The sequence below is a fragment of the Echinicola strongylocentroti genome (assembly GCF_003260975.1).
Lineage (GTDB): Bacteria > Bacteroidota > Bacteroidia > Cytophagales > Cyclobacteriaceae > Echinicola > Echinicola strongylocentroti.
Map to the genome: position 1 here is coordinate 2,825,416 of NZ_CP030041.1, position 57,671 is coordinate 2,883,086.

The following is a 57,671-nucleotide window of genomic DNA, read 5'->3' on the forward strand; positions in this document are numbered from 1 at the left end:
TACTACACGAAGGAAGGCAGGGTGCTGAAGCCCTACACCAATATGCAAACAGGTGAACGGTTTGACAATTTGGACGACAAATATTACAGTGAACTTGCTGGTGATATTTTTAATGGAAATAACGGGCGTGCCGGGATGAAGAGAAGCAACTTGCAGGGCGGACTGGAAGTGCCGCTTATTGTGAGATGGCCAGGCCATACACCTGCAGGCAGTACCTCTGATCTCCTGGTCACCAATTATGATTGGCTACCTACGGTAGCGGAGGTTACAGGCTTTCAAAAGGAATTTGATACAGACGGCATCAGCTTCATGCAAGAAGTGACAGATAAAGAACAAGCAAACACACACGAGTTTATCGTTCACTCGTCATTTGAAGGGCCTACTTTGATAGCAGCAGACGGCTGGAAATTGCGGTATTTTATCCGCAAAGATACCTTTGAGCTTTTTTACCTACCAGATGACTATAAAGAAACGAATGATCTATCAGCCAACAACCCCGAACGCCTAGAGAAAATGAAAAAACAGCTTTTAGCAGCTTGTCATGGGGATTATACGAACGGATGGTACAAACCTGCAGTCAATCAACTGAACGTAGAAGCTATGTGGAAGAACAAACAAGGAAATTAGCCATGATCAGTGGACAGTGGCTCTTCAGCCAGCTGTGGACAGCAAATGTCAGAACCTTCCAACATTACCATATTCAGCCCTCAACTCCTCCACAAGTAAGGAAATAAGATGTAGGCTGTGGTACCGATAATGGCGTTGATGGCAAGTAGGCTGATCAACTTATCAGCACTTACCCCTCTGTCCAGCCCATCGATGGCATTTTTCGAAATGCGGATGGCCATCAACAGAATAGGAATGATAATGGGAAAGCTCAGGATGGCCATAAGCGTGGCGTTATTACTGGCCTTGGAAGCTATCCCCGACACCATGGTCAAGCAAGCTGAAAAACCGATGGCTCCCAACAGCAAGTTCAGCACAAAAAGTCCCTGGTCCTGCACGGGATTACCCAAAATAACGCTAAAAACCAAGTATCCCAAAATCGCCAAAACAGCCGTCAGCAAGGTATTATAGATGATTTTGGAAATAATGATTCCTTCTGGCGAAGCGATCATATAATAGTAAAGCTGTCGGCCTTGGTGCTCCTGGACAAAACTCTTGGCCACGGCGTTTACAGACGAAAAGAGGATGATGATCCAATAAAGCGCGTTCCAAGTCGGAACGGAAATATTACCCTGCTTGGCCCCCACACTCAGGTAAGTAATAAAAACAGCACTGACCACATAAAGCAAAATACCGTTAAGTGCATATTTCTGACGCCATTCCAGCGTTATCTCTTTTTTGATCAGTACGATGATTTCTTTCCACATGATCCCGCAAATATAGGGAAAAGTGAAAAGCATAATCGTAGAAGACAGACAAAAGTCAGGGCGAACGCATTTAAAAAAGTTATTTTTGCTGTTTACCATGGGCGTTGCCCATGGCTATGGATGTTACGCCCTTTCAGGGCTTTTTTATGCTGCTAGTCTTTTTCAATTTAAGCAAAAAATCAGCGCAAATCATCAGCGTTCCATCAGCCCCTCAGTTTTTCCGCTTGATTCCTTATTGGATCAAAAAGTCATTTTCTGTAAATAAAGGCTGTCTTATACATCTGCGCCCTTGCGAGGAGCCTGCGACGCGGCAATCTCGCCTTCAAAGGCAAGATTTCTTCACTCCGCTGTTGCTGCATTCGCAATGATTTTTTTTGATTTATAAGACAGCCTCTTTTTTTAATCAATCCACTCAAAACCCAAATAAGGCACTAGCACTTCGGGCATTTTGATGCCTTTTTCGGTCTGGTTATTTTCTAGAATGGCCGCGACTATTCTCGGTAGAGCCAGTGCACTTCCGTTCAAGGTATGGGCAAGTATGGTCTTCTTGTTTTCATCCTTGAAGCGCAGTTTCAGCCGGTTAGCCTGGAACGTTTCAAAGTTACTTACAGAACTTACTTCCAGCCACATTTCTTGGGCGGCAGAAAACACCTCCATATCGTAGGTCATGGCTGAAGTGAATCCTGTATCACCTCCACAAAGGCGAAGTACACGATATTGCAGCCCCAGTTTTTTCAGCAATGCCTGCACATAGGCACTCATGTCTTCCAATGTCTCATAAGACTTGTCCGGATGGGTGATCTGCACGAGCTCCACTTTGTCAAACTGGTGAAGTCTATTAAGCCCTCTCACGTGCGCTCCCCAACTGCCCGCTTCTCTTCGGAAGCAAGGGGTGAAAGCCGTGTTTTTGATCGGAAGATCGCTGGCTTTTAGCATCACATCCCTGTACATATTGGTGATCGGCACTTCTGCGGTAGGGATCAGAAAAAGGTCATCATTCGTGACATGGTACATTTGGCCTTCCTTGTCCGGAAGTTGACCAGTGCCATATCCACTTTCTTCATTGATCAGTATGGGCGGCTGCACTTCATGGTAACCGTGCTTGGTAGCTTCATCCAAGAAGAAGTTTACCAAACCACGCTGCAACCGAGCTCCCTTGCCCTTATAAATAGGAAATCCCGCTCCAGTAATTTTATTGCCCAGCTCAAAGTCAATAATGTCGTATTTTTTGATCAGGTCCCAGTGCGCTTGTTTACCTTGGTGAAGACTTGGTGCTTCGCCATGTTCCAAGACGACTTCATTGTCATCTGCTGATTTTCCGGCCTTGACGTTGGCATGGGGCACATTGGGAATGGCATAAAGCAATTGTTTCAAGGCTTCCTCTATTTCGCCATACTTTTCTTCCAGGGATTTTATCTGGCTTTTGATTTCGGATGTACGCTTTTTTATTGTTTCCGCCTCGTCTTTTTTGCCTTCACGCATCAATAGACCAATTTGCTTGGAAATGGTATTGGATTCAGCTTGCAGCTGGTCTCTTTCCAGCTGGGTTTCTTTTCTTTCTTTGTCTAAATCCAGGACGTTTTGCAGCTTGTCCTTTGCATCGGCAAAGAAGCGTTTCTGCAATCCTTCCACTGCCTGGTCAAAATTGTCACGGATAAAATTTACCTGTAGCATGTCGTATAAGCTTTATTTTGGAAATGCAAAGATAGTGATTTCGCACAGAGCTCAGGAGCGGAATGACAAAAAATCGAAAGGAGATGTCGGTAGTGTTGTTCCTTGCAGATGACCTTGATTTTCACTAATGTTATTATGGATCAGCGATCCCTTGCCTGCCCACCATCCACTTTTCTTTGCCAATAAACTTTAGATTTTCACCTTTTTAAAGAAAGTTTTATAACATAGGATAATAATATGAATCTTTTTTCCGTTTTTGGTATTAAGAAAATGAAGTAGGTAAAACTAGCCCAAAACAGCAGGAAACTGACCTTTTATAGATATTTAAGGAAGGTTAAAACCTTCTAATTTTCTGATAAATACACATCCTCAAAAAAAAAGTTTGCGTATTAAAATTGCTTACTGTAATATTGTGAAATCAAAAAGTTCATAATCCACGCCCTGTGGGTTCATCTTATTTCATAAGACACCTTTTTATACCAATCAATTAATATAGTCACAGTACTCATTTCTATTAATCACATCAAGTACCTCTTATACGTTTTTTATGTATAATATTGAAGAACTAAAAATTAGACTGCTATCCGAACTGAAGGAGATAGCAGAAGACCTCGGGGTTAAAAACTACAAATCCCTAAAGAAGGACGATCTCATCTATGCGATCTTAGATCAGCAAGCTATCACCCCTGAGAAAGCCCTTCCAAAGAAAAAACCTTCCAAAGCTGAAAAGACTTCCCCGGACAGTACCCCCGAAAAGGAGCCAGCAGCAGAACCAGCAAAGGCGACCACTGAGGAACAAAAGGAGTCAAAGCCTAAATTCAAACGCCAAAACGTCGCTGATTCCAAAAAGGGAGAAGCAACCAAAGAGCCTCCTAAACCTACCAAAAAGCCGAAGGAAGACACCAAGCCCGCTCCTAAGGAGAAAAGGGAACGGAAAAACGAGGCGCCTAAGGCCGAAAACAAACCTGAAGGCAAAACAGAAAGTAAAGCTGAAAGCAAGCCTGAAAACAAGCCTGAAAGCAAACCTGAACCTAAGCAGGAGAAATCAAGCAACGACGATAACAGACCTAGGGGATTCAGACCGAGAAGAAAGGCAGTAGTAGATGAGGTGGCACAGCGAGTGGCCACTGAACGTCCCCAAGAAGCTGAAGCAGACCTTCCCAGAAGAAAAAACATTAAAGAGGTATCAGATGAGCCTTCCCAACCGACCACTGGAAATAGCAGAAAAAAGTATGCTTCTTTGGTGAAGGAATTTGATGGAATTATAGAAAACGAAGGAGTACTGGAGATCATGTCTGACGGATATGGCTTTTTAAGGTCACTGGACTATAATTACCTGGCCTCTCCAGACGATATTTATGTATCACCTTCCCAGATCAAGCTTTTTGGCCTGAAGACAGGCGATAATATTAAAGGCCAGATCAGGCCTCCCAAGGAAGGAGAAAAATATTTTGCCCTTCTCAAAGTATCTTCCGTAAATGGCAAGACCACTGAGGAGATTCGTGACAGGATACCATTTGAATACCTTACCCCATTATTTCCTGAAGAAAGATTAAACCTGACCACGCGAGCGGACAATTTCTCCACTCGAATCGTAGACTTGTTTGCTCCTATCGGAAAAGGACAGCGGGGCATGATCGTAGCCCAGCCAAAAACAGGTAAGACCGTCTTGCTTCAGAAAGTTGCCAATGCCATAGCCGAAAATCATCCAGAGTGTCACTTAATGATCTTATTGATCGACGAGCGACCTGAAGAGGTGACGGACATGGCTCGTTCGGTAAAAGCAGAAGTGATTTCTTCCACTTTTGACGAGCAGGCCGAGCGCCATGTAAAAGTATCTTCCATGGTACTGGAAAAAGCCAAAAGAATGGTAGAATGCGGCCATGACGTGGTCATCCTATTGGACTCCATCACACGACTTGCCAGGGCCTACAATACTGTAGTGCCATCTTCTGGAAAGATCCTTTCAGGTGGTGTGGATGCCAATGCGCTTCATAAGCCGAAGAGGTTCTTCGGTGCTGCCAGAAACGTGGAAAATGGCGGCTCACTAACCATCATTGCCACTGCACTGGTAGAAACTGGCTCCAAAATGGATGAGGTGATCTTTGAGGAATTCAAAGGTACTGGCAATATGGAACTGAGCTTGGACAGAAAACTCTCCAACAGAAGGATCTATCCTGCCATCGATGTCCCTGGATCAGGTACACGAAGAGAAGACCTGCTGATGGAAAGAGAAGAGATGCAACGTATCTGGATCTTGAGAAAACTCATGTCCGACATGACTTCTCAAGAAGCCATGGAATTCTTGCTCCAGCGAATGAAAGGCACAAGAGACAATGCCGAATTTCTGATCAGCATGAACGGATAAAATCCAACACTTCAATAATTGTTAGCCTCAAGCCCTTGGGTTTGAGGCTTTTTTGTTGTATTACAGATTTTGTTTTCTGTCGTTTTTTACCACTAATATGCTTTTTAAAATATTATTTTGTATTATTTTTAATTACGTGGTTTTTATTTTATCTATGTAGTGAAAACGTTAGTCACAACACATAGTAATTTATGATTATTGGTTACTCCCAACAGTAACTAAGAGCACCAAATCCATAATATATACCAAACAATACTTAAGGCTTTGCCACTTGGCATCAGTCCTTCAGTAAAAGCCACTGACCACTATGGTGAAGAAGTGGTAATAAGTACCTGTTTTAATTAAAAATAAAAGGTGCATGAAGAAACACGCTACTCGAAACTCGAAAAGACTATTTCCCTTTCACCTGATAATGGTGATCTTGCTGGCAGTACAGCTCAACCAAACTTCCTTGGCGGAGGGATCCGGAGACTGGGGAACGGCTACCAACCGAAGAAGTTGGCTATGGATACCCGCCAATAGCAGCAACAATAACGGTGGATATGGAAGTCGCGGATACATGATGATGCCTTCCAAGACCAATAATTATAATGCTGCCCATAGGATGTATGTCTACGTCAAGCCTGGAGAGACAGTATACTGGGGTTTTAGAAATGAGGAGGAGTTTGATTTTTTAGGATTTAACTATTACGACAATAATGAAGATATCCGGGTGAGGTGGTTTTACGATGATACTGATACCGGCTTCTTTCCAGATAAGCGATATGGAGTCCCAGTAGACAACCACTACTATGATGCCCACTCCAACGGAGGAATACAAGGCAGGCCAGCCAATGCCCAAGCAGCAGCTAATGGACCGTCTGCCATAGTAGGAACCACTGGATATGACGCTTATTCTTTTACAAATGACACCGGAGAAGCAAGGGCTTTTTGGGTGGAGATTTCCCGAAATAACGGGGACCCAATTAGTGATGGACTTCCTATCAGTTTTTGGGATGTCACCGTAGCCAATGCGGCAAAAGAGGTACAGCCAGGGAGGTTGTATTCCAAGTATTGGAGTATCCTGAATGGCTTGCCACGGGAGGCCGGAGTGGTAAATGACCGTGCATTTCATAATGATTTTGGGTTCTACGTACCCGTAGACGATACGTTTGGGGGCATGGGCGACACCTACTTTGTGAAGCATGCCCAGTTTCCCAATTCCAATGGTGGCTTCGTAAATTTCTTTGCCAATCAGGATGGCCCACGGAATAACCAGGGCAGCCACGTAGATAACCGAAAATCTATAGAGGGTGTTTCCTCCAATTACCAGTATCCGCTCTTTCTAAACGATCCCGACCTGGAATTTTGGCCTACCACCGAAGAGCCCAGTGCTACCTTAAACATCACGTACGAAGAAAAGGACACTACCGGAAATGGGGGACATGCTTGGGTGGATATAGACATCAGCCTTCCCGGGATCGTAGATGTATTGATAGACCTGAATGGAAACGGCACCTATGACGCAGGTACTGACCTGATCATGAGTGAAAAATACGATGCCAGTGGGGAATACGAAATTTATTGGGATGGAAAAGATGCCAATGAAAATGTGGTCACAAGTGGATCTCCCATCGGGGTTTTTGCTGCGGTTATATTTTCCCCCGTCCACTTCCCCGTGTATGATATGGAGCAGAGTATGGGGATCACCATCACCAATGTCCGCCCAGGAGACCCGGAAGATAATACGATCTATTGGGATGATTCACTGATCCCACGAGATGGGGAAAATGGATTTGAAGACTTGGATGACAATTCCAAGACCAGTGCCGTCTCTCTTCCCGTGAATGTAACCGGTGAAGCAGGGGATAGCCATGTCTGGCATGCTGACGGGAATAATGGCTTCAGTGAAAGAAACACCATCAACACTTGGGCGGCTTCTTATTATACGGAGGTAAATGAAGACGATGAATACCGCTACTTGACATTTGAGGGAAACGTCTATGACGACGATGATGGGATTGAAGACGGCCTTATCTATGGCCAACCGACTGCGGCGGAAGGCTTACATGTGCTCATCGTAGATGAACATGATGAGGTGGTGGCAACAGTACCTGTATCCCCAGACGGAAGCTATTTTATTGACCGTGTACCGGATGGCAGCTATAATGCGGTGCTCTCCACCACAACTGTCGCACCTGGTGAGCAAAACCCAGGGCCTCAATTGCCTGAGGACTGGGAAAATACCGGTGCCCAGTTAGGAACGGAAGAGGACCAAAACCTACATGACCCATCCGGTATACTGGGTGTATTGACGTTAAACAACACTTCCGTGAGGGAAGCTAATTTTGGACTTCGGGTGATGGCTGCCCTCCCTGTGATATGGCAGGATTTTGATGCAGCATTCAAGGCTGAGCAACACAGTACCCAATTGGCTTGGAGTGTAAGCAAGGAATGGGAAAACAGTCATTATGAAATCGAACGCTCAGTGGACGGCGCATCAGGTTTTCAGAAAATAGGGGAAGTGAAAGCCGTTGGATGGACAGATGAGCTGACACAGTATCAATTTACAGATAATGCCCTACCTTCTTCTGGAGGAAAATTATATTACCGCTTAAAGCAAGTAAACTTGGACAACAGCTTTACATATGGCTCCCTGCGCCAAGTAACCGTTCCGAAAATCACCTTGACCACAGATGCCTGGCAAGCATACCCTAACCCAAGTGCAAGCCAAGAACTAAAATTGGCGTTATTGGATGGAAGTTCCTACCTAGGCGGATCAATCCGCCTGAGGGCAATGAACGCACTGAATAAATCAGCCAGCAGCACTGTAGATACACTTGACGATTTGAATCCACAGGTTTCAAAAATGTTACAAGCATTTGGAAATGGATTAGTGATCTTGGAAGTAAAATGGGAAAACAATGTCCAATACCTAAAAGTATTACTCGAATAATTTTTTAGCATAACTAAACCAACGACACGGCTCAAAACACTTTGGGCCGTGCTTTTTATTGGTCACTGGTCCTCCTTCCACATGTATTTGTCATCCAATGGTGAAAAATTACGGAAGATAGCTATATTTATTAACCTGAGTTCTATTTAACCAGCTCAGGTTATTACTTCACTTTTACCCCATAGCTTATGAATGATGCTGATTTTAAGGATGTGCCAGCGATCTACCGACAGGTACAGGCCAAGTGCCAAGAAATAGGATTTACGATGCCCTCAGATCAGTATATTGGGTCGCTTCTGAAAACACTGATGCTTTCGAAGCCAGGGGGCAATTTTCTGGAAATAGGTACCGGAATAGGCCTTTCACTTGCTTGGATGGTGGATGGGCTAAGTGAAAAAGCCCAATTGACCACCGTGGATAATGACCCAACTTTAACGGCAATAGCAGGGGAGTTTTTCAGTAATGATAAACGGGTGGATATCGTCTGTGCAGACGGCAGTGAATGGATCAAGAACTATGCAGGTGATGCGTTTGATTTGATTTTTGCAGATGCTTGGCCAGGCAAGTACAGTGAACTGGATGAGACCCTAGCATTGCTAAAAGCAGGGGGCTTCTATATCATCGATGACATGGATACCCAAGCCAATTGGCCCGCAGGTCATGAAGAGAATGTAAAAAAACTTATCGCTGCACTCGAATCCCGCACTGATCTGTCTTTATGCAAGATGAATTGGTCCACTGGGTTGGTAGTGGCAGTGAGGACGATTTAGTAATGAGATGTGAGTCTTGAGATTTGAGATTTGAGATTCTTCCCCGCCATGGCGGGGAGGTTAGGTGGGGTTGTTTTGAAGATAGTTGGAAGAATCGATGATGAATTGGCTCAGTAACTGAGGCCTCTTTAAATGAGTTATTGATCCATTTATCGAGGGGTCACTGCCCATTCACCGGTAACTCCCCGTTGCCAGATCCGTTGTTTCGTTTGCCAACTTGGAGGACTTCATAGACGACGTGTTTGCTGGCTCCTCTCCAAGGGAGTGCTCCGAGGTATTCACGGTAGCGGACTTCCACGAAATTGCCGCTAGCCCTTTCCAGTTTTTCAGAAACATCCCCATCAACACCGCTAAATCGGAACTCATTACTTTGGAGAGCTCCTGCTGTAGGGCTTTGGAAGCCTTCCTGTACCAAGCGTCCTTCCCAGGTTTTGAAGATAAAGCCTTTCTTTTCATAATAATTTAAGGTGCCGCCCTTAACACCTTCTGCAAAAACAAAGAAGTATCTCCAGTAGATAAACCCTGCCATAATGATCAGCAGGGAAAAAATAGCAATCTTAACGTACTTGTTCATGGTAAAATCAGCTAGTCAGCAGTAAAATCTTAAACATCAGCCTTTGGGTAGCCCATAGCCATCAAATGACGATTTTAAGTTCTCACTATTTAGCGAATAAAACAATAGTTCGAATCATTAATATAATAAGCATCATTAAAATAGTCTTGTATCCGTTGACCGGAAAGGGGCCGCTACTTTATGTTTACAGAAAGGACACATTTGACATTAAAATTTGTACTTTTGTATACCCATATATTTTTGATGTGTGCAGTCAAGCTCTTTTTATAGGGATTGATTTTTTGGTAGATGGATAGGGATCATTAGAAATTTTTGGGGTCGTTTAACGTAACTACTACTCATTTGGAAGCTTTAAGACCTAACCAAAAAAGAGCCAAGCTCGCTCAGTTATTTATTTATATAATAATAGTTTTCCATGCAGTCAGCATCATTTCAGGCTATATGCAATATGAACTGCTCAGCAATGCAGCAGAATCAGGGATCACCGACCAAGAAGCCGAACTTAATGACTTGAGGGAAACGGTAATTGCGGTGTTGATCGTCGTTACGTACGTCGTTTCTGTGATAGTTTTTCTTAATTGGTTTCGGAGGGCCTATTTTAATTTACACCTGCTGATGTCCGAGCGGTTGGAATTTTCGGAAGGGTGGGCTGTGGGAGCATGGTTTGTGCCTTTGATTAACCTTTATAGGCCATATCGGATCATGATGGAGCTATTTGACGAAACGGAGTCTTATTTGAGAAGGAAGAAGGTAAAGTTTGATGCTCCGTATCAGGAGGGCTTGGTCATCAGTTGGTGGATAACATGGATTTTGGGAGGCTTGATCGGTCGCATATCTTGGAGAGTATATGCGAATGCCGACACCATTGATGAATTTGTCGAAATGACCATTATCGATATGATTACCTCCGGAATTATAATGGTAAGTGGCTTGTTGGTGACCAAGCTTATCAAGGATTACAGTCAGCTGGAACAGGTGCTGGCCGAACACAACAACAGCGAAAACGGACAAAACTTAACCGATAGAACTACTTTGTTAGATTGAATCTTTTACTAACCTAAAAATAAATCATGGAATACTACAAAAAAGTACTTACAGAATACGCTAACTTTAACGGACGTGCACGACGAAAAGAGTACTGGATGTTTATACTGTTCAATTTCTTGGTAGTAATCGTATTGAGCATAGTGGGTGGTATGCTCTCTATGGCGCTCTCGAGTGAGCTTCCTTATATCATATTATTCGGAGCCTATACTTTGGGCACTATCATTCCTTCTCTAGCCGTACTTGTACGCAGGCTCCATGATATTGGCAAAAGCGGCTGGATGTACTTCGTTGGCTTGATTCCTTTGGTAGGAGCGATATGGCTACTGGTGCTATTGGTTTCAGAAGGTGAGCACGGCCCCAACCAATATGGTGAAGACCCAAAACAAGGAGAAGGAAGCTTCTAACCCGGTTAGTGCTCTTTACAAATGGCCTAGAGGGATTTCAAATCCCCATTATCTCGGTTCTGGATTACAAATCCCAAACAGCAAGGTTTCGAATCGGTAGAAAGTTTGAACAGCTGTTTGGAGATCTAGGTATCTTCTGCCATGGATGACAAGGCTGTCTGACCGCCCTTAGACGTAAGGCTAAAGCATGTAAGCTGCGAAAATCTATATGCTTGTTTGGGCATGAGACCAACTGGTACCGAGGCACAGTCCTCGGTACCGTTATTCTTCTTACCCGGTTTCTGCATCCACGTACCCCCATTTGGCCCCTCTTACCTTACCATCCGCTTCACCTCTTGGTGGCGAAAGCACTGCATCAGGTGGTCGTTGACAAGCCCGGTGGCCTGCATGTGCGCATAAATGGTCGTGCTGCCAAGGAATTTGAACCCTCTTTTTTTGAGGTCTTTGGCCAATTTGTCCGACTCTGGGATGGTGGCTTTGGCATCTGCCATATTTTTCAGGTGGCCATCTATGGGTTTGCCATTTACAAAATCCCAAATGTAGCTAGTAAAGCTTCCCACTTCGGCTTGTACTTCCATAAAGCGTTTGGCGTTATTGATAGCAGCAGCGATTTTTAGCCTGTTGCGGACGATTCCGGCATCTTGGAGCAGCTCTTCCACCATGCTGTCCGGAAAATCTGCCACCTGCTTATAGTCGAAGTCTGCAAAAGCCTTTCGATAGCCTTCTCTCTTCTTCAGTATAGTAGCCCAGCTCAGCCCGGCCTGGGCACTTTCCAGCACCAAAAACTCAAAATGGATCCGGTCGCTATAGACAGGCACACCCCATTCTTCATCATGATATTTGATATAATCTTCAAATCCCAGACACCATGGACATCGAAATTTTTCGCTTTGATTGATTTGAAAACTGGCCATATAAAAATTGGATTATTGACTGGAAAATAGAAACACCTGAAAAGCCCAATGGCTAAATTTATCAAGTCTTTCTGACTAAAATTACACAATGTTATGGCCTTTTTATAGTCTATTGACCAATAAAATCTCAAATTGAGATACTATTTTCACTTTAGCCTAAATTAGGTACTAGGCTACTTTCAGGAATAGGATTTACCAGATATATTTGGACAGTTCACCTAAATTGAAATCTATGAAAAATAGCGGTTTAGTTCGTTTTTTTGTTATTGGGCTCATCATATTGTGTAATTTTTCCTGTGAGAAAAAATCAGTACCACCACCAAATATCCTTTTTATTGCGGTGGATGACCTACGGCCTGAACTTGGCTGTTACGGGAAACAATATGTCCATTCCCCAAACTTAGATAAGCTCGCTGGCGAAAGCTCCCTATTTGAAAATCACTACGTCACCGTGCCCACCTGTGGTGCTTCCCGTTACAACCTCCTTACAGGCCAACTCCCCAAAAGTCCAGGTGACCTAAGCAATCAAGCAGCAGCCAACAGAATAGCCAAGAAAAACGGGGAGCAAAGCCCCACCACCTTCTTAGAGCAAATACGGAAAAACGGCTATTACACCGTAGGAATCGGAAAAATCTCCCATCATCCCGATGGCTATGTCTATGGCTACCGAGAGCCTAAAAGTGACCTTATCGAACTGCCTGGCAGCTGGGACGAAATGCTCCTAGATGCAGGCAAATGGGGTACCGGGCACAATGCTTTTTTCGGCTATGCAGATGGCACTAATCGAAACGATAGGGAGAAGCGGGTGAAGCCTTATGAAGCTGCTGATGTGCAGGACGAAGGATACCCGGATGGGCTTACGACAAACTTGGCCATCAAAAAGCTGAAACAGCTCAAAGAAAAGGGAAAGCCATTTTTTCTAGGAGTGGGTTTTTTCAAACCGCACTTGCCCTTCACTGCTCCCAAAAAATATTGGGACTTATATGATGAAGAGGATATTCCGCTGGCACCATTCGCAGAAATCCCTGAAAACAGCTCAAAGGCAAGCCTCCAGAACAGCGGAGAGCTAAACCAATACAAGCTAGGAGAAGAAAAACCCGATCTGGACAGTGCCGCCTCTGATGCTTATGCCAGAAAACTCCGTCATGGCTATTTGGCCGCAGTAAGTTATATCGATGCGCAAGTAGGAAAGTTATTGGATGAGCTGGAGGATCAGGGCTTGGCAGAAAACACCATTGTGGTGGTGTGGGGAGACCACGGCTGGCACTTGGGAGACCAAAAAACATGGGGCAAACACACCGTCTTTGACAATGCCCTGCAGAGCGTACTGATGATCAAGCGCCCAGGAGAAGGTGGCCAGCGCATATCGCAGGTCGTGAGCACCACAGACATCTATCCGACCATCATGAAGCTGGCAAATGTATCATCACACGTGCCGCTAGATGGGGAAAGTATGGTAGCACTAATGGACAATCCTGCAACAACGAACTGGAGAAATACCGCTTACAGCTACTTCAACAGGGGAATTTCCTTGCGAACTCCTAACTATAGATTGACCAAATATTTCCGCGAGCAGTCACCGTCCATGGAGCTATACGATCACCAAAAAGATCCCTATGAAAGTATAAACGTGGCCAAGGAGCAGCCAAAAGTAGTGAAGCAGCTTATGCCCAGCTGGGAAAAGGGGAATACGGGGATTTTTGAGGAATAGACGGAAGCCCCCTTCGGCTACGCTCAGGACAGGAATCAGAAGCAGCCTATTTGAGTCGGAGGCTCAAAGCTAGCCAGTGCTGGGGCAGAGACCCAGCACAACCCTAGGCTGACTTGGTACAACCGTTCTCAAAACAAGCCCAGCTAAGCTCCCCTTTGTTCCGTAGCGGTCTCCAGTACAATCACGGCTTAGCGCTGTCCCGTCGTCTCTGACGCGGGAGCACAAAGGCTGAGTCTCCCGACTCAATGCTAAGTACTTGGTACGTGTATCCTGCTACTTGGCTGAATTGCTCAGTCCATCACCTTGGTTTTCATATTGATTTCCATGGGCATGGACATCCCGTCAGGAAGTTGTTCGTTCTTTTCGATTTCCACAAAGCCCTCCATTGCCTGGTCCAGGTCGATGGTTTTGATCCAGCCCGTTTTAGCGTCTAGAATAATGGTGGCGTTTAAGGTTCCGCCCATGTCATAGGTCATGGGAAATGGCATTACCGAGGGATCTACCTTCTCACTTTGGGCCATTTTGGTATTGCCATTGGCTTGTAGGTAATACTGGTCATTTTCTTTTTTCACATAGGTATAGGTGATTTGGTGATTGGCATCGACCCCGTTCATGGAAGAAGTGATCGTCGCATCCCAAGTGTCTCCTGGCTCTACCTTGTCCTCTGGAAAAATAGGGCTGGTAAGCTGGAGATTTCCCAACATACCATTTTCGCCAAAATTCTGCTTCATTTGGGACTTGACCTTGTCCAACTGGTCATCTCCGAGCACCTCTGCGACCTCATCAACTGCCGAAGAAAAGGCCTCATCCATTCCTGATACTTCAAGGATTTTACCTTTTTTGCTCATTTTAATGCTAAAGGGCTTTTCGGCCATTTTTCCAAACATCTTGCTGAGTGGATTGCTGTCTTCTTTGTCAGCATCCTCCGAACTAAAAGCCATTTCCATCGTCTGCATTTTCATGGCCATGCTCATTTTGTCAAACTTGGCCTCCATCAGGTAAGAATCACCTGCTACTTCCAGGACCTTTAGCGACATGTCACCGACAATATTCATATCAATATCGAAGTTGTTTCCGCCAAACTCCTGGCTGATGTGGGATTCCATCGTGGATTTTTGGTAATAGGTTTCTCCTTCGGCCAAATCAAGTTGTAAAAGCACTTTGTTGGATTGGCAAGAAGCCATCAAGGCGCATAAAAGCAGTAAGAGGCTCAGGTTTTTCATAACGGTCAAAAATGTTATCGATTAAAAGTTATTTTTGGCAAGTTAAATATTCTTTTTCCGCCACGGCAGGCCTTTTCCAACTTTCTATAATAATGCCACAAAATTCAGGAGCCGCTATGCTGATTATCTTAGCGTTCATTTTTCTTGTTCAGATCCATTCCTGCATAAAATCCCAAGTCTTTTCTTCTCAATATTTTGGTCCAAAAGGCAATTTGGCCAGCATGATAAGAAAAATGTTCCACGGCATGGATGACATTTCCAATGCCCGAGTAGTGATAGCCTTGGACGGTATATTTACTTTCTAGGCTGTTTTGATCCAAGCTTTGCAATAAATCTGCGCATTGGCTCACCGTGGTATTTAATTTGTCTATCAATGCTTGTTTATCCATGGTCTTGCTGGTGCTAAATTCTGCCTCGCGGTCACGCTTGTCCTCGGCTTTTCCCAGAGAAGACAGCAAGTACTGTGTCAGGTTGCCGCATAGGTGCAAAACCAAATTCCCCATGCTGTTGGAGGCTTCGTTGGGCTTTTCCCAGATTTCATCTTCTGACAACCACTCCAGGCAACTTACGATTTTGGAATTGTTCTCTTCCAAACGAAATACGGAATGCTTGATTGTCTCCTTTACTAATGTGTTATCTTTCATGGTTTGTGATTTATTGTGTTGTTTAAACTATTAATTTATAGTAGCTTATATCCTGTTTCATAAACAATGTCCCTCATTAGCACCACCAAAGTCATGCGAAAGTTACCTGTTCTCATTTGTTTTTTGCTTTTAATATTTTCATGTGCCGAAAAAGCCTCCAATACTGAAGAGGCGCAATGGTACAAAGGTAACCTCCACACCCATTCTTATTGGAGTGATGGTGACGATTACCCCGAAATGATCATGGACTGGTATAAGTCACACGACTATGATTTTATTGTCCTTTCTGATCACAATGTACTGGCAAATAGTGAAAAGTGGAAGCTGATTCCAAAGTCTCCGGTGCACAAAAAGGCTTTTGAGAAGTACTTGGCAAAATATGGGGAAGAGTGGGTCGAATACAGGGAAGATTCGGCAGGCCGGAAAGAGGTGCGGCTAAAAACCCTAGAAGAGTACAGGCCAATGTTTGAAGTGGAAGGAGAGTTTCTTATTATCCAATCCGAAGAGATCAGTGACAGTTATGACAAAAAGCCCCTTCACATGAATGTCACCAATATTCAAAAATTGATCGAGCCGCAAGGAGGAAATTCTGTCGCAGAAGTCCTGCAAAACAACCTCGACAAGGTAAAACAACAGCGGGAAGCCACCGGGGTGCCGATGTTTATGCATATCAATCACCCCAACTTTATCTGGGCCATCACGCCGGAAGACATCATCCAGCTGGATGGTGAGCGTTTTTTTGAAGTGTACAATGGCCATCCATTGGTGCACAATTACGGTGATTCACTACGTCCCAGCATGGAAGTCCTGTGGGACAAGGTCCAAGCGGCTTACCTGCAAGCTGGCAAACCACCACTCTATGGATTGGCCGTTGATGATGCGCACAATTACCATGTGTTTAATGAAAAAAGCAGCAACCCCGGCAGGGGCTGGGTAATGGTAAAAGCCAAGGACCTTTCGCCAAGCTCCCTGATCGAAGCCATGGAAGCGGGGCAGTTTTATGCCTCCACAGGTGTTACCTTGCGAGACGTCCACTTTGATGGTGAAGAGCTGACGGTATCCGTTTCCGAAGAAGAAGGGGTTGATTATTCCATCCAATTTTTTGGCACCAAAAAATCATCTCCAGATAGAAGCGGTGAGCTGCTGCACGAAATAAATGGCACCGAGGCGTCCTATATCCTCCAAGAAGGTGATATGTACGTCCGAGCAAAAGTCACTTCCTCCAAGCCCAAAGAAAACCCCTATCAAATCGGTGACAAAGAGGTGGCCTGGACGCAGCCGGTGTTGAAGTAGGTTGATTTTTAGCGTTATAGTAGCGTCATTTTTATGGAACGCTGAGCACGCAGATAGGGCTGATGTTCACAGATAATTTTGATAGCCTGTGTTGGTCAAAGGCTCGGGTCAAGGGAAATGTTTGGGGGGATTAGGATTGGTTCCGATAGCACGCAGGTCGCGCGGATTAAAACCTACAAACCTCAGTTCGATTATAAAATCGTTTCCGTACAGTGGTCGGAACATGCACTGCGAGGCTTAGAGGGAGATATGAGGGGTGGAAGCCGTGGCAGCTCGCCGCGGCGAGTTGCCACACCCTTTTCCAACCCACATCCACCTAAAAAGGGTTCGCAACGCTTTTAATACTAAATTTAAGTCGAGCTCAGGTTACAAACCTTAACACTACTTCCTCGCAGCTAATTCCTTAAACACCTCGATGTACTGATCCGTCACATGGTCCCAGTTGTACTTTTTGGTAAGGCCTTCATGGGAGGTTTTGCGGAGCTGCTGCATGGCTTCTGGAGATTGCTCGGCTTTCTCTATTACGGCAGAGATGGCTTTTTGGCCCTTCTGAAAGTACCAGCCGTGTTTGCCATTTTGGAGCATTTCTTGGTTAAATGGCGTGTCCAAAGCGAGGATGGCACAGTCATAGCCCAGGGCCTTTAGCATGGCGGGGTTGGTGCCTCCGTACTCATGTCCATGGAAATAGGCATAACAATTTCTATACAAGGCGGCCAATTCCTGCTGGTCTTTGACATAACCCGTGAACAGCAAACGTTCATCGGGGATGTTTTTGAGCCGTTCGGCAAATTCATCTTTGTAGGGAACATCTCCCACCACGACAAGTTTTCGGGTACTGCTGGACTGGATAAAGCCTTCGATGATCAGGTCAGCGTTATTGTCAGGAATCAGCCTCCCTACGATCAGGTAATAGCCTTGCTTTGCCAGCTGCCACTTATTGATCAGGGAGGGATCTGCCTGTAACCCGGGGTTGGAACCATAGGCAATCACCTTGGAAGACGCATTGAAAAGCTCCTGATAGATGCGCTGCATTTCGTCCGAATCATTGATGATTTGGTCATAGCATTTGGTGGCCATTTTAGAGGCCCAGTAAAAATACTTTCCACCGATCCCTTTCCACTTTGGGCGGAGCCATTCCAGTCCATCTACATTGATGGCAGTAGGCTTCCGCATGATGCGGGAAATCAGCCCAAATGGGCCATTGCCACTATTCACCACAAAGATCACATCCGCACTGGAAAAGCAGGCATGGATCATGGAGAAAAACGAGTGGGTCAGCTGTGTAAATGACTTGGACTCTATGGCCGGTATATACACCAAATCGATGCCATTGACCTGCTTAGGCCGCTCCTTGAACAAGGAGCGGTGACAATACACCGTGACGCGGATATTTTTTTTTACCAATCTTTCGCACAGTTCCTTCACCATGGTATCGTATCCCCCATATACATAGGGATATCCTTTGGCTCCGAAGATGGCGACGTGAAGTGGCTTGTTTTTCATGTTTTTGGATTGGAAAATTTGAAGGTTCTAAAGTTTGACAATTGTCGGAAGTCTAAAGCCAATATCATAATCACTAGCCCGAACTGGGTTCAACTGAATACAAGACTGAATTGTTCTATTTTTATCTCTTTATGGAGTCAGAGACTCAGCGTCTATCTTGTGCTGGGGCAGAGACCCAGCACAACTCAGGAAATTACCCCCTAGCCAATTTTGAATTATTGGTGGACAGTTTATGGTTCATGATCCACAGCTTGTGGTCGATATCATTTAGTCTTGTCACATCCTGAGATGCAACGCTTTTTAGTACTGCGACAAAAACACGGTTTTAGCATTGTGACGTTGGGGATTCCACTTTCCATTAAACAACCCCACCTAAGCTCCCCGCCGTGGCGGGGAGGATTTGTCTCATATCTCATGTCTCACTACTACTTCTCCCTATAAACTCTCGAAAGACATTCCCCATATTCTCCACATAAGCTTCAATGGAAAAATGCTCCATTACTCTTTCTTGACCGGCCTGGCCCATAGCTAGTCTCTTTGAAGGGTCTTCGATCAGTGCATCAAAGGCAAGGGAGGCTTTCTCAGCATCATCCCAAGGGACCAAATGGCCCGTTTCTTCATTCAGCACCATCTCGGTGGCACCGCCGTGGGCAGTAGCGATCACCGGTTTGGCGGAGGCCATGGCTTCCAGAACGGTGGTGGGCAAAGGGTCGGGCAAAATAGATGGCAGCATAAAGATGTCCAGGCCACTCATGATATTCGGAATGTCTGTGCGATAACCTAAGTTGGTGACCTTATCGGTCAGGCCATTGGCTTTAATCTTGGCATTGATCTCATCGTAGAGGTATTCGTACCCTTCGAAGGCGTCGCCTACCATGACAAAATGAAGATGATCATGCCTTTCGGCCAATGCTTTGGCCACATCCAGAAAGTAGGACTGCCCTTTCCAGAAATGCACCCGCGCGATCATCCCGATCAGGATGGTCTCTTGGGAAATGCCGATTTCTGCCTTCAGGTCATAGTTGGCTTCTTTGAAGGGCAGGTAGTCGATGCCGTTGTAAACCAGCCTCATCATATAAGCCGGTACATTGGGCTTCATGTTTTCGATAACGGCCCGGGAAACGCAAAGGGCCAAATCACCTGTATAAGTAATATACCTTTCGATAAAATTCTTGAACCAAGTTGGAGTGACTATGATCTCATGTATGTGCCAAATATGCCTCAGCCTTTTCTTTTTGGCCACCCAAGCACCTATCCAAACAGCGGCAGTATTGGAATACACTAGCGATACGTTTTCTTTCTTGATTAATTTTGACAGTGCGCCATTTGCCTTGTAAAGGCATTTTAATCGATTCAGGAGGCCTTTTGGATTCATGTACTTCCGCCTCATAATGCCTAGTTTGACAATGACCACGGCGATTCCTTTTTCCCTCAGCATAGCAGCTAATGGCCCTTCACCCGATAAGACAACGATGGATTGAAATCCACTTGCTTCTAGGGCATCTACCGTTCTGAACACACATCTACTTGCCCCGTACAGATCTGATGAACTGTGTAAGATCAGAGCAGTTTTCTTATTGATCATTTGCTGTTTTACCTGCTAATTTTTTGTCCAATCTTGTTTTTAAAAGTTTTGCAGGATTACCACCTACAATGGAGTAAGGAGGCACATCCTTGGTCACCACGCTTCCTGCGGCCACTACGGATCCTCTTCCCACCGTTACCCCTGCCAAAATTATGGAATTACTCGCAATCCAACAATCATCTTCTATCTTGGCAAAGGACCTGGTCACACCTTGCTCGATCATCGGGTTTTCGGTATCACCAAAGTTATGGTTTTCGGAGTATATACTTACTCTCGGGGACATCATCACGTTGTCACCGATCTCTATATAGCCTGAGCAGCCGATATAGGCGTAGGGACCGATGCTGGAATTATTGCCCACTTTTAGTCCTACTCCGGCCTCTCCTCCATACAGGTTGGTGGGGCGGATGATGGCATAGCTGCCTACGGTTACCTTATCACCAAAGACAATGCCCTTTTGGGATAGGCAGTTGATCTCACAATTATCCTGGGCGATAAAATTCTTGCCCACAGACAGATAGCGGGCTTGCCGGATCGTCACTCTTTTGCCGATCAGCAGCATTCCCTCGGAGGACTTAAACCACAATCTGCGGAAACTGCCCCGGACAAACCACACACTCGTGCGCAGTAGCACCCCAAGCGTGGATAGACTGTCCCAGTTTTCGTCAAACCTATCGGACATGTCCATTCCAGTGACGGTATTGATGGTGCGTTGGATAAAATTAGCCATGGTACATTATACGATTTTTCCATTTTAAGGAAACAGGTATTTTATCTTTCAAAGAAACGCAAAAATGGCTATTTTCAATAAACTATTAGCGGATAACCTTTAAACTCACTTAAAAGTTGAAAAAAATGGGACTATTGGTAATGCTCATGACCTTCATGGTCATATAGAGCTGTAATACCAATGATGATGACCCAGACTTGATGGAAGTGAGGGAGATAGCTTGGAACAGCATTGACGAAGGAGAATTTGGTCGTGAATCGGTCATTAAGCCTTGGTAGGAAGCCGAAGTATAACCAAAGAGGGGGAGGTATGTAGTTACCTTCCATGCCAAGCAAGCCCCATTACTTGGCCCTATCATGGTGAATATCGATGTGGAAACGTTGGAAGTTACAGGTCATGCACTGAGGTATTGATAAGGAACCTCAAAATTGATAAGACAACGGAATGTCTACAACATTAGGCATTCCGTTGTCTTAACGTAGATTTTTAATGATAAATCAATCTACTTTAATGAAAGTTTGAGGACCTATACAGATACAGAAGGCATTGGGTGGACACACATCATTGCACGGCCCATAATCAAGGGTAAGCTCAGTGCCTTGATTGGTGATTTCAAAAGTGATTTCTCTTGGCTCAACTGGTTCCGCAGGATCATAATCTACCAATTCTTCCATTGTACCGCACCCTGAAGGGTGATATAAATGTGCATAGCCTGACCCATCAAGAATCAATTTATCCCCCGATCTGGTATATGTCCCAGATGACATTCGATAATAACACGTCACTTCTCCACTTTCCGAATCACGACCCGTCACGCTATTTTCATAGGTGCCGTCTGCTTTGAAAATGAACGTTTCAACCGCATAATAATCTTCTCCTTCATTTTCCTCCTCATTGGAGTCTTCCCAAGTTCCCAGGACGGTATTGGGATTATTATCTTCATCATCCTTACAGGACACAGATAAAACTAAAAGACAAGCAAAAAACAAATAGGATAATTTTTTCATAGTGCTAAAGGTTAAAAGATGAAACATTATACTCCCTGTACAAAATAAGAAAGATAATGCTACAGGCCTTAGTGGTTTTATTTTGACTTTTTATTTTTTTGGTCAGCTTAGTAATGTACCTACGGCACATCGGCGACTTTTATTTTATTATTCAGTTACCAAGCTTTTCCACCTACGGCGGAAGGTTTGGCGGCAAGGTATTCTAAGGGGGAAATATATAGCAAACACCTTTAATAAGATGCCGCTCTTCAGTCAGTACCCTTTGTCCAATCACCCTTTTCCATGCCGCTAGGTATGAAAGCTTGGTAACATCATAGCAGTAAACTTATCCACATTTGTGCCGTAGGTACATAACTTTACTCCAGTTCTTTAAAGACATACTGATCATCATATTCAACCTGGAACTTTGCTAACATCTCTTTATATTCTTCAAGAAAGGTCTTTTTTTGATGGTGCTTTTCCTGATTGAGGATGTAGTTTACCACAGCATCGGTCTGGGATTTTGAATATGAAAACGCACCATATCCATCTTGCCACCGAAACTTCCCTCTCACCAATAAATTTTTGTTTATCCACTCTGATGATTCACCTTTTACCAGTCTCATTAAGTCAGAAAGAGACTGAGTCGGCCGCATACCAAAAAAAACGTGAAGGTGATCAGGCATGCTGTTTATTGACAGTGTTTTGTGTCCTTGGTTATTGATGACCCCAATGATGTATTTATGGAGTCGTTCTTTCCATGATGGGTGGATCAAAGCTCTACGGTATTTCACTGCAAATACACATTGGATATGAATTTGTGTATAGGTATTAGGCATTGGTTTGGGTTTATAGTTATAAAGGTCCTTTACTTCCGGAAATGTATTGTACCTACGGCACAAACTAAAGATAAATGACCATTTGACAGTTACCAAGCTTTTCCACCTACGGCGGAAGGTTTGGCGGCAAGGTATTCTATGGGGGAAATGTACAGCAAACACCTTTAATAAGATGCCGTTCTTCAGCCATTACCCTTTGTCCAATCACCCTTTTTCATGCCGCTAGGTATGAAAGCTTGGTAACACGAGCTCTGCCAACTTATCCACACTTGTGCTGTAGGTACAACACTATGCTCGAAGAATTGAAGTAATCTACCTACGACACATCTGGTAGTATTTTTACGCTCTTCCCAATTACCAAGCCTGTCTACCTACGGCGGAAGGTTTGGCGGCAAGGTATTCTATAGGGGGAAATGTACAGCAAACACCTTTAATAAGATGCCGCTCTTCAGCCATTACCCTTTGTCCAACCACCCTTTTTCATGCCGTTAGGTATGAAAGCTTGGTAACACGAGGCCTGTAGACTTATCCACACTTGTGCCAGAGACACAACACTATGCTCGTAGAATTGAAGTAATCTACCTGCGACACATCTGGTAGTATTTTTACGCTCTTCCCTGTTACCAAGCTTTTCCACCTACGGCGGAAGGTTTGGCGGCAAGGTATTCTATGGGGGAAATGTACAGCAAACACCTTTAATAAGATGCCGTTCTTCAGCCATTACCCTTTGTCAAATCAACCTTTTTTCATGCCGCTAGGTATGAAAGCTTGGTAACACGAGCTCTGCCAACTTATCCACACTTGTGCCGGAGGTACAACACTATGCTCGAAGAATTGAAGTAATCTACCTACGACACATCTGGTAGTATTTCTATCGCTCTTCCCTGTTACCAAGCCTGTCTACCTACGGCGGAAGGTTTGGCGGCAAGGTATTCTATGGGGGGGAAATATATAGCAAACACCTTTAATAAGATGCCGCTCTTCAGTCAGTACCCTTTGTCCAATCACCCTTTTCCATGCCGCTAGGTATGAAAGCTTGGTAACAAGAGCTCTGCCAACTTATCCACATTTGTGCCGTAGGTACAACACTATGCTCGCAGTATCTTGCTAAAACAAGCCTCCAAGTCCACTAAAAATCGCTTGCCACTAAAACGGGTAAGTCGTTGGTTCCCTTTTTGGATCAGCGTTTTGCGGAGGGTTGGGTCCTCTACGACCCGCTGCATTTCTTCAGAAAAAGCCTTTGGTGAATTATCCACAGGACAGCTTACAGCATCACCACCCACTTCCATCAGTGCGCCTTGACGGGAAATGATCACGGGAAGTTGGTAAGAAAAGGCCTCCAACACAGGCATCCCAAAGCCTTCATTGAGAGATGGGAAAATATAAGCAAAGGCATGCTGATAATACCTTTCCAAAACTTCACGGCTTACAAAGCCGGGCAAGACCACCTTTTCTTGTAAGCCAAGTTCCGCTATTTGGCTGAGGACATTATCATAATCATCCAGGTCCTTCCGAGGTCCCCGCTGCCCCACCAAAACGAGTTTAAAATCATCTTCCTCGGATGCTTTCAGAAAATAGCTATAAGCCCTAATAAGGGTAACCAGGTTCTTACGCTTTTCCATTACCCCCACGTGAAGGAAGTAGCGAGAGTCAAGTAGGGAATGACTGGTAGGGGCTTTTGGTTTGGCAGCAATATTGGTAGCGGGATAGACCACATGAATGGACCGATCTGGGAGGCCTAAATAGTGCTGGATCTGTTTTTTGGAATGCTCGGTGATGGTGACCACATGGGCATTTTTACGAAGTGAAAAATCGAGCATTTTTAGGAAAAATCGTCGCCATACAGAATTGTAATGTGATGGGTTTTCCCAAAAAAAAGCATCGTGGAGCACCGATATCTTCGTCCCCCTTGCCCAGAGAGGGGAGAGGATATCAGGAGAAAACACCAGATCACTTCGGTACCAGTAACTTAGTAGCGGGAGCGAAACGATTTTCCTAAAAAAGTACAGAAACTGGAAAAGTAGGTTTTTCCATTTTGGAGTCTTGCCCTTGAAGAAAGTGCTGGACTTAATGGAGGCAAAGCTAGGACTGACGATATAGTCATACTTCCCCGTTTTCCCGTTACCCTCAATGGCTTCAATCAGTGATTCGGTATAGGTCCGGATACCCGTCTGCGCAACATGAAGATAAAAGATGTCAACAAGGATCTTTTTTTTCATGGCGCCCCCTTATTGAAAAGAAATGGCAAACTCATTTTCCAATGCTGCCAAATTTTCTTTATAACACTCATTTAAAAAGACCACTGACTTTTCGTCTAAGATCAAATCCTCCCGGTATCCTTCCTTATGTGTATAGCTTTTCATGTGGTTTTTCAGGGTTTGCGGCATCATTGAAAGTAACTTTTGGGTGAATTTATTGTCTTTCAAAATGTCAACGATCGGATATTTGGGAGAAATGGCTTGGTTATGTTGACCTTCTTTATCCAACTGTTGAAATGAATGAGGAGATACTTTGAGAAATTTATATAGATCTTCCATACCAGTGTGGATATCCTTCACAAAATCTTCAAACTTGATAAGCTTGATCTGTTCTGTTGGCAATACGTTATAATAACGCATCACTTGATCATAATAAAAACCAAGTTCTACATACAAATGACTTTTATTCCAGCCTTTTTCATGATCTGGAAGTGAATAGTCGCGCTGCAAAGCTTCATAAAAAGGCATTCTTTTTTGGAAGCCAGCCTGTATGCCCATTTGAAAATGCGAAAAAGCCCGCTTAACGGGATCCCGTAATAGGATGATGATTTTACTTTGAGGGTTATATTCCGCTATCTTTTTTGCTGCGCTGGGGTCCCAGAGGTACGAAGGGCTGGATTCACCTCTATATAGGTGGCTTTGACCGTCTTTAAAAAGGGCATGATAAGCTCCTTCTTCCTTGATAAGAGTAGTATGTTTTCTGGCCTTTTCGGAAGTATTGTCGTGAAGGAGGGTGCCTACCCCGCTAAAGTAATGAGGTTCCTTCACATCGGACATCCATATTTCTGGATGATGATTTAGGTATTCATGAAGCGATGTAGTGCCACATTTAGCAGCTCCTACTACGAAGAGGTTTGCTTTATTCATCATTTAAAGGGAGCTTGGAGAAAGCATGGTTTTTGGGACACATTGGTTATAGGTTTTGACGCTAAGGCCAATCATCCACCAACTTGTCCATGAGACAAACGCATAGAGCTCTGCGTTGGCCGTAAACAACGGTAATAGCAGGGCTACTTTAGTGGTAGCGGCAATGAATGCTATTCGTGCCAAATGTGTATCGTCAGCTTTTCTAAACGCTTGGACGGCAGTCCAGATACCTGCAAAGAGGATAGCGATGTACAACAACATACCTACTACGCCAAGTTGGACACCAAATATCAAAAATTGATTTTCTCCACCGATTCGAAGCTCATCAGTGACGCCACCGGCATTTCCACTGGTAGCCAAGCCTGAGCCCAATGGAGCGGCCACCATTTGGTCAATCGCTTCTAACCATGCCAAAACATGCCCTACACTGGAAGCGTTCTCGAACGTGATCGTATCTACAACAAAATAATAGAATTCATCAGAGGCAAAACCAATCACGTAAATGACAAAAGCCGAAAATAGCAACAGTCCAAATTTAATCAATCCATAAAGCCTGAAAATCAGCGCAATGAAACATAGCATTATAAAAAAAGAGCCAAATGAGGCCCTAGAAGCAGCAAAAGACAAACTCCCCATCGCCAAGAGCATCAATACGATGAATACCCAGGATTGCTGTCTCTTAGAAGTCAGGTAACCGATGAGACCTACCGAAAAACCAAACAAACAAGAACTGGCCAATTCTAACGGATCCGAAAAGAAGGAAGCCAATCTCATACCTCCTGCCTGCGTCTCAAAAGTCCAAGTGAGACCAAAGTTTCCCGATGGCTCCACATCATTGATGACCCTGTTATATTGGGCATAGCCAGTCATGTTTTGGAAATGAATACCGGCTAATTTTTCTATGATATTCAGCCCAAAAGCCGAGAGGAATAGGACCAAGACAATCAAGAAAAGTGAACGGTATTCGCGATCACTTAAAGAGCTGTTTCTTCCTAAGAAGTAAACAAGTCCCATAACTAAAACATTCTTGAAATATTGGGCTTTAACCACAAAACTGGCGTCACCTATAGGAAGCACTAAAAAACCTATGCACAAGACATAAAAGGCTAAAAAAAGTTTATCTACTAACTGGATCCTAAATGGGTAATCAAAGATATTTTGTTGAAATACAAGGTAGGATAAAATGGATAGAAGTAGGATGAATTCCTTTAAATATTGAAAAATGCTGACAATAAAAGGTGAGCCAGTTGCTTGGAATACAATACTCAAAATAGAAATGTAGCAAGGAACGTATAGGACCAGAAAAAAGATCGCCCACTCCCATTTTCCCTTGAAGACGATTTGATAAACCGTGATCATCAGCAAGGGGATAACATATATCAGGACAAGTATAAATAGCAAACCAGGAGAGGATTATTTAATTAACATTCCAATAAAAGGCCGTCTTTCACCCCTCTAAGCAAGGCGTGGAGTTTTTGTTTTCGAAGCCGGGCCAAGAAGTAAAGGCCAAATGTGCTCAGTTTGATCAATTGAATAGGCCAAGCCAGTAAGCAGTAGGGAAATCGGACATGATTCCTCAACTGGAACAATTGATTTCGGGTATTGAGGTAATGGACTTTTGGGTTCAAGATCCCTTCAGTGTTTTTCTTTTTGGCTTTGGAGGAAGCCCCCGCCTCATGGTAGATAATGGAGGAAGGCACCACTGCCAGCTGATAGCCTTTCTCACGCATCCTCAAGGACCAGTCCACATCCTCAAAATACGCAAAATAATGGTCGTTCAGCAATCCCACTTCTCTAATTACAGAAGACTTGACCAATAGACAGCAACCTGTAATCCAATCTGTTGGATAGAATGGAGCATGCAGTTTAGCTTTTCTAATCGATACTGAAGCACCTGTCCAAGGCCTGAATTTACCACCGGCATTCCAGATGACAGATCGGTCATGTAAATAATACATCATTGGCTGGACAGCTCCTAGGTCGGGGGTATGTTCAAGCGCATCGATGAGTTTTTTTAGAAAAGAAGGAGTTACTTCTGTATCATTGTTTAGCAGCATGATATAACCGTATCCTTGATCCAAAGCATAATTGATCCCTACATTATTTCCTCCTGTAAAGCCCAAGTTCTTTTCATTGACGAGGTAATCCGGTTCGGGAAAGTCTTTCTCAAGTTTTATTACTGAACCATCCGTTGATGCATTGTCCACCAAAATAACGTCATATGAAGCTCCTTCCACAGCCCGCAAAGAATGCAGACAGTTTCTGGTGTGCTCATAGCCGTTCCAGTTAAGAACGATGATAGCTACCGAAGAACCGCTGATAGAAGCCATTAAATAATTTAGGGGAATACTTTCTTACTTGAAATGAACAGGTAGCAAATATGACCAGTTCTGTAAAGACTAAAGCTAGGGCCAGCCCTTTTCCGCCCATCCACATGGTCAGCAAAGGTGCCGTGATAAGCATAAACAAACAGTATATCCAAGAACTGTTAAAAAGCAGCTTTTTTTGATCAGTTACTAAGATCATTATCATGTTGGCGATATTGATCGTGGCAAGGAAGGGAACAAAGACCAATATTCTCAGAAATTCGACAGAATCAATTATCACAGTGCCTGACAGCAGCTTGATGATAAGTGGAGCTAGATTAAATATCACTACGGTAATCAACACCACCCCTATTAGGATCACCCGATATACCTTTAGTAAAAAGTGTATAAAGGCCTCCTGATCTTGATGGTACAATTTGCTAGCATTGGGAAATACCGCTCCTATAGTCATGGAGGGAAGCAATCTCAGTACCATGGAGACCCTTTCGGCCAAACTATACATCCCCAAAATTTCTGCTGATGCAAAAAAACTCAGTACCACCAACCCTCCACTTACCGAAATATGGCTGGCAAAGCTTGACAGGAAAAGATACAGATTGGTTTTCCATGAAGAGATAATTTTAGTAAATGCAGAAAAGCGGAACTTAATATCCAAGAAAACAGCAAGATAGAATAATACACAAAGGTTTATACTCAGACCTGCTCCCCCAAAAAAGAAGTTGACCCACTTGGCATCAGCAGGCTCATGGATAAATAGCACAATCCCTGTAAGGTAGAGTAGCTTGCTGAAGACGTTGGCCACCGAGACAAGCTTCATTTTTTCCATTCCCTGAAAAAACCAAACTGGTAAAGTAGCTTCAGAAAAGAGCATGAGCAAAGAATACGTCAAAATCACCTGATACGCTGCAAACATCCCCAACCCCTTAACGGCAATCAGCAGCACTAAGGCTGCTGAAACCGCCAGCACCAACTTGCTGGAGATGGTATTCGATAAGATGTCCGAAAGTTTCCTTTTATTTTTTTGGTTGAGTGCTACCTGTTTTGGTGCGCTCAGGTTATAGCCAAACCCCACAAATACATTGGTAATCAAAATAACTGACAATGCCAGACTGACCAACCCAAACTGATCCACACCAATGGACTGGATCAGGAGTGGCATTACGATCAGGGTAATAAGAATGTTAGATGACTGGATGATCAGTAAAAAAATAAAGTTCTGAACAGACTTATGCCGGATCAATTGGGGCAGGGTTACTGATATAAGTTTTTCGATCATCCTTGAAAGGATTAAAATGTTGAAAGGTTTACAATCACGCAGATTACAAATCCATTTCTAGCGCATTCATGATTTCGTCCTTCGTTACGCTTAGCACAGGCATCAAGAACAGCTTAAGTGAGTCTGAGACTCAATGTTTCATAGTGCTGGGGCAGAGACCCAGCACAACACCGACTGAACGTTGTCCCATCGTCTCTGACGTGGGACTGCAAAAGTTGAGTCTCCTGACTCAACGCCATATTTTTGCTACCTCAATACTCATATCTAGCTCTTGGACACCCTAATATTCGCCTGATATAGGCGAGAGATGTAGAGGTAAAACAGGGCCAGCATAAACGCCACCACTCCTCCTATAAAGATGCCGACATACCATTTCAGCTTGCTTTCCTCCAGAGGAAAGCGTGGCTTGTCGATGATCTGGATAAGCGGTGAGCTGTTGCGGTGGTTGATTTTGGCGATTTCCAGGTTTTTGACGATCTCTTCATAGGCACTGCTGGATACGCGGATGTCTATCTGCTTGCGTTCAGCATCTACGATGGCACGTTGCATAAGGGGATTGGGGTTGGGGCGATTGTCCTGTAGGCGGGCATATTCCTGTAGGTCTTGGTCCAGCACTTTCCGGACACTATCGGCTTGGGATTGCAGGATTTGGAGGTTTTCAGCTGTCTTTTTGGTTTTAGTTTCAAAGTAAAACTGGTTGACATTTTCCACTAGCTTTTCATTGTAAGCTTTGGCAAAAGGCTCATCTTTAGAAGTAGTCGTTACTTTGATGATACTCAGCTTTCGGTCTGGCTTGTCCACCGCCAGTTCATTGTCACGGATCAGCTTGGCCAGTTCTTTCATCACACTATCTTGCTGTACCGAAAACTGCTCTCTAGGTAGGCTAAAATCCAACTTCCCAAAATCCACCTCTTTGCTCCACTTTTCTTCAAGCTCATGAAAATCGATGTATTGCTCTACGAGTAGTTTACCATCGATGTCCTCTGCTGGCGTCAGCAAGGTTTTGATCAGCATATTGTCGGAGCGGTAGAGCTCCATGATATTGTCTCCTTGGAACAGGCCACTGCTGCTTCCAAGAGAGCCCAAGTTAATGCCTGCCAAGCTGGCTAATCCTGATATGCCTCCCATGCTGCTTCCGCTGGGCTCCTCCAGCACAAAAGAAGTAGAAGCGGAATACTTGGTTTTTTTGACCCATGATGCCAATAACCCCAATAGGGCACCCACCAGCACTATGATAATGATGATGTTGGATTTGCTCCTAAAATATTCCAGCCAGCCCTTTCCTCGTAGGATGAGCTCTCTGAAAGTGATTTTATCGTCGATGATGTGCTTCTGTTCTGCCATTAGTTTCCTGATCCGTTATCGAAATTGATCTGAGAGATGACCAGTGCCAAGGTAGCCAATCCTGATGTCAAACCGATGATTTCCCCAATCCTTAGCGGAACCCTAGGCCCCTTTGATGGTACGATCACCTCTGAGCCTGGCTCTATCCTTGGGTATGATTTGAGTCCTAAGAAGCTTTTGGTTCTGGCTACTTCTCCATTGGCATAGACCACATAAGTGCGTTTACGGTTAGCCCTATTGTCAAATCCCCCAGCACGGTCAATATAGTATTTCATGCTTCTGAAGTCTTCGTGCCTTACCGTGGTCGGGTAGATAACATCCCCTCGCATTCTCACCGTCTGTAGCTGTTTCGGTACGCTGATGATATCCCCTTCCTCTAAGATCAGGTCGTACTTAGAACCAGGCTGCTCTATGATGGCATTGAGGTCAATTGCAATGGCCTCGGTCTCTTTTATCTTGATGGCAGTGCCTTCTCCCTGCCCAATATCATGAAGTGTTTCTTGACGGCTTTGGGCGATCAAGTCCCTCTTTTCCTGTTCACTAAGGCTATCCTGCGTTTCCCTTTCCAAGCGCCGCATTTGACGGGCCTGGGCTTCGGAAGGATCCCCATTGTCGATCCGGTCGAGAAGCTTTTCGAGATTTTTTTGTTTTCTGAGCTTTTCTGATTCAGTATGGTAATACTCCGTCCTTCGAATCAGCGTAGCGCCAGCCGGATAAGCATAACCTGTCAGCCCTCCTGCTCGGCTGATCACATCTGAAATACGCTCTTCGGTATCTCTCAAGGCAAATTCCCCTGGTGCATTGACCTGTCCTTCCACCATCACGATGCGTTCCAAGGCAAAATTGGGCTTGCGACGAACAATGATATTGTCATAGGGAGCCAAGGTAATGGAGCTGGCGGTTGCGTCCAAATCAGGGTTTACCTCCACTGGAATCAGGTCGGCAATCTCACCATTTTCTCGGTCCTCTAGGATTCTACGGGCAATCTCCACGTCGTTTTTAGAGGCTGATTCCGTAAAACCACCTGCACGTTGGATCAAATCTTCCACCGTCATCTCTGTTGAATACGGATAGATTCCAGGGTCTCTGACCTCTCCCGAAATTTTAAGATAATATTCGTCTTTCAGGTCATAGATCGAAGAGATTCTAACGATATCTTCTTCTTCCAAGTAGACTTCTTCAGTTCCGTTCATTACCTCTTTTAGATCCACTTGAATGACTGATGTAGAGAGGTCATCGTGGGTTCTCAAGATACTGGCACGGTCAAGGTAGGCATCACCTCGCAAGCCATCGGCCCGCGCGATGAGCTGGGAAAGGGTAAGCCCGTCCGATAGGGCATAATTTCCTTCCCTAAACACTGCTCCCTTGAGCTGTACCCGGTTATTATAGCGATCAAGGACAGTGCCTACGGTATAGTGGTCCCCGGCCTTGACGGTAAAGATATCAAACTGCCCATTATATACGTCAGAGACAGTCTTTTCTTTATCGGTAATTCGGGTGACGCTGATTTTATCCTTGTAGGCATTATCAGTAAAGCCTCCCGCATAGTCCAATACATCGGCAAAGGACTCATCTCCTTTGACCTCAAAAACCATTGGCCGCTTCACTGCGCCCTGGAGGGTCACTCTGGACTGGTAGGGCTCCACCAATATCACGTCTTGGTCCTGTAGCTGCAGGTCCATATTGGCCTTACCATTGACGAGAAAATCATAGGCATCCACAGTGGCTACTTGCTTATTGTTGCGCATCACCTTGATGTTTCGCATGGTACCGTTTTTAGTGGGACCACCTGCAGCATACAATGCATTGAATACGGTGCTGAATGCACTGAGGGTAAAGGTCCCCGGCAGTCTCAATTCTCCCACTAGATGTACTTTTATACTGCGTACATTGCCGAGTGAAATTTGCATAAAAGTGCTTGCGTCATCCCCCTGCATATCCGCATAGAATCGTGAAAGCCTGTTTTTGATCACTCTAGTGGCCTCTGCGATGGATAGTCCCGACACACCGATAGGGCCGATATTCTCCAGCAGTAGGTTACCTTCTGGAGTAACGGTGGATTCGTAATAATTTTCGGAAGCACCATATACATCCACATAGACCAGATCACCAGGGCCCAAGACATAACTATCAGGAGTGGCCATGTTCAAGTTGGGCTCAAAAGTCAGCTGTCGGTCCTTTTGATAGAAAAGATCCAACCCAAAGTAACTATCCTTCTTTTTGACTTCTGTTGGTTGCTCTTTTTTAGCATAAAAGCCTTGTTGGATTTCTTGTTGGTTGGCTTGCTGTCTGGGTTTGCGGTTAGCAAGTGTAGAGCTATTTTTACCCGTTTTGGAGCTGGTTTCTACCTGCTCGATCCGCTGAGCGAGTTTTTCGACTTCTGCATTGGCCATTCCCCGCGAGCGGGCCATTTCCAATAGCTCCGTATTGCTAAGTCCTGCATCTTTTGCTTTTTGGAGCAATGTCCGGACCTGATCATCTGATAGCTCATCTACCTTAATGGTGGCCACGTCAGACATGGACTGGGCATTAACTCCTTGGGGAACTGCCAACAGCAAGGCCAAGCCCATCATGGCCTGCACGAGCACCAAGTTTAAAAATTTTATCATTATTCCTGATTTGTTTAATTTATCGTAGGCAGTGGACACAGCTTCGCCACGTCACTCCCAGTTTTGGTGACCAATGAATTAATTTTCATTATCTAGCCACGTAAATAGAAAACCACCGTAAAGATAATTATTCCGACTGATTGAGGGCAATGTTTGTAATTAAATGCCCTGCTTCGTTAATCAAATTAAACCCGGAATATGCATTAGCCTATCTGTTGCGACCTTAAATTGCTTCAAAATCAGCCGTTTCACTTTAGTTTTCGGCATAACCGTAGCGGTGCTACGCTAATGCCTCCAAACTAACTGATTTTCTTGCAATTTCAGCTCTCACTACGATTCCTAACGCATAATCCGGGTTAAAAAGGGATAAGGGCGAATGGCGCATGAGCTACTGGTCAACTGCACAAAAAAAAGCCCGGATGGAATGTCCGGGCTTTGAATAGGTTACTTGAAGAACCTCCTCCTTATTCAGTAGGATTTTGGATCATGTTATCATTGGCATTTAACTCATCTATAGGAATCCTCCATTGCCAATTAGCTGTTCCTGCTTCTTCGTAGAACTTGCTATTGATGACAATGCCTACATGGTTACCGCCATTTCTGTCCAAGGGCAGGTTCAAACGCTTAAGGTCATAAAACCTGAACCCTTCACCCCACAGCTCCACACGGCGCTGGATCATGATCTCATCGATCAGTGCCTGACCCGTATTGGTACTTTGGGTATATTCTGGATCCCTGGCAGAAGCCAGTTCGAACAAAGCTGCCGCTGCTCCTGCATCATCGCCAGACCTGGCCAAGGCTTCTGCTTCGATCAGGATCATTTCTGCTGCTCTCATATAAGGAACATCACCCACGGAGCTACCGTTGGCTTGCGCCACAAACTTGCGGTTCATGTAATCCTCTTTCGTAAAGGACTCTAAGGTCACTTCATCGATAAATGGATCCCTTAATAGAGTATCCGAAGCATTGGCGTCCCAAAGCCTTTTTCTATAATCGGTATCACTGATCTGGTCATAAAGAGGCTGAAATATCGCCTTAGGGTTACCTCGGATGTTAGTAGAACTAAAGTTTACCGACATATAGGCAAAGAAAGAAGCAAAATAAGTTTGTTGAATATCGATCTGATGAAACCCCCACATCCATTCTGAATTATTGTAGTCATTAAAACCACCAAGAATTCCTGATTCGTCCATAAGCTCGAAGCCATCTTTGGCAGCATTGGCCTCTGAAGCGGCTTCAGCAAATTTACCTTGAGTAAGCAACACCCTGGCTTTGATTCCTCTGGTCACATTGATATTTAGGTGGGAAGCATTGTTTCTAGTCTCGTCAAGTAGCGCAATGGCATCATCCAAATCTTGGTGAATTTGTGCATAAACTTCCTCTACTGTATTTCGTGGACCTCCTTCAGTAATTGGTTCAGTCACAATAGGTACACCCATTTGGTCATTGCCTCCATTATAATCATAACGCTCAGCAAATAACTGTACCAAGTTAAAGTGCCCCCAAGCACGGTAAGCCAGTGCTTGTCCTTTGATCTCATCACGCTCTTCCTGAGTACCTTCGGCTGCATCTATTTTATCGATAAGCATGTTGGCATTGCCAATGATTTTATAATAAAATTTCCATAGAAACTCCACATCAGATCGAGTTTCATCTGTATGTCTTTGCCAAGAAGCAATGGCTATAAACCAACCGTTAGCCTGATCAGTCATAACGACATCTTCACTCATCACATCACGCATGATCATCGCACCATGCTCTCCTGGTTGACCTTGGGAATCATACCGAAGCCCCATGGCACGGTGAATGCCATTAAGTGCCGCCATGGCATTGCCCGTAGTGGCAAAAGCAGATTCCTCAGAAACTGCATCAGTAGGCACTGTATCCAGGTAATCACTGGCACAGCCAATGTTTACCATCAATGCCAATAGAACTATTTTATGGATTATTTTTTTCATGGTAATTCTCATTTAGAAGCTTACATTAAGACCCAAGGTGAATGTTCTGGCAGGAGTGTAGGTATTGGAAGTAGTTCCATTAAACTCTTCAGACACAAACATCCCCTTTCTCTTGGATAGCCAGCCCAAATTTTCACCGGCAATAAATACCGTGGCACGGGAAGCGTCTATCTTACTAAGAACAGTAGTCGGCAGGGTATAGCTCAGGTTTATCGACCTTAAGTTCAGGTAAGAACGGTCAATCAACCATCGGTCCGAGGAACCATTGGTTTCGGTAGCATTGATATTGTCCATTCTTGGCACATCAGTTACATCTCCCGGCTGCTGCCATCTATCAAGAGCGTCCGTATGAAGGGCATCTCCATCAGGACTAGAGCTCATTAGGCTGGCATACAGTCCATCGTAGACTTCTCCACCTACCGAGAAGCTGACCAATACACTTAATTCAAAGTTTTTGTAGGACAGGGTGTTGGCCAATCCACCAGAGAAATCAGGAATCGCCGAACCGGCAAAATGCTGCTTGGCATTTGTGTATTCCGTGGTAAGCGTGTCTGTTCCGACGATTTTCACATCTTCACGTACTTCACCATTTTGATTAAGGTATTCATTAGCAGTGTAAAGCCCATATCCCGTCTCAGGATCCACGCCTCTCCAGTCTCTCAACCAGTAATCGTAAATCGATCCGCCTACGACATATTTTTTGGTGCCGTTGATTTGTTCATCAAAAGGAAGCTTTTTGAATTTATTGGAGAAAGTCGATACGTTCAAGTTGGCATTCCAAGTGAAATCCTGATTTCTAATGATGTCACCTTGGATCTGGAACTCCACCCCGCTATTGGCCATGCTACCGATATTGATCGGTCTGCTTTCCAAGCCAGTAGTGAGGGATAAAGGCACGTCAAACAACAAGTTTTCAGAAACTCGGTAGTAATACTCCAATGTACCTGTAAAGCGCCTTGCAAAAGCAAAATCCAGCCCTACATCAAAGGTATTATTGGATTCCCAAAGCAATTCCATCGCTGATAAACTTCCTTGAAGGATCCCCGGTTCCAACGCATTATTATTGTCAAGATTGTAAAGCGCCTGCCAAGGATAATAATTTTGCGTATCATCATCATTTAGCAAGCCATCATTGCCCACTTCACCGTAAGAAGCACGAAGCTTTAACATGTCAAAGAAATCGGCATTGAAGAAGGCTTCTTTCTCAATATTCCAAGCACCGGCCACTGACCAGAAGGTACCCCAGCGTACATCTTCAAAGAACCTGGAAGATCCATCTGTTCTGATCGATGCAGAAAAAGAATACTTGTCATCATAGACGTAATTAAACCGAGAGAAATAAGACTCGATTCTGTACGAGTCCACACGACCGTCCGCAGCACTGGTTACTACGAAGTTGTCCGGCTCGATATTCCCATCCAAAATTTGTTCTTGCTTGGCAATATATTGGTAGTTGTACTTGAAGTCATAACTTTCGTGCGCGACTAATCCCTCGAAGTAATGCTTTGTGTTGAAGGTGTTCGCATAGCTGAGGATTTGGTTAAAGGTCAGGGCATTTCTCCTGGTATTTGTACGATTGGCCCTGCCTGCTGGAGCGCCATCACCGACGATTTTATTGTCATATTCCATACCCAGATAAGAAATCATGTCCGTAGAGACATTGGTACGGAAAGTGAAATCCTTTAGGAAGCTTACTTCAGCATAGGCCCTTGCACTGATCACATCGCGGTCATACAAGTCCTCATTCAGCCTGGTTTCCTGCACGACATGACGTCCTACAGATGCTCCGGGGCCACGATTTACCGATCCCAAACTCGTCATATCCCCTGTATCGTAGATCCGCTGACCGTTGGCATCGAGGATATAGCCACCTGTCTGCTGGTTTTGAAGGTAAACCGGATAGATGGGGCCCATATTTCTGGCAAAGAAGAATGGGTTTACATAGCTGGAGTTACCAGAGGTACGTGAACTGTTACCATCTGCCATGGTGGCGGACAAGTTGATGCCCGTCTTGAACCAATCAGTGGCCTGCGTATTCACATTGATACGGCCGGTAAAGCGCTCCATATCCGTTTTCATCAAGAAACCTTTCTCGTTAAGGTAACCTACTGAGGTGTAGAAATCGGTCTTTTCGGTTCCTCCTGAATACGACATATTGTACTCGCCACGGTTACCAGTACCGATCAGTTCATCATACCAGTCAAGGCCGGTAAAGTTGTTTACTGCACCGGAGTTTAAGGTACCGTCCAGTCCTACCACTTCTTCATTAGGTACATTATAGATATTGTATCCCAATAATTCGATCAGGTTTTCAGAAGCGTATTGGCTAGCCGCTCCGTCTTCGAGACCGTTTGAGTTCATTTGTCCATGCTTGAGGGATTCCCACACCAGTGGATAATACTGCTCGGCATTTACCCGATCATATTCTGGCAATGCCCTGGAAGAAACCCCTTGTCTTACAGAGAGGTTAAAGGTAGATTTTTTTGCTCCTCCTTTTTTGGTCGTGATCATGATGACCCCATTGGCCGCCCGGGCACCGTAAAGGGCCGAAGAAGATGCATCTTTTAGCACCGTCACATCAGCTATGTCCATAGGGTTTAGGTTAGAGATGTCACCGGAATAGGGAACACCATCTACCACATAGAGAGGATCCTGGGAGGCATTTACAGAGCCAATACCCCGGATACGGACAGTTGGGCTTTCGCCTGGCTGGCCACTGGCAGAAGTGGTGATCACACCGGCTGCCTGCCCTTCCAGTACGTTGGTCACACTGTTGATGGGACGGTTGGCGATTTTGGCTTCCTTAATGGCTACTGCTGATCCAGCAAAATTGCCTTTGTCGGCAGATCCATAAGCGACGACGATCACCTCTTCCAGATTTTGGGTATCTGGTGTCAAGGTGACATTCACAGTGCTTTGGTTAGCAATGTTAATTTCCTGGCTGCTATAGCCAATAAAGCTAAACACCAAGGTGTTGCTGCCTTCTGGTACTTCTAAAGTGTACATACCGTCCAAGTCGGTGATAGCACCCACTGTGGATCCCTTTACCAGAACATTCACGCCCGGCATTCCATTTGGCTCCTCTTCAGAAATAACTTTTCCAGTCACGGTTCGGCTCTGTGCCCAAACCGACGAAATGGTAAAGAGGGCTAAGATAAGACTTAGTAAACTTTTCCTCATTCGATTGATTTTAAATATTTAATGTTGGTTTTGTGGGATTATTCGATATACTGTTTATTTAGTAATGAATTTCTCCAATCGAAATATAAGGTAGTTTTTGTTATTTTTTTAAGAAAAATTAACATTTCTTGTCAAAAATACCCCTGTAATCTGTAGAATTAACCTATATATGACAGAAATCAACACCACGCAATTATCGTTTGAGTAAAAAATACTTGAATTTTATATTGTGTTTTTGCAAGTATCAATATGAATATTTCAAATAAAACACAATTATCGTTTTTTAAAAAAATGAAGGATTGTTGAGTCCCTAAACTTTTATATCGCAGTAGAAAGCTTCCCTTCCCCTAGAATATTCACTATGTATTCCAAAAATGAGAAATTACAAGAAAAGCATAAACGACATTATTCCGAACAGTTTTTACATATTGCTATTTGTGTGCGGTCTTTTAGCAATTGCTTTCGAAAGGTGCGATACATCGTATTGTGCCAGATTTGATTGAGGGGGACTTTTACCAAGCTGCCCATTTTATGGTTGGCATCTTTATCAAAGCAGCATGGCACCATATCTCCATCCCAGGTAATTACGGCTCCTTGCCACATCCGCCAGCATTTGTTGCGGATAGGTTTTTTTAGTTGCCATTTACCATTTCCCTTTGGCAAATAGCGGGAGTATTGAAGATCTTTTGGAATCAGGTCAGACCCATTTTCAAAATCATAGATCTGTGCCGTCTTGAGCTGGAGCTCGTCCACTTGGAGAGAAGCGGACAGGCGTTGGATATCCGGCAGTTCATGCTCGTTTTTGCCTGTTACCAAAAACTGGAAAATCACTTGCGGAAATTGCTTTCCTGCGGCATTCCGTTCCGCAATTAGCAGTTGGACTCCTTTCTTCACCCTTTCTAGGTTTCCACCAATCCGGTACTGTTCATAGACGCCCTGTGATGCGCCATCCACCGAAACGATAAGGTGTTTGAGGCCAGAAGAAAGGATTTTTGGAACGGTCTTCTCATTCAGGAAATGGGCATTGGTAGAGGTAGCCGTAAAAATCCCCTTCTCGTCTGCATATTTCACCAAATCCAAAAATCCAGGGTGTAAAAATGGCTCACCCTGAAAATAAAGGTGCAGGTAAGCAAGGTGATGGGCACTTTGCTCGATGATTTTTTGGTAGAGATTTTTATCGAGCATTCCTGTGGGACGCGTAAAGCTGCGCAGGCCAGATGGACACTCTGGACAGCGGAGGTTACAGCCCGTAGTGGGTTCGATGGACATGGCGATGGGAAGGCCAAGCAAATGCGGTCTTTTGATCAGCCGGGACCAATGGAAAGAGCCATAAAGCAACATATAATTCAGCACCTTCCTTAGGCTGAGGTACCTCATGAACATCCTTCCAAGCCTGTATTTGTTTTTTACCTCAGTGACTGTCATTGCTCCCAAATGTAAGAAAATTGAAGGAAAACAAACAACAGCCAATGCGTTCAGGGCGAACGTATTTAAACCCGGAATATGCATTAGCCTATCTACGCCACGGCGCACAGGTGTTGCGACCTTAAACTGCTTCAAAATCAGCCGTTTCACTTTAGCTGTTCGGGATTTATAATCTCGAACCGAGATAATGGGGATTTGCAACCCCCCTAATCCATTTGTGGATAGCACAGAAACCAATATGAATATAAGTTTTTGGCAACTTAAAGACGTCAGCCTGACGGCTATGCCCATTTGGGCAGATAGCTGCGGTGAATTATTCGTTCTTTAGACCAACTGATGCTCGTGCTCTTTCAGTATTTGCCGGGACAGGTTGCTGCTATTCCTAATGTACAAACTGCGGCAAAGTGCCAGCGGCACGGATGATAGCTGCCCTACACGAAAAGTGTTTCCCTTCAAAAAACTAAATACGTTACTTTCTCAACGTCTTAGAATTCGGGTTTAAATAGGGGCTTTACAGCTGGCGATAAAGGTTTTGAGTTCTTCAGCTGTGATGTTGCCGGCATAATAGGCTTTACCGAAGACCACTCCACGCAAACCCAAATCGCGTAATTTTTTGAAATCCTCCACATTCCGAACACCTCCGCTAGCTATCAAGTGGATGTTCGGAAATCGCTCTACAATTTCTCCATAGAGCTTAAAGTTTGGGCCTTCCATGACACCATCCCGGGTGATATCGGAACATTTAAGGTATTTAAGCCCTCTATCATAGAAATAGCTTATCTGATCCAGCAAGTGTATGTTGGTGTTTTTTTGCCAGCCTCTTATTTTGATCAAGTGGTCTTTAGGGTCAGTGTCTGCTGCCATATTGATTTTTTCGCGTCCATAGGAAACCAGCCACTGGGAGAATTTCTCTGGGGAATTGACCGCTACGGTGGCGGCGGTGATGGTGTCTGCGCCATGTTCAAAGACTTTGATCACATCACCGTCCGTACCAACACCCCCGGTAAAATCTACCTTCAAGGAAGTGTAGGCGGCAAGCGTGTGAAGGATATGATAGTTTTTGGGACTACCTCTTCGGGCACCGTCAAGGTCAACCAAATGTACCCGTTCGATTCCACAATTCTCAAATTCCTGTGCTATTTCTAGCGGATTGTGAGAAATCACCTGCTCGGTGCTAAAGTCACCTTTTCTGAGACGGACGCACTTTCCATTGATGATCCATATGGATGGAATTATTTCAAACATGTTGGGTCTAGGTTATGGGTTATTGGTAGGTTTGTGCTCTCTACCCCTTCTGGATGGTATAAAAAGCTCCTGTTTCTAGTCAAACCTTTCCTAATATAACATTAAACAACCTGATTTAATAATTAAACACTAGATATATTTGATTCCTAATAGTCAAGCTTAGCTACCCGGCCATCTGCCCCTGATGCCCAGATGGCTTCTCCGTTTTTCGAGCACTTCACAGCATGGAAGCCGGTACTGGAGAAATTGGCCCAATTGCTCCCGCCGTCCTTAGAGAAATCACTTCCATTAGGGCCTACGGCAATAAGCCAGCCTTTTTCAGGAAAATAGGAAACTCCAGAACGGTACCCAGAGGGTGGTGTACCTTTTGTGGGCTGCCATGTCTGGCCACGATCAAATGAAAAAGCACTATTTCCTGATGTATTATCAGCATCCAGGTAATCCCCACCAACAGCTACAATATGCCTTTTGTTCATAAAAGTGAGGGAGAAAATGCCTTGGGAAGGTTCGCCCTGTATAAGTGGTGCCGGGATAGTATCCCAGTCCACACCGCCATTATCCGAATAGTAGATATTGCTTTTGACTCCTCCACTGGCCATCCAGATTTCATGACCTTTGGCCAAAATCCCCGATCCACTTGCCGCAAAGCCGGCTTCTCCCTCAGGTACTTTTGCCGTACGGTTGAGGGCTTCCCAGGTATCTCCACCATTCAGGGTAAGCAGCACCATCCATTTGCCATCCACAGGATCTCCATAGGCGTATCCTCTTCTTTCATTCACAAAGGCCAATCCGTCCAAAAACGCTTCTTCAGGCCCTTCGTATTTCTTTTCCCATGACTTCCCGCCATCGGTGGTCTTATAAATTACCGCTGGCTGACCTGCCGAAATGGCTACTGCCGTCTTGGCATCGAAGGCCTCAATATCCCTAAAATCTACCGTATCCAGTCCAGCAATCACGCCCTCGTCCCAGTGCTCACCACCATCCATCGTAAGCATCCAACGCCCATTGCTTCCTGTCGCCCAAGCAATATCGGCTGTCAACGGTGACAAACCTCTTAGAGAAGCTTCTGTAGGTGTGGTGACTTCGCGCCAGCCCATGGGAGAACTGCTCTCTGTGGACTTGGGGGCATTGCATGAAAAAAGGAGACTGAAAAATACCCAAACAATAACTTGATGATAATTAAGATGTTTCATTTGTTCTCGATAAAAATCTTGGCAACCTATATAATAATAAATTGAATGTACTTGACCTGGAGCACTTCTATTTTATAAAGTATATTTTTTAACCCCAAAGCCATCGGAAAAGTTTCTTTCATACTGAAGGATAACATTTTTCTAACATCCCATTAAGAAAACGACTCTCTCAAGTACTTCGCGGTATAATTATCCTCCACCTCTTGCAATGCTTCCGGCGTCCCTTCAAAGGTCACGTTTCCTCCACGTTCACCGCCTTCTGGCCCTAGGTCAATGACCCAATCGGCAGATTTGATGACCTCGGTATTGTGCTCAATAATGATGACAGAGTGCCCTTCCTCGATCAACGCATTGATGGAATGGAGCAGTTTTTTGATGTCATGAAAGTGGAGTCCTGTGGTAGGCTCGTCAAAGATAAATAACACATGGTCTTTGGCCTTGTTACCGCCCTTACCGAGAAAGGAGGCCAACTTCACCCGCTGGGCTTCCCCTCCACTAAGGGTGTTTGAACTCTGCCCCAGACCTATATATCCCAAGCCTACTTCTTGGAGGGGCTGAAGACGTGTGATGATCGCATTTTTGCCTTTAAAAAACTCCATTGCCTCGTCAATGGTCATGTCGAGGACATCTGCGATATTCTTGTCCTTATAAGTGACGTCCAGAATTTCGTTTTTGAAACGCTTCCCCTTGCAGGATTCACAGGTAAGGAAAATATCCGCCATGAACTGCATTTCGATTTTCTGTGTGCCTTCACCTTGACAAGCTTCACAGCGGCCTCCGTCTACATTGAAGCTAAAAAAAGCCGGCTTGTAACCGCGCTGCTTAGATGTGGGACGATCAGCAAACAAGCTCCTAATGGCATCATAAGCTTTCACATACGTCACAGGGTTGGATCGGGAAGACTTGCCTATTGGGTTTTGGTCCACAAACTCCACCTGACTAATGGACTTGTAGTCTCCGCCCAGCGTATCGAATTTGCCCGTCTCATCGATTACCGTTCCCAGCATTTTGCCCAATGCCGGATACAGCACTTTCTTGATCAAGGTGGATTTGCCTGAACCACTGACCCCAGTGATCACCGTAAGGGTGTGCAGTGGAATCTGCACATTGATGTTGTTCAGGTTATTTTCACGGGCTCCACTGACCAGGATTTTATCCTTCCATTTTCTATTGCCCTGCTTGATGTCGATTTTTTCTTCACCCTTTAGGTATTTTGCCGTATAGGTTTCGCCATGGCTGATAAGGTCTTGGAGCTTGCCCTGAAATACCAACTCACCGCCATTATTGCCCGCATCCGGGCCAATATCAATGATTTCATCTGCCGCTTTCATGATTTTTTCCTCATGCTCTACCACAATGACCGTATTGCCCATATCACGAAGGGATTGGAGCACCGATATCAGCCGGTCGCTATCCCTTGGGTGCAGGCCAATACTTGGCTCATCCAAGATATACATGGATCCCACCAGAGCACTTCCCAGCGAAGTAGCCAGCTTGATCCGCTGATATTCCCCGCCCGAGAGGCTAGAGGTAAGGCGATTTAACGTCAAATAGCCCAAACCAACTTTATCGATGTACTCCAATCGGTTCAAGATCTCCTTGAGAAGTCGATTGGCCGTTTTTGTTTCTGCCTCGGTGAGCTGGATAGTTTGGAAAAAATCCAGCGCCCTATCGATGGGCATCAAGACGATATCGGTGATGGAGTGGCCATTGACCTTTACATAAGCTGCGTCTTTTCTAAGACGAGTACCTTTACAATCGGGGCAAGTGGTCCTCCCACGAAAGCGGGAGAGCATCACGCGGTATTGGATTTTATGGGTCTTGCTCTGGAGGTGCTCAAAGAAAGCATCCAGGCCTTTAAAATGGCTATTTCCTTTCCAGAGCAGCTCCTTGTGCTCATCGTCCAATTCTTCGTATGGTCTATGGATGGGAAAATCAAAGCGAATGCCATTTTTGATCAACGGAGCGGCCCATTTTTTGGTGGTCTCCCCACGCCAGGGGGCAATGGCCCCTTCGTAAATAGAAAGCGACTTGTCTGGAATCACCAGATCAGGATCTATTCCCAGCACTGAACCAAATCCTTCGCAGGTTTTACAGGCACCGTAAGGGTTGTTAAAGCTGAAGAAATTAACCGATGGAAGCTCGAAGGATATTCCATCCAGCTCAAATCGGTCACTGAAATTGCGCGCTTCTTTTCCAGGTACCACCACGTGACAGTCTCCATGCCCTTCAAAGAAAGCTGTCTGTACACTATCCGCAATTCGGAAGTGGTTGTCCTCGTCATCTTTTCTGACCACAGCCCTATCGATCAGGATTTCCATTTCACCCTTTGGAATCTCCTTCTCCTCCAGCAGGTCCTCTACATAGTAGACCTCACCATCAATGATAACCCGTGTAAATCCTTTTTGAAGCAGTATTTCCAGCTCTTTCTCGATACTGCGAGAAGCATTTGCCTGTAGCGGACAGCTGATCATCACTTTATCGTTCTCTTCAAAGCTATGGACAAAATCCACGACATCGGTAACGGTATGGTGCTTCACTTCTTCTCCACTTACCGGCGATATGGTGTGGCCGATTCTGCTAAAAAGGAGCTTGAGGTAATCATAGATTTCTGTGGTGGTGCCCACAGTAGACCGGGGATTTTTGGTGGACACTTTCTGCTGAATGGCGATGGCCGGAGAAACCCCTTTGATGTATTCCACATCAGGTTTTTCCATTCTGCCCAGAAACTGGCGGGCATAAGAGCTCAGGCTCTCCACGTACATCCGCTGGCCTTCGGCAAACAACGTGTCAAAAGCCAAACTGGACTTGCCAGAACCTGAAAGTCCTGTCACCACCACCAGTTTGTTGCGCGGGATGGCCACGCTCAGGTTTTTCAGGTTGTTTACCCGAGCGTTCTTGATGATGATGTATTCTTTGGGGTCTAAATTCTCTATCGATGATGGATTCAAGGCAGTTGTCTCATTCATAGCTTACAAAGATACCAAGTCAACCTGTGAATTGGTAATTTGTTTAAAGCTGAATTTACTGGAAAAGTTCCCCTTCTTCCTAATCCCCCGTTAAATGGGCCTTAACCTTAACTTTTTTGACCAGTTCATCAGTGTAAATGATTCCATTGGCAGGGTAAAGCTGATAGTCATCGATTTCCTCTATATCCATGACTTCATACTGCATGCCCAGTGAATCTGCATAAGCATTGATGCGGCTTTTGGCATTGGCCAAGGCCTTTTGAAACCCAATGTCCTGGAGGGCTTTATTTTTTTGGGGCGAAAGATAGTAACCGCTACTATTGATGTTGACAGGGAGCTTATTTTCGGCAAGCAATTTACTGATGAGGTCTTTTTCGGTGGCCTTGTTCAGGACCACGGTATAGCTAATTCCATAAGTAAAATCACCTGCGCCAGTTTTGCTATCGTACCCACCGTCCTTATAGAAGTTTTCACTGGTGATGTCTACCCTGAACTTTGCCATTTCCGTTCCTTTCATCAAAGACTCTAGGGCTTTTTTCTGATCTAGATTACCGTTAAAACTTACGTTGATACAGGGTGCGACCTCTTCAAAAGTGACTTTATCCACGCCAATAAGGGCTATGGTTTTGGTAGCGTTAGGCTGGTTTAAATTACAGGAAATGACCCCAGTACCCAGTACGGCGAACAGAAAATACTTGACAACTAATCGGTGCATGGTTAATTAAATTAAAGGTTGTTGATAATATCCACAGCTTCATGAAGGTTTCTACAACAAGTGAGTCTGGTGGACTACGATAAACGAGCGATTTTATTATTATTAAAAGATTTTTTATCACACGTCCATGTATCTTATGAATTACGTAATTTTTGGTATAAAAATTGACTTATTAATGGGTTATTTTCGATAAAATTAAAATCGATTGATTATTTTGATTTATCTATTTTAACGAATAAATATTCCGAATAAGTATTGATGTCAGGTATATTTTGCATAAAAAAATCAGTTAATTCATTGCATTGTGTATTTCAAATATATACATTTGGCTTTGACTGAATTTGTTTCATCCCTAAAACCCGCAATATGGAGTAGACTTCTACGTTATTTAAACGTCAGAATTTATGAGTAAAAGGTTAAGACCGAAAGACAGCGAATTGATCGCTCAGTACAGAAATGGGAGTGAAGCTGCTTTCGAAGTGTTGGTAGATAAATATAAATCCCGTGTCTTCACGACGATTTATATGATAGTAAAAGATCAGGGTGTAGCAGAAGATCTGTTACAGGATGTGTTTGTGAAAGTAATCCAAACGCTGAACTCTGACCGGTATAACGAAGAAGGGAAGTTCCAGCCATGGCTGATGCGGATTGCGCACAACTTGGCTGTAGACTATTTCAGGAAGATGAAGCGCTATCCATTTATCATGATGGAGGATGGCTCCAATCTCTTTAATACATTAAAATTTGCTGATTCCAATGTCGAGGACCAAAAGGTCAAAGATGAGACCCATGCATTGGTCAGAGAGCTTATCGACGAACTTCCAGAAAGCCAAAAACAAGTGCTGATCATGAGACACTATATGGATTTGAGTTTTCAGGAAATCGCTGACCAAACAGGAGTAAGCATCAACACGGCGCTTGGAAGAATGCGTTATGCGCTTATCAACATGCGGAAAAAGTTGAAACAAATTAATGTTGCCTATGACAAAATATTTTACCCCAAATGAACAGCTGATAAAGTATCTATATCAGGAAATGAGCGATGAGGAAAGCGAAGGTTTTGAGCAGCTTTTGCAAATCGACGATCGCTTGATGCAAGACTATCTGGACGCTATAGACATGCTCGGACGCCTCAATGATGAAATGATGGAACCATCGGAAAAAACCGTCGTGGCCATTAAGAGAAAAGCTAAATCTTCCGGATTGGAAAAAGTATAATCTGAACTATATTATCAATCATATTGCCCTTTCTGGTCAAACCCAGAGAGGGCTTTTTTCTGTCCTGGATGTTTACCATGCACCTTGTCCTAGGGGAATGAGAATAAAGCCAAAAAGCCAGGCCATGGAGCCTCTCGCCACGGCCATAGCCGTCAGTTTAAACGGATATGGGGTCAAGCGGAAAAGTTGAGGGGTTGATGGAACGCTGATGACGCAGATGATGATGATTTGCGCTGATTTTTTGCTTAAATTGAAAAAGACAAGTGGCATAAAAAGCTTAGCTGTTCGGGATTTGTAATCCCGAACCGGGATAATGGGGATTGGAAATCCCCCCTAGACCAGGGCGAACGCATTTAAAAAAGTATCCCAGTTTGAATATATCTGCTTGTTCCTACAGCACAACTCAACAACACCTTTTCATTCTTCGATAATCCTTCTACCTTTGCGGGAAGAAAGATCGAATTAGGGGTGCCCTACCAAACGGGCTGAGATCATACCCATATTACCTGATCCGGGTAGTGCCGGCGAAGGGAAAGGCGATTTCCATGACACATGGAACAATCGGGTAAACAATAAATGGAGCAATCACCCCTGGATGGCTCTAATGTTTAACCAAGCTTAATCAATTTTCATTATGAAACGTATGTTGTTGACAGCAGCAATGCTGCTGGTCGGAGTTTGTGCAATCGCGCAAAACCAACTCACCGGAAAGGTCATAGATGCCACCACCGGAGAACCATTAATCGGTGCCAACGTGCTCCTTGAAGGCACAGGCAGAGGAAGTACTGCAGATCTCAATGGAGCCTTTGCCATCAAAAACATCCCAGATGGCCAGTACCAACTGAAGGTCTCCTTTGTTGGCTATGAGGCAGAGGTGAAAGCGTTGGAAATCCCATCTCCTGAGCTTGAGATCAAGCTGAAGGAAAATTCACTGTTGACAGAAGAGTTTATCGTTTCGGCCACAAGGGCTTCCGAAACTACTCCTACGACGTTCTCCACCGTCACCAAGGAAGACCTTGCCAAAAACAACCTCGGTCAGGACATGCCCATGTTGCTGAACTACACGCCATCCGTAGTAACCAATTCGGATGCTGGAGCAGGCATCGGCTATACAGGCCTGCGCATCAGAGGGTCTGACCAGACGAGGATCAATGTCACGGTAAATGGAATCCCTATGAATGATGCCGAGTCCCATGGCGTCTTCTGGGTAAATATGCCTGACTTTGCCAGCTCGGTGGACAATATCCAGATCCAACGTGGTGTAGGAACATCCACCAATGGTGCGGCGACTTTTGGCGCCAGCATGAACATCCAGACGGATACCAAAAAGGAAGAAGCGTATGGCGAGGTAGCCACCTCGTTCGGTTCTTTTAACTCCCAAAAATACACCGTCCAAGCTGGTTCAGGCCTCCTGAATGACCGCTGGGCCGTGGATGCCCGCCTCTCCCAGATCAAATCCGACGGGTATGTGGACAGGGCTACGTCCGACCTAAAATCCTATTTCCTCTCTGGAGGGTATTACGGGGATGACCACGTCTTCAAAGTCAATGTATTTTCTGGCAAAGAAAAAACCTACCAGGCTTGGTATGGCCTTCCCGAAGACAAACTGGAAACCGACCGGACATTTAATTACTACACCTACGACAACGAAACCGATAATTACCAGCAAGACCATTACCAGTTTATCTATACGGGGAAGTACGGTCAAAACTGGAAGACACACGCGGCCTTGCATTATACGTATGGTCGAGGATACTATGAACAATACCGCGAGGAGGATGACTTTGCGAGCTACGGCCTAGCCCCAGTGGTGATCGGTGATGAGACCATCGAGAGTACCGACATTATCAGAAGAAGATGGCTGGACAATGACTTCTTTGGAGGAGTATTTTCGGTGAATTATGTGTCTGACGATGGCCGCTGGGACCTGATCTTGGGTGGTGGTGCCAACCGTTATGATGGGGACCACTTTGGCGAGATCATCTGGGCCCGGGTCGCTGGCGACACCGATATCCGCGATCGCTATTATGACAATAATGCGGTAAAAGACGACCGTAACATCTATGCCAAAGCCACTTACGAAGTCGCAGATCGGTTGTACTTGTTTGGTGACGTGCAGTTTAGGCAGATTGATTACCGCTTTGAGGGCGTCAATGACGACCAGCGAGTAGTAGACGGTGCGCAGCATTACAATTTCTTCAATCCAAAATTTGGCATCAGCTACGAAAGTGGAAAAGGCGAAACCTGGTATGCCTCCTATGCAGTGGCTAATCGGGAACCGGTCAGAAGTGACTTTACGGATAATCCCATCACGGAAATCCCACGTCCAGAACGGCTCCATAATATAGAAGCAGGTATCAGGGCACAAAAAGGCAACGTTAGCTATAATGCCAATTTCTACTATATGGGCTATAAGGATCAGCTGATCCTAACTGGGCAGATCAATGATGTCGGTGCTTACATTCGGGAAAATGTGGATAATTCCTATCGCGCGGGGATCGAACTGGATGGAGCCGTGAAGCTATCCCCCAAGTGGACCCTTGGCGGAAACATCGCCTTCAGCCGCAATAAGATCGATGCCTTTACAGAGTATGTGGATGATTACTCCAGCGAAGTATTCCAGCAGGAGGAATTTACGTATGAAGATACGGACATCGCCTTTTCCCCAAATATCGTAGGTTCGGCCATGGTGGATTTTCATCCAATCAAAAACATGGAGATCAGCTGGATGGCCAAGTATGTGGATGACCAGTACCTGGACAATACGCAGAATGATGGCAGGAAGCTGGATGCCTTCTTTACCAATGACATCCGATTTGCTTACACACTTCGGCCAAGGTTCTTAAAGGCATTGGAGTTTAATGTGAAAGTGAACAATGTCTTTGATGTCATGTATGAACCCAACGGGTACACCTTTAGCTATTTTGTTCCCGGTGATGCAAACAGGGAGCTGGTAACCGAAAATTATTACTACCCTATGGCCGGAACCAATTTTATGGCGGGAGTAAACGTGAAATTTTAAGCCTAAGTTAATGGCACGCAGATGAATACTTGTGGATCAGATAGTCGCGGATTATATCCAGCGTAAATCCGTGTTATCTGCGTGCCATCACTTTTTTATGTAAATGAGAAATACTTTTTACGTAACCAGAAAGCCACTCTAACCAGCAGGATCAATGCCGGCACCTCTATCAAAGGACCAATAACCCCTGCAAATGCCTGGCCTGAGTTCAAGCCAAAAACAGCTATCGCCACAGCTATCGCCAGCTCAAAGTTATTTCCCGCAGCCGTAAAGGCCACCGCAGCGGTTTTGTCATACGTGGCACCCATGGCTTTGGTGATAAAAAAGCCAATGATAAACATCACCGTAAAATAAATCATCAACGGAATAGCAATGATCACCACATCACCAGGGATTTCCATGATCAGCTCCCCTTTTAGCGAAAACATGACGACGATCGTAAATAGCAATGCTACCAGCGTCATAGGAGAGATGGCAGGAATAAACGTGTTAGTGTACCAGTCTTCACCTTTTGTCCGGATCAGAAAATACCGGCTCAATATCCCCATTAAGAACGGAATCCCCAGATAAATGGCCACACTTTCGGCTATGGTCTGAATGGAAATGTCCACCAAGACACCATCAAACCCGAAATAAGGAGGAAGTACAGTGATAAATATCCAAGCATAAAAGCTGTAAAAGAAAACTTGGAAAATACTGTTCAGCGCCACCAATCCAGCACCGTACTCGCTACTTCCCTCTGCCAGGTCGTTCCAGACCAAAACCATGGCAATACACCGCGCCAAGCCTATCAGGATCAACCCTACCATATATTCTGGATAATCCCGCAAAAACAGGATAGCCAATACGAACATCAATACTGGCCCTATCACCCAGTTGAGCAGTAATGATATGGATAGGATTTTGGTGTTTTTGAAGACTTTGGGCAATAATGAATAATTCACTTTTGCCAATGGGGGATACATCATCAGGATCAGCCCAATAGCAATGGGGATATTCGTGCTGCCATGACTTAGGGACTCTACTTTGATAGGTATGGCAGGAAAATAGTATCCTAGACCAACCCCCACCGCCATGGCCACAAATATCCACAGGGTGAGGTTTTTGTCAAGAAAACTTAATTTTTTACTCGCTGTCATGATGGTTTGTTGATTTTCGAAAATACATAGTACATTTCTGAAGCGATCTGATGGCTTCTTTCCAAGTACTTTTCTGACTGTTGCGGTGTGCCATCAAAAGCTTTGGGGTCATCATAGGTAACGGGGATCCGTTGCTCAGCGCCAGCAATAAAAGGGCAACCCTCGTCCGCTTGGGAGCAGGTCATTATCGCTGCAAAACCTGAATCGGGATTAAACCCATCATCCCATTTTTTGGAAAACCCAATCACCGGATGTGCATTGCTTGCGTATTTTATACTGTAAACAGGATTTTTCCCTTCTTCTTGGAGCTTTACTACATTAAATCCCTGATGGGACAACGTCTCAGCAACCTTGGGAAATAAGGCTGTCGCCTCCGTACCTCCAGAGAAACTTCTCACCTGACCTATCCCCCAGTAATAGGCCATGCACTGTGCCCACACTTGGGCCAAATGGCTCCTTCTGGAATTATGGGTGCATATAAAATTCAGTAGGACAGGTTCGTTTCGGTCTACCTTGGCCTGAAGATAATCTACCAATGGCTGTAGCGTCAACTTACGGTCATCTGAAATTTGGTCGCTGCTTACCGCATCTATAGTGGCTGACAAGTTATTAAATAGCGTTTTTTCCATGATCTTAGTTATTGGATATTAACAACAGTTTCCACCAGGAGTACACGCTCCAAACTGGCTTGAAGAAACTTCCACCTTTGGTTTTTCAGCAGGAATTCCGCACTGATCTTTGGCCAGGCAGTCAGTTTCCTTGGTAGTCAAGATAAAATTGGTACCGTCAAAGTCCAGTCCGAATTTTCCGATTGTTTCTCCTTGGTACTCTACTTCTATTTCCGCATCTGGAAGTCCTAGGGTTTTCTCAGAGAGTTCAATAATATGCACTAACTTTTCGGGGTGCAGTCGATGGTCGTAATCATCCGCATTCCAAAGTTGGAAATTAACAACCTCCTCATTTCGGACAGTGCCGCCACAATCGATAAAGTGTTTGGTGACTTTCCCTACCTCGGTGACGTGAAAATGGCCCGGAACCAAACTCCCGTCTGGAAGTTGAAAGCCTATTCTCTCCAAACTGTTCAATGCTGATTTTACTTCTGATAGTCTCATAGATTCATTAGTTTATTGCGATATTACGATAAAACAAGGTAATTTTTTTTTAACAACAATCCAAACTAGTAATATCTTGATCCATAAAAGGCATCATAACCTCCTTCATCTTGAGCCAGTTTTCCTTATGGATACAATAGCAGACACTTGTTCCTTCCACACTTCCTTTGATCAAGCCAAGGTGTTTGAGTTCTTTGAGGTGTTGCGAGATCGTGGCCTGTGCCAAGCCTATCTCAAGCACCAAGTCGCCACAAACACAGGTATTGATTTTGAACAAATGCTGGAGAATGGCTACCCTAGCTGGATGCCCAAATACTTTAGCATAAGCAGCAATGGCATTTTGCTCGGATGAAAAGATGTCTGTTTTAGCTAGTCCCATTTTGTCAATTGTTATATTGCAATATTACGATAAATAAATTTTACATCCAAGTTTTTTTAAACCCGGTTTGTTCATTAGCAACCTCTAGGCGATGGAGATTTACCATCTCTCTCTACCGTTGATAGGCACTATCAAATTTCCAAAAACTCCCTTACCATTGCCAGCGTAGTCGCTTCTTGCTCAAACATCCCCATGTGACCGGCATCGGGAAGTTCGTGGTAGGCATCCACATAGACCTGATGTTTTCTGCTGTCGTCTATTTTTACTGCACCGTCAAGCACTCCGGCAATCATCAGCTTTTTGCCACTAAAATCACGGAGCACATCCATCCTGTCTTTCCTGTCCCGCATAGCTTTGGTAAAGGACACCAATCCTTCATTGGTGGTTCTGCGGGCGATTTGGACAACTTCCTGGATGGTGCCTTTCATGGATTCGCGGTGTGCTGCTGTAAACAGCGGAGGAACAAAGGAGTCGACAAAAACCTTAACGCCATGCTTCTTTACAAAGGTAAGGGTACGGTTTCGGACCCCGATTTTTTCCTCATCATCTGCAAAGGCCGTAGAATGAAAAAGCCCCAGGCCTCCAAGCTCATCACCCATCAATTCTGCCATGGCCAAGGCCACATATCCGCCAAGGGAATGTCCAATGACCACTGGCTTTTCCAATGCTAAATCATGGATCCAGTCTTGTAGCATTTGTGCAGCCTGCTCCATAGAGATCGTTTCTTCATACCAACGGGAATCCCCAAAACCGGGCAGATCAGGACACAGTACCCGGTATTCACCGGAAAAAGCCTCGATAAATTTTCCCCACATCTCCTTGGTCTCACAGAAACCATGGATAAAAATCACGGGCTTTCCATGCCCTTGGTCGGTGTATTCGATGGTAGCGGTCATAAAAATGAAGTTAAGGATAAAGTAGGTAACTGCCAATTGAGAACCTAGGTTCTACAGATCTGAGTTGGATTATACAACTGGCATCAATGCCTCACTGCGAACGCAGCGATAGCGGACTGGAGGAATCTTTCTTTTTGGGTCGAGGTGGCTTCTCCATGCTCTCTACCTGGCGGCAGACAGCGATTTCTATAGTCAAAGGAAGGCTTATCTGGCTGAGCAAATTATAGCCGTCAATGCTTTCTTTCCCGAACACTAGATATGATATAAGACTATTCTATTGATATGAAAAATTTAATTTTACTATACGCTTTTTACCGGTAAGTTTTATTTCTCACAGAACGCACAGGATACCCGGAATGAAATATGGCTTTTCTGGGATTTTGGTGGTTTCTGTGAGAACCTGTTTACAATCTCTGTGATTACTGGTGGCATTAAGAAATTTGAGTATGAGTAATCGTGCCAGTGACCAAATGCTATAACGACTGTAGTCTGTCGCCCCTCTTCCGTGACCGATTATCCACCATAAATGACTGGTCAGATTACTTTATAAGCATAAAACTGGATAATGAAAAAATTCAATCAATGATTGGCAGAAATGGCCTCGGTCATTTTTTTCACCGCTGCTACAATTCCCTCCGAATCCATACCACATTCCTTATGCAGTTCCAGTTGAGTGCCGTGTTCGACCACCTCATCTGGAATTCCCAGTCGCTTGACTTGTGCTTGATAGTCATTGTCCATCATCCATTCCAGTACAGCACTACCAAAACCTCCCATGAGACAACCGTCTTCCACGGTGATGACTTTCTTGAATTTGCCAAACACTTCATGCAGCATTTCTTCATCCAACGGCTTCACAAATCGCATGTCATAGTGAGCTGGGTCAAGTCCTTCCTTGGTCAGTTTATCACATGCTTCCACTGCATAATTTCCAATATGACCGATGGTAAGGATGGCTACATCTTCACCTTCTTTTACAATGCGCCCTTGCCCTGTGGTGATTTCCCGCATAGGCTTCCTCCAGTCAGGCATCACACCTTGTCCACGTGGATAGCGGATCGAATACGGCCCTTCATAGATCGATGCAGAATACATCATATTTCGAAGCTCTTCTTCGTTCATCGGCGCGGCCACTACCAAGTTGGGAACACACCTGAAAAAGGCCAAATCATATGCACCGTGATGTGTAGGGCCATCGGCACCGGCAAATCCTGCTCTGTCCAGACAAAAAACAACGGGCAAATTCTGCAAGCAGACATCATGTACCACTTGGTCATAGGCACGTTGCATAAAAGTGCTGTAGATATTGCAGAAGGGTTTCATGCCCTGCGTGGCGAGACCTGCTGAAAATGTCACGGCATGCTGCTCGGCGATGCCCACATCAAAAGCCCGGTCTGGCATGGCTTTCATCATGATGTTCATAGAAGAGCCAGAAGGCATGGCAGGGGTGACCCCCATGATGCTATCATTTTCCTCGGCTAGTTCTACGATGGTATGCCCAAAGACATCTTGGTATTTGGGAGGCTGAGGGGTATCGTATACTTTCTTGGCTATTTCTCCTGTGATCTTGTCAAATTTCCCGGGAGCATGCCATTTGGTTTGGTCTTTTTCGGCCAGGTCGTAGCCTTTCCCTTTTACCGTCAGGCAATGCAAAATCTTAGGGCCTGGGATTTTCTTGAGGTCATTCATCACTTCTACTAAGTGATTGACATCATGGCCGTCCACTGGACCAAAGTAGCGCAGGTTGAGCGATTCGAACAAATTGCTTTGGTGCAAAAGGGCTGACTTAACAGCTCCCTCTACTTTGGAAATGACTTCTTGGGCACTGGATCCGAATTTGCTGAACTTGCCCAAAATCCGCCATAAGTCATCCTTGAACCTATTATAGGTTTGCGAAGTGGTGATGTCTGTCAGGTAATCCCTGAGTGCTCCCACATTGGGATCGATAGACATACAATTGTCATTAAGGACAATGATCATATTGGTATCCGATACACCGGCGTGGTTCATGGCCTCAAAAGCCATTCCGCCTGTCATTGATCCATCGCCAATAACGGCCACGTGCTGCTTGAGCTCATCGCCTTTATATTTGGACGCCATGGCCATTCCCAAGGCTGCAGAAATGGATGTGCTTGAATGGCCCACCCCGAAGGCATCGTATTCGCTTTCCTTCCTCTTAGGAAAACCTGAAATCCCTTTGTAAAGTCTATTGGTATGGAAAGTTTCTCTTCTTCCGGTCAGGATCTTATGGCCATAAGCTTGGTGGCCCACATCCCAGATAAGCTGGTCAGAAGGGGTATTGAGCACATAGTGCAATGCCACGGTCAGTTCCACAACACCCAGACTTGCCCCAAAATGACCTCCATACACGGAGACGCTGTCAATAATGTATTGACGCAACTCTTCACAAATCTGAACAAGCTGATCCTTTCTGAACTGCTTGAGGTCAGCAGGAGAGTTGATCTGGGCAAGTAATTTTCCTGGTTCTATTAACATTGCGGTCTATATCCCTTCTGTACTAATAACTGTGACGGTAAATGATTGTTTTAATATAGCCAAAATTTAGCCAAACTTCTTATCTGCAAGTTTTCTTGCTGATTTTGAACCGTCTCATATTGAATTTTGTATTTATGTAATATCTTTGATATTCAATCTGATCGCAAAATTAAGAGAAATTTAATAGTATCCAGTGAGTTTCGAGATCAAATTACCGCTTTTTGAGGGGCCGTTCGATTTGCTTCTGTTCTTTATTGAGCGGGATGAGCTGGATATATATGATATTCCCATTTCCAAAATCACCCATGATTTCCTGGATTACCTCAAACACCTGGAACAAATGGAAATCGAAGTGGCCAGTGAATTTATCCTCGTTGCGGCCACATTGATGAAAATCAAGTCCAAACTACTGATCCCCAGACCGGAGCTGGATGAAAATGGAGAGGAGATCGATCCCAGAGAGGAGCTCATCAGGCACCTGCTGGAGTATAAGAAGTACAAATCCGTCATCGGGGAGCTCACCGAGATGGAGGCTGCCCGAATGACCAAAGAAAAAAGGGGCAATATCGCTTCGGAGCTTAAAGAGCTCAGCAAGTCAGATGATGTAGAAAGTGAAATCCAAGACTTGGACCTGTACAAAATCCTCAAGGTTTTTCAACGGGTAATGGCTCGATACGCCGCCAGAACTGATGAGACTAAGCACACAGTGGTGCAATATCCCTACACCATTGATCAGCAAAAGAATTTTGTACTGGATAAGATCAGTTTCAAAAAAAGGATGCCTTTTACAGAGTTTATCGAGTACAAGCCGGACAAGATATTTGTAATCTACACTTTTTTGGCGATTTTGGAGCTCCTTCAGCTTTCCTTGGTTACGATCAAGCTGGGAGAGGGCTTTAACAATTTTTGGGTAGAAAAAATAGAGGAAATCCCAGCAGCGTAAATTTTATGAAGTTAGACAACAAAGAGATTTTCAAGACGCTTAATCCGAACAAAGTCTGGATTCCTGTGCTATTCGGGATAGGTATTGTCTTTGTGATGTTCTACTCCGACCCCTCCATTACACGAGAAAACCTTCGGAGTGTCTTCGATGCCTCGTGGCCATCCATCTTATTGGCTATTTTGGTGATATTTCTGCGTGATGCAGGCTATGTCTATCGGATCAGGGAGATCACGGATAAGCACCTTAGCTGGACCAGGGCCATTTATGTGATCATCCTTTGGGAGTTTGCTTCAGCAGTGACACCATCGATCGTAGGGGGTACAGCTGTGGCCGTGTTTATCCTCCACAAGGAAGGCATCAAGCTGGGAAAGGCCATTGCCTTTGTGATGGTGACCGCTATATTGGACAATTTGTTCTTCGTCATTGGCGCTCCTTTGGTGTTGTTTTTTGCACAGGGAAGTATTTTCCCGGACAGTCACGTCCTGGAGCTGAGATTGGGCAAGAGCCTGAATTACATCTTTTGGGTG

At 44.7% G+C, this 57,671-nt stretch carries 45 protein-coding genes and 1 riboswitch (2 of these 46 only partly in view); of the genes, 14 read left to right on the top strand and 31 right to left on the bottom strand.

The features are described from left to right. Positions 1–627 carry the final stretch of an arylsulfatase gene (locus DN752_RS10890; protein ID WP_112783969.1) on the top strand. The gene continues 978 nt to the left of window position 1, outside the view, so only the last 627 of its 1,605 coding nucleotides appear in the window; its start codon lies beyond the left edge, outside the window; its stop codon occupies positions 625–627. Positions 628–707: 80 nt separating this feature from the next. Here the strand turns inward: DN752_RS10890 and DN752_RS10895 are convergent, their stop codons facing one another. Further along, a complete protein-coding gene (locus DN752_RS10895; protein ID WP_112786508.1) occupies positions 708–1,373 on the bottom strand; it encodes a heme exporter protein CcmB in 666 nt (221 codons plus the stop codon). Positions 1,374–1,395: 22 nt separating this feature from the next. On the opposite strand from DN752_RS10895, the gene DN752_RS24470 reads away from it, so the two are divergent. Beyond that, positions 1,396–1,638: a hypothetical protein gene (locus tag DN752_RS24470; RefSeq protein WP_162633190.1), complete on the top strand. Its 243-nt coding sequence runs from the start codon at positions 1,396–1,398 to the stop codon at positions 1,636–1,638. A 134-nt stretch (positions 1,639–1,772) separates the two neighbouring features. On the opposite strand, the gene serS is transcribed toward DN752_RS24470, so the two are convergent. Next, the gene (gene serS / locus DN752_RS10900) at positions 1,773–3,047 is read right to left on the bottom strand and encodes a serine--tRNA ligase (protein ID WP_112783970.1); all 1,275 of its coding nucleotides are present in this window, start codon (positions 3,045–3,047) and stop codon (positions 1,773–1,775) included. Positions 3,048–3,594: 547 nt separating this feature from the next. Here serS and rho point away from each other — a divergent pair. The 3 genes from rho (at position 3,595) to DN752_RS10915 (ending at position 9,120) form a co-directional block, all read left to right on the top strand. Beyond that, positions 3,595–5,415, top strand: coding sequence for a transcription termination factor Rho (rho, locus tag DN752_RS10905; protein ID WP_112783971.1), 1,821 nt, complete (start codon positions 3,595–3,597; stop codon positions 5,413–5,415). Between the two features lie 358 nt (positions 5,416–5,773). After that, positions 5,774–8,350, top strand: a complete 2,577-nt coding sequence (locus DN752_RS10910) for a hypothetical protein (RefSeq protein ID WP_211324205.1) — start codon at positions 5,774–5,776, stop codon at positions 8,348–8,350. 188 nt (positions 8,351–8,538) lie between these two features. Then, on the top strand, positions 8,539–9,120 hold the full coding sequence (locus DN752_RS10915) for an O-methyltransferase (protein ID WP_112783972.1): 582 nt from the start codon (positions 8,539–8,541) through the stop codon (positions 9,118–9,120). Positions 9,121–9,280: 160 nt separating this feature from the next. On the opposite strand, the gene DN752_RS10920 is transcribed toward DN752_RS10915, so the two are convergent. Next, positions 9,281–9,694, bottom strand: coding sequence for a hypothetical protein (locus DN752_RS10920; protein WP_112783973.1), 414 nt, complete (start codon positions 9,692–9,694; stop codon positions 9,281–9,283). A 342-nt stretch (positions 9,695–10,036) separates the two neighbouring features. Here DN752_RS10920 and DN752_RS10925 point away from each other — a divergent pair, with 342 nt between their 5' ends. After that, a complete protein-coding gene (locus DN752_RS10925) occupies positions 10,037–10,738 on the top strand; it encodes a DUF4328 domain-containing protein (RefSeq protein WP_112783974.1) in 702 nt (233 codons plus the stop codon). 26 nt (positions 10,739–10,764) lie between these two features. After that, the gene (locus tag DN752_RS10930; RefSeq protein ID WP_112783975.1) at positions 10,765–11,145 is read left to right on the top strand and encodes a DUF805 domain-containing protein; all 381 of its coding nucleotides are present in this window, start codon (positions 10,765–10,767) and stop codon (positions 11,143–11,145) included. 311 nt (positions 11,146–11,456) lie between these two features. On the opposite strand, the gene DN752_RS10935 is transcribed toward DN752_RS10930, so the two are convergent. Then, on the bottom strand, positions 11,457–12,059 hold the full coding sequence (locus DN752_RS10935) for a DNA-3-methyladenine glycosylase I (protein WP_112783976.1): 603 nt from the start codon (positions 12,057–12,059) through the stop codon (positions 11,457–11,459). Between the two features lie 232 nt (positions 12,060–12,291). Here DN752_RS10935 and DN752_RS10940 point away from each other — a divergent pair, with 232 nt between their 5' ends. Next, a complete protein-coding gene (locus DN752_RS10940) occupies positions 12,292–13,770 on the top strand; it encodes a sulfatase (RefSeq protein WP_112783977.1) in 1,479 nt (492 codons plus the stop codon). A 290-nt stretch (positions 13,771–14,060) separates the two neighbouring features. Here DN752_RS10940 and DN752_RS10945 read toward each other — a convergent pair whose 3' ends face one another. Beyond that, entirely contained in the window at positions 14,061–14,993 is a 933-nt protein-coding gene (locus tag DN752_RS10945) for a DUF6263 family protein (protein WP_112783978.1), read from the bottom strand. Between the two features lie 128 nt (positions 14,994–15,121). Further along, the gene (locus tag DN752_RS10950; protein WP_112783979.1) at positions 15,122–15,637 is read right to left on the bottom strand and encodes a DinB family protein; all 516 of its coding nucleotides are present in this window, start codon (positions 15,635–15,637) and stop codon (positions 15,122–15,124) included. Between the two features lie 66 nt (positions 15,638–15,703). On the opposite strand from DN752_RS10950, the gene DN752_RS10955 reads away from it, so the two are divergent. Beyond that, positions 15,704–16,930, top strand: a complete 1,227-nt coding sequence (locus tag DN752_RS10955; protein WP_245949508.1) for a CehA/McbA family metallohydrolase domain-containing protein — start codon at positions 15,704–15,706, stop codon at positions 16,928–16,930. A gap of 381 nt (positions 16,931–17,311) precedes the next feature. On the opposite strand, the gene DN752_RS10960 is transcribed toward DN752_RS10955, so the two are convergent. The 19 genes from DN752_RS10960 to DN752_RS11050 form a co-directional block, all read right to left on the bottom strand. Further along, on the bottom strand, positions 17,312–18,433 hold the full coding sequence (locus DN752_RS10960; RefSeq protein ID WP_112783980.1) for a DUF1972 domain-containing protein: 1,122 nt from the start codon (positions 18,431–18,433) through the stop codon (positions 17,312–17,314). Positions 18,434–18,845: 412 nt separating this feature from the next. Next, complete coding sequence (locus tag DN752_RS10965; RefSeq protein ID WP_112783981.1) at positions 18,846–20,018, bottom strand: glycosyltransferase family 4 protein; 1,173 nt, start codon at positions 20,016–20,018, stop codon at positions 18,846–18,848. Then, on the bottom strand, positions 20,008–20,748 hold the full coding sequence (locus DN752_RS10970) for an acyltransferase (protein ID WP_112783982.1): 741 nt from the start codon (positions 20,746–20,748) through the stop codon (positions 20,008–20,010). The genes DN752_RS10965 and DN752_RS10970 overlap by 11 nt, the downstream gene beginning before the upstream one ends. Before the next feature lie 497 nt (positions 20,749–21,245). Next, a complete protein-coding gene (locus tag DN752_RS10975; RefSeq protein ID WP_112783983.1) occupies positions 21,246–21,755 on the bottom strand; it encodes a hypothetical protein in 510 nt (169 codons plus the stop codon). Between the two features lie 356 nt (positions 21,756–22,111). Continuing rightward, complete coding sequence (tnpA, locus tag DN752_RS10980) at positions 22,112–22,573, bottom strand: IS200/IS605 family transposase (protein WP_112783984.1); 462 nt, start codon at positions 22,571–22,573, stop codon at positions 22,112–22,114. A 1,088-nt stretch (positions 22,574–23,661) separates the two neighbouring features. Further along, positions 23,662–24,792: a glycosyltransferase family 4 protein gene (locus DN752_RS10985; protein WP_112783985.1), complete on the bottom strand. Its 1,131-nt coding sequence runs from the start codon at positions 24,790–24,792 to the stop codon at positions 23,662–23,664. Between the two features lie 9 nt (positions 24,793–24,801). Next, positions 24,802–25,701 carry a sulfotransferase family protein gene (locus DN752_RS10990; protein ID WP_112783986.1) on the bottom strand — a complete coding sequence of 300 codons (900 nt, stop codon included), beginning with the start codon at positions 25,699–25,701 and terminating at the stop codon, positions 24,802–24,804. After that, positions 25,702–26,712, bottom strand: a complete 1,011-nt coding sequence (locus DN752_RS10995) for an O-antigen ligase family protein (RefSeq protein WP_317048530.1) — start codon at positions 26,710–26,712, stop codon at positions 25,702–25,704. A gap of 407 nt (positions 26,713–27,119) precedes the next feature. Further along, positions 27,120–28,028, bottom strand: coding sequence for a glycosyltransferase family 2 protein (locus tag DN752_RS11000; protein ID WP_112783988.1), 909 nt, complete (start codon positions 28,026–28,028; stop codon positions 27,120–27,122). Continuing rightward, the gene (locus DN752_RS11005) at positions 27,985–29,301 is read right to left on the bottom strand and encodes an oligosaccharide flippase family protein (RefSeq protein WP_112783989.1); all 1,317 of its coding nucleotides are present in this window, start codon (positions 29,299–29,301) and stop codon (positions 27,985–27,987) included. The genes DN752_RS11000 and DN752_RS11005 overlap by 44 nt, the downstream gene beginning before the upstream one ends. Positions 29,302–29,565: 264 nt before the next feature. Continuing rightward, positions 29,566–30,645 carry an exopolysaccharide biosynthesis protein gene (locus DN752_RS11010; RefSeq protein ID WP_112783990.1) on the bottom strand — a complete coding sequence of 360 codons (1,080 nt, stop codon included), beginning with the start codon at positions 30,643–30,645 and terminating at the stop codon, positions 29,566–29,568. Then, the gene (locus DN752_RS11015) at positions 30,645–33,254 is read right to left on the bottom strand and encodes an SLBB domain-containing protein (RefSeq protein ID WP_112783991.1); all 2,610 of its coding nucleotides are present in this window, start codon (positions 33,252–33,254) and stop codon (positions 30,645–30,647) included. Before DN752_RS11015 ends, DN752_RS11010 begins: the two co-directional genes overlap by 1 nt. Before the next feature lie 464 nt (positions 33,255–33,718). Then, on the bottom strand, positions 33,719–35,212 hold the full coding sequence (locus DN752_RS11020; protein ID WP_112786510.1) for a RagB/SusD family nutrient uptake outer membrane protein: 1,494 nt from the start codon (positions 35,210–35,212) through the stop codon (positions 33,719–33,721). A 12-nt stretch (positions 35,213–35,224) separates the two neighbouring features. Next, complete coding sequence (locus DN752_RS11025) at positions 35,225–38,392, bottom strand: SusC/RagA family TonB-linked outer membrane protein (protein WP_112783992.1); 3,168 nt, start codon at positions 38,390–38,392, stop codon at positions 35,225–35,227. 405 nt (positions 38,393–38,797) lie between these two features. Further along, a complete protein-coding gene (locus DN752_RS11030; RefSeq protein ID WP_112783993.1) occupies positions 38,798–39,817 on the bottom strand; it encodes a radical SAM/SPASM domain-containing protein in 1,020 nt (339 codons plus the stop codon). Positions 39,818–40,315: 498 nt separating this feature from the next. Further along, the gene (locus DN752_RS11035) at positions 40,316–41,062 is read right to left on the bottom strand and encodes a 1-(5-phosphoribosyl)-5-[(5-phosphoribosylamino)methylideneamino]imidazole-4-carboxamide isomerase (RefSeq protein ID WP_112783994.1); all 747 of its coding nucleotides are present in this window, start codon (positions 41,060–41,062) and stop codon (positions 40,316–40,318) included. A 146-nt stretch (positions 41,063–41,208) separates the two neighbouring features. Then, on the bottom strand, positions 41,209–42,255 hold the full coding sequence (locus DN752_RS11040) for a YCF48-related protein (RefSeq protein WP_112783995.1): 1,047 nt from the start codon (positions 42,253–42,255) through the stop codon (positions 41,209–41,211). A gap of 152 nt (positions 42,256–42,407) precedes the next feature. Further along, the gene (gene uvrA / locus DN752_RS11045; protein ID WP_112783996.1) at positions 42,408–45,224 is read right to left on the bottom strand and encodes an excinuclease ABC subunit UvrA; all 2,817 of its coding nucleotides are present in this window, start codon (positions 45,222–45,224) and stop codon (positions 42,408–42,410) included. Positions 45,225–45,303: 79 nt separating this feature from the next. Beyond that, complete coding sequence (locus DN752_RS11050) at positions 45,304–45,939, bottom strand: SIMPL domain-containing protein (protein ID WP_112783997.1); 636 nt, start codon at positions 45,937–45,939, stop codon at positions 45,304–45,306. Between the two features lie 404 nt (positions 45,940–46,343). On the opposite strand from DN752_RS11050, the gene DN752_RS11055 reads away from it, so the two are divergent. From DN752_RS11055 to DN752_RS11070, 3 genes are all read left to right on the top strand, one after another. Further along, positions 46,344–46,946: an RNA polymerase sigma factor gene (locus DN752_RS11055; RefSeq protein WP_112783998.1), complete on the top strand. Its 603-nt coding sequence runs from the start codon at positions 46,344–46,346 to the stop codon at positions 46,944–46,946. Then, a complete protein-coding gene (locus DN752_RS11060; protein WP_112783999.1) occupies positions 46,921–47,157 on the top strand; it encodes a hypothetical protein in 237 nt (78 codons plus the stop codon). Before DN752_RS11055 ends, DN752_RS11060 begins: the two co-directional genes overlap by 26 nt. A gap of 454 nt (positions 47,158–47,611) precedes the next feature. Next, positions 47,612–47,707: riboswitch (TPP riboswitch) on the top strand. 84 nt (positions 47,708–47,791) lie between these two features. Beyond that, positions 47,792–50,179: a TonB-dependent receptor gene (locus DN752_RS11070; RefSeq protein WP_112784001.1), complete on the top strand. Its 2,388-nt coding sequence runs from the start codon at positions 47,792–47,794 to the stop codon at positions 50,177–50,179. 95 nt (positions 50,180–50,274) lie between these two features. Here DN752_RS11070 and arsB read toward each other — a convergent pair whose 3' ends face one another. The 6 genes from arsB to dxs form a co-directional block, all read right to left on the bottom strand. Continuing rightward, positions 50,275–51,318, bottom strand: coding sequence for an ACR3 family arsenite efflux transporter (gene arsB, locus DN752_RS11075; RefSeq protein ID WP_112784002.1), 1,044 nt, complete (start codon positions 51,316–51,318; stop codon positions 50,275–50,277). Continuing rightward, positions 51,315–51,947, bottom strand: coding sequence for a low molecular weight phosphatase family protein (locus DN752_RS11080; protein WP_112784003.1), 633 nt, complete (start codon positions 51,945–51,947; stop codon positions 51,315–51,317). Before DN752_RS11080 ends, arsB begins: the two co-directional genes overlap by 4 nt. Positions 51,948–51,965: 18 nt before the next feature. Continuing rightward, complete coding sequence (locus tag DN752_RS11085) at positions 51,966–52,430, bottom strand: DUF6428 family protein (RefSeq protein ID WP_112784004.1); 465 nt, start codon at positions 52,428–52,430, stop codon at positions 51,966–51,968. Positions 52,431–52,479: 49 nt separating this feature from the next. Then, positions 52,480–52,809: an ArsR/SmtB family transcription factor gene (locus DN752_RS11090; RefSeq protein WP_112784005.1), complete on the bottom strand. Its 330-nt coding sequence runs from the start codon at positions 52,807–52,809 to the stop codon at positions 52,480–52,482. A gap of 131 nt (positions 52,810–52,940) precedes the next feature. Beyond that, complete coding sequence (locus DN752_RS11095; protein ID WP_112784006.1) at positions 52,941–53,705, bottom strand: alpha/beta fold hydrolase; 765 nt, start codon at positions 53,703–53,705, stop codon at positions 52,941–52,943. A 579-nt stretch (positions 53,706–54,284) separates the two neighbouring features. Further along, positions 54,285–56,201 carry a 1-deoxy-D-xylulose-5-phosphate synthase gene (gene dxs, locus DN752_RS11100; protein ID WP_112784007.1) on the bottom strand — a complete coding sequence of 639 codons (1,917 nt, stop codon included), beginning with the start codon at positions 56,199–56,201 and terminating at the stop codon, positions 54,285–54,287. A gap of 193 nt (positions 56,202–56,394) precedes the next feature. On the opposite strand from dxs, the gene DN752_RS11105 reads away from it, so the two are divergent. Both DN752_RS11105 and DN752_RS11110 read left to right on the top strand, forming a co-directional pair. Beyond that, positions 56,395–57,144, top strand: a complete 750-nt coding sequence (locus DN752_RS11105; protein WP_112784008.1) for a segregation and condensation protein A — start codon at positions 56,395–56,397, stop codon at positions 57,142–57,144. A 5-nt stretch (positions 57,145–57,149) separates the two neighbouring features. Then, a protein-coding gene (locus tag DN752_RS11110) for a lysylphosphatidylglycerol synthase transmembrane domain-containing protein (RefSeq protein WP_112784009.1) crosses the window boundary here: on the top strand, positions 57,150–57,671 show its 5' end (the start). It continues 534 nt past the right edge of the window; 522 of the gene's 1,056 nt are visible here — the first part of the coding sequence; its start codon is at positions 57,150–57,152; the stop codon falls past the right edge of the window.

What these genes read in the sequence shown, in the direction of transcription:
- DN752_RS10910 (WP_211324205.1), top strand. Translation starts at nt 5,774, where the DNA reads ATGAAGAAACACGCTACTCGAAACTCGAAAAGACTATTTCCCTTTCAC.
- DN752_RS11085 (WP_112784004.1), bottom strand. Translation starts at nt 52,430, where the DNA reads ATGAGACTATCAGAAGTAAAATCAGCATTGAACAGTTTGGAGAGAATA.
- DN752_RS11000 (WP_112783988.1), bottom strand. Translation starts at nt 28,028, where the DNA reads ATGGCTTCTATCAGCGGTTCTTCGGTAGCTATCATCGTTCTTAACTGG.
- DN752_RS11005 (WP_112783989.1), bottom strand. Translation starts at nt 29,301, where the DNA reads ATGATCGAAAAACTTATATCAGTAACCCTGCCCCAATTGATCCGGCAT.
- DN752_RS10950 (WP_112783979.1), bottom strand. Translation starts at nt 15,637, where the DNA reads ATGAAAGATAACACATTAGTAAAGGAGACAATCAAGCATTCCGTATTT.
- DN752_RS10975 (WP_112783983.1), bottom strand. Translation starts at nt 21,755, where the DNA reads ATGAAAAAATTATCCTATTTGTTTTTTGCTTGTCTTTTAGTTTTATCT.
- DN752_RS10945 (WP_112783978.1), bottom strand. Translation starts at nt 14,993, where the DNA reads ATGAAAAACCTGAGCCTCTTACTGCTTTTATGCGCCTTGATGGCTTCT.
- DN752_RS10970 (WP_112783982.1), bottom strand. Translation starts at nt 20,748, where the DNA reads ATGGCTAATTTTATCCAACGCACCATCAATACCGTCACTGGAATGGAC.
- DN752_RS10935 (WP_112783976.1), bottom strand. Translation starts at nt 12,059, where the DNA reads ATGGCCAGTTTTCAAATCAATCAAAGCGAAAAATTTCGATGTCCATGG.
- DN752_RS10915 (WP_112783972.1), top strand. Translation starts at nt 8,539, where the DNA reads ATGAATGATGCTGATTTTAAGGATGTGCCAGCGATCTACCGACAGGTA.
- DN752_RS10955 (WP_245949508.1), top strand. Translation starts at nt 15,704, where the DNA reads ATGTCCCTCATTAGCACCACCAAAGTCATGCGAAAGTTACCTGTTCTC.
- dxs (WP_112784007.1), bottom strand. Translation starts at nt 56,201, where the DNA reads ATGTTAATAGAACCAGGAAAATTACTTGCCCAGATCAACTCTCCTGCT.
- DN752_RS11010 (WP_112783990.1), bottom strand. Translation starts at nt 30,645, where the DNA reads ATGGCAGAACAGAAGCACATCATCGACGATAAAATCACTTTCAGAGAG.
- DN752_RS10995 (WP_317048530.1), bottom strand. Translation starts at nt 26,712, where the DNA reads ATGGGACTTGTTTACTTCTTAGGAAGAAACAGCTCTTTAAGTGATCGC.
- DN752_RS11070 (WP_112784001.1), top strand. Translation starts at nt 47,792, where the DNA reads ATGAAACGTATGTTGTTGACAGCAGCAATGCTGCTGGTCGGAGTTTGT.
- DN752_RS11090 (WP_112784005.1), bottom strand. Translation starts at nt 52,809, where the DNA reads ATGGGACTAGCTAAAACAGACATCTTTTCATCCGAGCAAAATGCCATT.
- DN752_RS11025 (WP_112783992.1), bottom strand. Translation starts at nt 38,392, where the DNA reads ATGAGGAAAAGTTTACTAAGTCTTATCTTAGCCCTCTTTACCATTTCG.
- DN752_RS11040 (WP_112783995.1), bottom strand. Translation starts at nt 42,255, where the DNA reads ATGAAACATCTTAATTATCATCAAGTTATTGTTTGGGTATTTTTCAGT.
- DN752_RS10940 (WP_112783977.1), top strand. Translation starts at nt 12,292, where the DNA reads ATGAAAAATAGCGGTTTAGTTCGTTTTTTTGTTATTGGGCTCATCATA.
- DN752_RS10960 (WP_112783980.1), bottom strand. Translation starts at nt 18,433, where the DNA reads ATGAAAAACAAGCCACTTCACGTCGCCATCTTCGGAGCCAAAGGATAT.
- DN752_RS10930 (WP_112783975.1), top strand. Translation starts at nt 10,765, where the DNA reads ATGGAATACTACAAAAAAGTACTTACAGAATACGCTAACTTTAACGGA.
- rho (WP_112783971.1), top strand. Translation starts at nt 3,595, where the DNA reads ATGTATAATATTGAAGAACTAAAAATTAGACTGCTATCCGAACTGAAG.
- DN752_RS11030 (WP_112783993.1), bottom strand. Translation starts at nt 39,817, where the DNA reads ATGACAGTCACTGAGGTAAAAAACAAATACAGGCTTGGAAGGATGTTC.
- DN752_RS11080 (WP_112784003.1), bottom strand. Translation starts at nt 51,947, where the DNA reads ATGGAAAAAACGCTATTTAATAACTTGTCAGCCACTATAGATGCGGTA.
- DN752_RS11060 (WP_112783999.1), top strand. Translation starts at nt 46,921, where the DNA reads ATGACAAAATATTTTACCCCAAATGAACAGCTGATAAAGTATCTATAT.
- DN752_RS11035 (WP_112783994.1), bottom strand. Translation starts at nt 41,062, where the DNA reads ATGTTTGAAATAATTCCATCCATATGGATCATCAATGGAAAGTGCGTC.
- DN752_RS10895 (WP_112786508.1), bottom strand. Translation starts at nt 1,373, where the DNA reads ATGTGGAAAGAAATCATCGTACTGATCAAAAAAGAGATAACGCTGGAA.
- DN752_RS10990 (WP_112783986.1), bottom strand. Translation starts at nt 25,701, where the DNA reads ATGATGAATAAAGCAAACCTCTTCGTAGTAGGAGCTGCTAAATGTGGC.
- DN752_RS11015 (WP_112783991.1), bottom strand. Translation starts at nt 33,254, where the DNA reads ATGATAAAATTTTTAAACTTGGTGCTCGTGCAGGCCATGATGGGCTTG.
- DN752_RS11095 (WP_112784006.1), bottom strand. Translation starts at nt 53,705, where the DNA reads ATGACCGCTACCATCGAATACACCGACCAAGGGCATGGAAAGCCCGTG.
- serS (WP_112783970.1), bottom strand. Translation starts at nt 3,047, where the DNA reads ATGCTACAGGTAAATTTTATCCGTGACAATTTTGACCAGGCAGTGGAA.
- DN752_RS10985 (WP_112783985.1), bottom strand. Translation starts at nt 24,792, where the DNA reads ATGAAAAAAAAGATCCTTGTTGACATCTTTTATCTTCATGTTGCGCAG.
- DN752_RS11055 (WP_112783998.1), top strand. Translation starts at nt 46,344, where the DNA reads ATGAGTAAAAGGTTAAGACCGAAAGACAGCGAATTGATCGCTCAGTAC.
- uvrA (WP_112783996.1), bottom strand. Translation starts at nt 45,224, where the DNA reads ATGAATGAGACAACTGCCTTGAATCCATCATCGATAGAGAATTTAGAC.
- DN752_RS10965 (WP_112783981.1), bottom strand. Translation starts at nt 20,018, where the DNA reads ATGATCAATAAGAAAACTGCTCTGATCTTACACAGTTCATCAGATCTG.
- DN752_RS11020 (WP_112786510.1), bottom strand. Translation starts at nt 35,212, where the DNA reads ATGAAAAAAATAATCCATAAAATAGTTCTATTGGCATTGATGGTAAAC.
- tnpA (WP_112783984.1), bottom strand. Translation starts at nt 22,573, where the DNA reads ATGCCTAATACCTATACACAAATTCATATCCAATGTGTATTTGCAGTG.
- DN752_RS11050 (WP_112783997.1), bottom strand. Translation starts at nt 45,939, where the DNA reads ATGCACCGATTAGTTGTCAAGTATTTTCTGTTCGCCGTACTGGGTACT.
- arsB (WP_112784002.1), bottom strand. Translation starts at nt 51,318, where the DNA reads ATGACAGCGAGTAAAAAATTAAGTTTTCTTGACAAAAACCTCACCCTG.
- DN752_RS10920 (WP_112783973.1), bottom strand. Translation starts at nt 9,694, where the DNA reads ATGAACAAGTACGTTAAGATTGCTATTTTTTCCCTGCTGATCATTATG.